This is a genomic window from Rhodobacter capsulatus SB 1003 (assembly GCF_000021865.1).
In the GTDB taxonomy this organism is placed as follows: domain Bacteria; phylum Pseudomonadota; class Alphaproteobacteria; order Rhodobacterales; family Rhodobacteraceae; genus Rhodobacter; species Rhodobacter capsulatus_B.
In genome coordinates, this window is the sequence record NC_014034.1 from 1,909,151 (window position 1) to 1,964,935 (window position 55,785).

At 65.6% G+C, this 55,785-nt stretch carries 53 protein-coding genes (2 of these 53 only partly in view); 31 read left to right on the forward strand and 22 right to left on the reverse strand.

What is annotated here, in order from left to right; all coding sequences use genetic code 11:
- The 6 genes from RCAP_RS08755 to RCAP_RS08780 form a co-directional block, all read right to left on the reverse strand.
- On the reverse strand, positions 1–1,526 hold the 5' portion of the coding sequence (locus tag RCAP_RS08755) for a chemotaxis protein CheA (RefSeq protein WP_013067489.1). Its footprint begins 679 nt before the window's first position; only the first 1,526 of its 2,205 coding nucleotides appear in the window; its start codon is at positions 1,524–1,526; its stop codon lies beyond the left edge, outside the window.
- A 10-nt stretch (positions 1,527–1,536) separates the two neighbouring features.
- Positions 1,537–1,902 carry a response regulator gene (locus tag RCAP_RS08760; protein ID WP_013067490.1) on the reverse strand — a complete coding sequence of 122 codons (366 nt, stop codon included), beginning with the start codon at positions 1,900–1,902 and terminating at the stop codon, positions 1,537–1,539.
- Entirely contained in the window at positions 1,899–2,174 is a 276-nt protein-coding gene (locus RCAP_RS08765; protein WP_013067491.1) for an STAS domain-containing protein, read from the reverse strand. The genes RCAP_RS08760 and RCAP_RS08765 overlap by 4 nt, the downstream gene beginning before the upstream one ends.
- 147 nt (positions 2,175–2,321) lie before the next feature.
- The gene (locus RCAP_RS08770; RefSeq protein ID WP_013067492.1) at positions 2,322–3,299 is read right to left on the reverse strand and encodes a glucokinase; all 978 of its coding nucleotides are present in this window, start codon (positions 3,297–3,299) and stop codon (positions 2,322–2,324) included.
- Between the two features lies 1 nt (position 3,300).
- Complete coding sequence (locus RCAP_RS08775) at positions 3,301–4,629, reverse strand: GH1 family beta-glucosidase (protein WP_013067493.1); 1,329 nt, start codon at positions 4,627–4,629, stop codon at positions 3,301–3,303.
- The gene (locus RCAP_RS08780; protein WP_013067494.1) at positions 4,626–5,675 is read right to left on the reverse strand and encodes a LacI family DNA-binding transcriptional regulator; all 1,050 of its coding nucleotides are present in this window, start codon (positions 5,673–5,675) and stop codon (positions 4,626–4,628) included. The genes RCAP_RS08775 and RCAP_RS08780 overlap by 4 nt, the downstream gene beginning before the upstream one ends.
- A 272-nt stretch (positions 5,676–5,947) precedes the next feature.
- Here RCAP_RS08780 and RCAP_RS08785 point away from each other — a divergent pair, with 272 nt between their 5' ends.
- The 8 genes from RCAP_RS08785 to RCAP_RS08820 all read left to right on the forward strand — a co-directional run bounded on the left by RCAP_RS08785 (position 5,948) and on the right by RCAP_RS08820 (position 15,910).
- Positions 5,948–7,303: an ABC transporter substrate-binding protein gene (locus tag RCAP_RS08785; RefSeq protein WP_013067495.1), complete on the forward strand. Its 1,356-nt coding sequence runs from the start codon at positions 5,948–5,950 to the stop codon at positions 7,301–7,303.
- 56 nt (positions 7,304–7,359) lie between these two features.
- The gene (locus RCAP_RS08790) at positions 7,360–8,370 is read left to right on the forward strand and encodes a carbohydrate ABC transporter permease (RefSeq protein WP_013067496.1); all 1,011 of its coding nucleotides are present in this window, start codon (positions 7,360–7,362) and stop codon (positions 8,368–8,370) included.
- Positions 8,367–9,515 (forward strand): carbohydrate ABC transporter permease, encoded by a 1,149-nt coding sequence (locus tag RCAP_RS08795; RefSeq protein ID WP_013067497.1) that lies wholly within the window; start codon positions 8,367–8,369, stop codon positions 9,513–9,515. Before RCAP_RS08790 ends, RCAP_RS08795 begins: the two co-directional genes overlap by 4 nt.
- Positions 9,516–11,141: an alpha-amylase family glycosyl hydrolase gene (locus RCAP_RS08800; RefSeq protein ID WP_013067498.1), complete on the forward strand. Its 1,626-nt coding sequence runs from the start codon at positions 9,516–9,518 to the stop codon at positions 11,139–11,141.
- A complete protein-coding gene (locus tag RCAP_RS08805; RefSeq protein ID WP_013067499.1) occupies positions 11,134–12,219 on the forward strand; it encodes an ABC transporter ATP-binding protein in 1,086 nt (361 codons plus the stop codon). Before RCAP_RS08800 ends, RCAP_RS08805 begins: the two co-directional genes overlap by 8 nt.
- 70 nt (positions 12,220–12,289) lie before the next feature.
- Positions 12,290–13,846 (forward strand): trimethylamine methyltransferase family protein, encoded by a 1,557-nt coding sequence (locus RCAP_RS08810; protein WP_013067500.1) that lies wholly within the window; start codon positions 12,290–12,292, stop codon positions 13,844–13,846.
- A 302-nt stretch (positions 13,847–14,148) separates the two neighbouring features.
- Entirely contained in the window at positions 14,149–15,093 is a 945-nt protein-coding gene (gene dusA / locus RCAP_RS08815; protein ID WP_031321208.1) for a tRNA dihydrouridine(20/20a) synthase DusA, read from the forward strand.
- Between the two features lies 1 nt (position 15,094).
- Positions 15,095–15,910 carry a sulfite exporter TauE/SafE family protein gene (locus tag RCAP_RS08820; RefSeq protein WP_013067502.1) on the forward strand — a complete coding sequence of 272 codons (816 nt, stop codon included), beginning with the start codon at positions 15,095–15,097 and terminating at the stop codon, positions 15,908–15,910.
- A 44-nt stretch (positions 15,911–15,954) separates the two neighbouring features.
- Here the strand turns inward: RCAP_RS08820 and mazG are convergent, their stop codons facing one another.
- A complete protein-coding gene (mazG, locus tag RCAP_RS08825; RefSeq protein ID WP_013067503.1) occupies positions 15,955–16,785 on the reverse strand; it encodes a nucleoside triphosphate pyrophosphohydrolase in 831 nt (276 codons plus the stop codon).
- A 62-nt stretch (positions 16,786–16,847) separates the two neighbouring features.
- Here mazG and RCAP_RS08830 point away from each other — a divergent pair, with 62 nt between their 5' ends.
- The 10 genes from RCAP_RS08830 (at position 16,848) to RCAP_RS08875 (ending at position 24,487) form a co-directional block, all read left to right on the forward strand.
- Entirely contained in the window at positions 16,848–18,011 is a 1,164-nt protein-coding gene (locus RCAP_RS08830) for a M20 aminoacylase family protein (protein WP_013067504.1), read from the forward strand.
- A gap of 172 nt (positions 18,012–18,183) precedes the next feature.
- Positions 18,184–18,519 (forward strand): preprotein translocase subunit YajC, encoded by a 336-nt coding sequence (gene yajC / locus RCAP_RS08835; RefSeq protein WP_013067505.1) that lies wholly within the window; start codon positions 18,184–18,186, stop codon positions 18,517–18,519.
- A gap of 22 nt (positions 18,520–18,541) precedes the next feature.
- On the forward strand, positions 18,542–20,206 hold the full coding sequence (secD, locus tag RCAP_RS08840) for a protein translocase subunit SecD (RefSeq protein ID WP_013067506.1): 1,665 nt from the start codon (positions 18,542–18,544) through the stop codon (positions 20,204–20,206).
- A gap of 12 nt (positions 20,207–20,218) precedes the next feature.
- Entirely contained in the window at positions 20,219–21,220 is a 1,002-nt protein-coding gene (gene secF, locus RCAP_RS08845; protein ID WP_013067507.1) for a protein translocase subunit SecF, read from the forward strand.
- Positions 21,207–21,581: an Mth938-like domain-containing protein gene (locus RCAP_RS08850; RefSeq protein ID WP_013067508.1), complete on the forward strand. Its 375-nt coding sequence runs from the start codon at positions 21,207–21,209 to the stop codon at positions 21,579–21,581. The genes secF and RCAP_RS08850 overlap by 14 nt, the downstream gene beginning before the upstream one ends.
- Positions 21,578–22,222 carry a heme ABC exporter ATP-binding protein CcmA gene (ccmA, locus tag RCAP_RS08855; RefSeq protein WP_013067509.1) on the forward strand — a complete coding sequence of 215 codons (645 nt, stop codon included), beginning with the start codon at positions 21,578–21,580 and terminating at the stop codon, positions 22,220–22,222. The genes RCAP_RS08850 and ccmA overlap by 4 nt, the downstream gene beginning before the upstream one ends.
- A 118-nt stretch (positions 22,223–22,340) precedes the next feature.
- Positions 22,341–22,997, forward strand: a complete 657-nt coding sequence (gene ccmB / locus RCAP_RS08860; protein WP_013067510.1) for a heme exporter protein CcmB — start codon at positions 22,341–22,343, stop codon at positions 22,995–22,997.
- 83 nt (positions 22,998–23,080) lie between these two features.
- Complete coding sequence (locus RCAP_RS08865; RefSeq protein WP_013067511.1) at positions 23,081–23,809, forward strand: heme ABC transporter permease; 729 nt, start codon at positions 23,081–23,083, stop codon at positions 23,807–23,809.
- Positions 23,806–23,964 (forward strand): heme exporter protein CcmD, encoded by a 159-nt coding sequence (gene ccmD / locus RCAP_RS08870; RefSeq protein ID WP_013067512.1) that lies wholly within the window; start codon positions 23,806–23,808, stop codon positions 23,962–23,964. Before RCAP_RS08865 ends, ccmD begins: the two co-directional genes overlap by 4 nt.
- Entirely contained in the window at positions 23,957–24,487 is a 531-nt protein-coding gene (locus tag RCAP_RS08875) for a DsbE family thiol:disulfide interchange protein (RefSeq protein WP_013067513.1), read from the forward strand. Before ccmD ends, RCAP_RS08875 begins: the two co-directional genes overlap by 8 nt.
- Positions 24,488–24,540: 53 nt before the next feature.
- On the opposite strand, the gene hpt is transcribed toward RCAP_RS08875, so the two are convergent.
- Positions 24,541–25,089, reverse strand: a complete 549-nt coding sequence (gene hpt, locus RCAP_RS08880; protein ID WP_013067514.1) for a hypoxanthine phosphoribosyltransferase — start codon at positions 25,087–25,089, stop codon at positions 24,541–24,543.
- A gap of 81 nt (positions 25,090–25,170) precedes the next feature.
- On the opposite strand from hpt, the gene RCAP_RS08885 reads away from it, so the two are divergent.
- Positions 25,171–25,641: a type II toxin-antitoxin system RatA family toxin gene (locus RCAP_RS08885; protein WP_013067515.1), complete on the forward strand. Its 471-nt coding sequence runs from the start codon at positions 25,171–25,173 to the stop codon at positions 25,639–25,641.
- A 72-nt stretch (positions 25,642–25,713) separates the two neighbouring features.
- Here the strand turns inward: RCAP_RS08885 and RCAP_RS08890 are convergent, their stop codons facing one another.
- From RCAP_RS08890 to RCAP_RS08905, 4 genes are all read right to left on the reverse strand, one after another.
- Positions 25,714–26,892, reverse strand: coding sequence for an ammonium transporter (locus RCAP_RS08890; RefSeq protein ID WP_013067516.1), 1,179 nt, complete (start codon positions 26,890–26,892; stop codon positions 25,714–25,716).
- A 154-nt stretch (positions 26,893–27,046) separates the two neighbouring features.
- Positions 27,047–27,514 carry a CinA family protein gene (locus tag RCAP_RS08895; protein WP_013067517.1) on the reverse strand — a complete coding sequence of 156 codons (468 nt, stop codon included), beginning with the start codon at positions 27,512–27,514 and terminating at the stop codon, positions 27,047–27,049.
- Positions 27,511–28,005 carry a phosphatidylglycerophosphatase A family protein gene (locus tag RCAP_RS08900; protein WP_013067518.1) on the reverse strand — a complete coding sequence of 165 codons (495 nt, stop codon included), beginning with the start codon at positions 28,003–28,005 and terminating at the stop codon, positions 27,511–27,513. Before RCAP_RS08900 ends, RCAP_RS08895 begins: the two co-directional genes overlap by 4 nt.
- A gap of 1 nt (position 28,006) precedes the next feature.
- Positions 28,007–29,146 carry a bifunctional 2-C-methyl-D-erythritol 4-phosphate cytidylyltransferase/2-C-methyl-D-erythritol 2,4-cyclodiphosphate synthase gene (locus tag RCAP_RS08905; RefSeq protein ID WP_013067519.1) on the reverse strand — a complete coding sequence of 380 codons (1,140 nt, stop codon included), beginning with the start codon at positions 29,144–29,146 and terminating at the stop codon, positions 28,007–28,009.
- 193 nt (positions 29,147–29,339) lie between these two features.
- Here RCAP_RS08905 and dusB point away from each other — a divergent pair, with 193 nt between their 5' ends.
- The 7 genes from dusB (at position 29,340) to hflX (ending at position 38,211) form a co-directional block, all read left to right on the forward strand.
- On the forward strand, positions 29,340–30,314 hold the full coding sequence (dusB, locus tag RCAP_RS08910) for a tRNA dihydrouridine synthase DusB (RefSeq protein ID WP_013067520.1): 975 nt from the start codon (positions 29,340–29,342) through the stop codon (positions 30,312–30,314).
- Positions 30,311–31,378, forward strand: coding sequence for a two-component system sensor histidine kinase NtrB (locus tag RCAP_RS08915; protein WP_013067521.1), 1,068 nt, complete (start codon positions 30,311–30,313; stop codon positions 31,376–31,378). The genes dusB and RCAP_RS08915 overlap by 4 nt, the downstream gene beginning before the upstream one ends.
- Before the next feature lie 3 nt (positions 31,379–31,381).
- Positions 31,382–32,758 carry a response regulator gene (locus RCAP_RS08920; protein WP_013067522.1) on the forward strand — a complete coding sequence of 459 codons (1,377 nt, stop codon included), beginning with the start codon at positions 31,382–31,384 and terminating at the stop codon, positions 32,756–32,758.
- A 76-nt stretch (positions 32,759–32,834) separates the two neighbouring features.
- On the forward strand, positions 32,835–35,084 hold the full coding sequence (locus RCAP_RS08925; protein ID WP_013067523.1) for a sensor histidine kinase NtrY-like: 2,250 nt from the start codon (positions 32,835–32,837) through the stop codon (positions 35,082–35,084).
- Positions 35,081–36,511, forward strand: coding sequence for a nitrogen assimilation response regulator NtrX (gene ntrX / locus RCAP_RS08930; RefSeq protein ID WP_013067524.1), 1,431 nt, complete (start codon positions 35,081–35,083; stop codon positions 36,509–36,511). The genes RCAP_RS08925 and ntrX overlap by 4 nt, the downstream gene beginning before the upstream one ends.
- Positions 36,512–36,697: 186 nt before the next feature.
- Entirely contained in the window at positions 36,698–36,931 is a 234-nt protein-coding gene (hfq, locus tag RCAP_RS08935; protein ID WP_013067525.1) for an RNA chaperone Hfq, read from the forward strand.
- Positions 36,928–38,211 (forward strand): GTPase HflX, encoded by a 1,284-nt coding sequence (gene hflX / locus RCAP_RS08940; RefSeq protein ID WP_013067526.1) that lies wholly within the window; start codon positions 36,928–36,930, stop codon positions 38,209–38,211. The genes hfq and hflX overlap by 4 nt, the downstream gene beginning before the upstream one ends.
- A gap of 86 nt (positions 38,212–38,297) precedes the next feature.
- On the opposite strand, the gene RCAP_RS08945 is transcribed toward hflX, so the two are convergent.
- Positions 38,298–40,769 carry a penicillin acylase family protein gene (locus RCAP_RS08945; RefSeq protein WP_013067527.1) on the reverse strand — a complete coding sequence of 824 codons (2,472 nt, stop codon included), beginning with the start codon at positions 40,767–40,769 and terminating at the stop codon, positions 38,298–38,300.
- Between the two features lie 61 nt (positions 40,770–40,830).
- Here RCAP_RS08945 and RCAP_RS08950 point away from each other — a divergent pair, with 61 nt between their 5' ends.
- On the forward strand, positions 40,831–41,739 hold the full coding sequence (locus RCAP_RS08950) for an NAD(P)-dependent oxidoreductase (protein WP_148214847.1): 909 nt from the start codon (positions 40,831–40,833) through the stop codon (positions 41,737–41,739).
- Positions 41,740–41,915: 176 nt separating this feature from the next.
- On the opposite strand, the gene ssb is transcribed toward RCAP_RS08950, so the two are convergent.
- Positions 41,916–42,443, reverse strand: coding sequence for a single-stranded DNA-binding protein (gene ssb, locus RCAP_RS08955; protein ID WP_013067529.1), 528 nt, complete (start codon positions 42,441–42,443; stop codon positions 41,916–41,918).
- Between the two features lie 191 nt (positions 42,444–42,634).
- Between ssb and RCAP_RS08960 the strand changes: the two genes are divergently transcribed.
- Complete coding sequence (locus tag RCAP_RS08960; RefSeq protein ID WP_013067530.1) at positions 42,635–43,255, forward strand: lytic transglycosylase domain-containing protein; 621 nt, start codon at positions 42,635–42,637, stop codon at positions 43,253–43,255.
- A 76-nt stretch (positions 43,256–43,331) separates the two neighbouring features.
- Here the strand turns inward: RCAP_RS08960 and RCAP_RS08965 are convergent, their stop codons facing one another.
- Together RCAP_RS08965 and hemB are read right to left on the reverse strand one after the other, a co-directional pair.
- On the reverse strand, positions 43,332–43,889 hold the full coding sequence (locus RCAP_RS08965; RefSeq protein ID WP_013067531.1) for a lipid-binding SYLF domain-containing protein: 558 nt from the start codon (positions 43,887–43,889) through the stop codon (positions 43,332–43,334).
- A gap of 108 nt (positions 43,890–43,997) precedes the next feature.
- A complete protein-coding gene (hemB, locus tag RCAP_RS08970; RefSeq protein WP_013067532.1) occupies positions 43,998–44,996 on the reverse strand; it encodes a porphobilinogen synthase in 999 nt (332 codons plus the stop codon).
- Positions 44,997–45,096: 100 nt separating this feature from the next.
- Between hemB and RCAP_RS08975 the strand changes: the two genes are divergently transcribed.
- Positions 45,097–45,669 carry a component of SufBCD complex gene (locus tag RCAP_RS08975; protein ID WP_238530189.1) on the forward strand — a complete coding sequence of 191 codons (573 nt, stop codon included), beginning with the start codon at positions 45,097–45,099 and terminating at the stop codon, positions 45,667–45,669.
- Positions 45,670–45,707: 38 nt separating this feature from the next.
- Entirely contained in the window at positions 45,708–49,154 is a 3,447-nt protein-coding gene (gene mfd / locus RCAP_RS08980; RefSeq protein WP_013067534.1) for a transcription-repair coupling factor, read from the forward strand.
- Positions 49,155–49,160: 6 nt separating this feature from the next.
- On the opposite strand, the gene RCAP_RS08985 is transcribed toward mfd, so the two are convergent.
- The 6 genes from RCAP_RS08985 to RCAP_RS09010 all read right to left on the reverse strand — a co-directional run bounded on the left by RCAP_RS08985 (position 49,161) and on the right by RCAP_RS09010 (position 55,045).
- Positions 49,161–50,378 (reverse strand): multidrug effflux MFS transporter, encoded by a 1,218-nt coding sequence (locus tag RCAP_RS08985; protein WP_013067535.1) that lies wholly within the window; start codon positions 50,376–50,378, stop codon positions 49,161–49,163.
- Between the two features lie 91 nt (positions 50,379–50,469).
- Positions 50,470–51,093: a DsbA family oxidoreductase gene (locus RCAP_RS08990; protein WP_013067536.1), complete on the reverse strand. Its 624-nt coding sequence runs from the start codon at positions 51,091–51,093 to the stop codon at positions 50,470–50,472.
- Positions 51,090–52,628, reverse strand: coding sequence for a class I adenylate-forming enzyme family protein (locus RCAP_RS08995; protein WP_013067537.1), 1,539 nt, complete (start codon positions 52,626–52,628; stop codon positions 51,090–51,092). Before RCAP_RS08995 ends, RCAP_RS08990 begins: the two co-directional genes overlap by 4 nt.
- Positions 52,629–52,693: 65 nt before the next feature.
- Positions 52,694–53,011, reverse strand: coding sequence for a hypothetical protein (locus tag RCAP_RS09000; RefSeq protein ID WP_013067538.1), 318 nt, complete (start codon positions 53,009–53,011; stop codon positions 52,694–52,696).
- Between the two features lie 97 nt (positions 53,012–53,108).
- A complete protein-coding gene (locus RCAP_RS09005; protein ID WP_013067539.1) occupies positions 53,109–53,225 on the reverse strand; it encodes an entericidin in 117 nt (38 codons plus the stop codon).
- Positions 53,222–55,045 (reverse strand): extracellular solute-binding protein, encoded by a 1,824-nt coding sequence (locus RCAP_RS09010; protein WP_013067540.1) that lies wholly within the window; start codon positions 55,043–55,045, stop codon positions 53,222–53,224. Before RCAP_RS09010 ends, RCAP_RS09005 begins: the two co-directional genes overlap by 4 nt.
- Before the next feature lie 263 nt (positions 55,046–55,308).
- Here RCAP_RS09010 and RCAP_RS09015 point away from each other — a divergent pair, with 263 nt between their 5' ends.
- Positions 55,309–55,785: the 5' portion of a 3-hydroxybutyrate dehydrogenase gene (locus tag RCAP_RS09015; protein ID WP_013067541.1), read on the forward strand. The gene runs 297 nt beyond the window's last position; only the first 477 of its 774 coding nucleotides appear in the window; it begins with the start codon at positions 55,309–55,311; its stop codon lies off the right edge, out of view.

Sequence of the window (55,785 nt, forward strand, 5' to 3'; positions counted from 1 at the left end):
GCGATCTCGCGCACTTTCGGACGGTTGATCCCGGCGCCGTCATCGGCAACCTCGATCACCACCCGGCCCGAGCGATGCTGGGCCGAGAGCGTGATCACCCCTTCGGCGGTCTTGCCCGCGGCGCGGCGTTTGTCCGGCCGCTCGAGCCCGTGATCGACCGCGTTGCGAATCATGTGGGTCAGCGGATCGGCCAGCCGTTCGATCACCGTCTTGTCGACTTCGGTCGCTTCGCCCTCGGTGCGCAGACGCACCTCCTTGCCGACGGCGCCCGAGGCTTCGCGCACGATCCGCGCCATGCGCTGGAACAGCGGCTTCACCGGCTGGGCGCGAATCATCATCACGCTGTCCTGGATGTCGCGGGTCAGCATCATGAAGGCTTCAAGCCCGGTCATCACCGCCGAATTCGGCGGCAGCCCGGCCTCGGCCACGCTTTGCGCCAGCATCGCCTGGTTGATCACCAGCTCGCCCACGAGGTTGACCAGCCGGTCGATGCGGTCGAGATCGACCCGCACCGTCGCCGAGGGCTCGGAAGCGGCTTCCCGCGGGGCCGCGCCGCCAGCCGGGGCCGCCGTCTGGTCAACCGCGACAAAAGGGGGCGGAGGGACCTCGGCCCGGGGTTCGGACTTGGGCAGGGGGACGACCTCGGCCTGCGGCGCCGGAGCGGGGGCGAGCGGAACCGGATCTTGCGGATCCTGCGCCAGCGGCGGCAGATCGGGCAGGCCGGGGGCGCCGAAATCGGGCAGCGAGAACCCGCCCGCATCGGCCGACGCGGTTTCCGCCGCGCCCTGGGTGATTTCGATCTCGCAGACATCCTCGACGAAGTCGAACACCTCGCGGATGTCGAAATCGGTGACGTCACCGGCGATTTCGACCGTCCAGTCGAGCCAGGAGCTTTCGGGATCGAGCGTTTCAAGCGGCGGCAGGCGCGACAGATCGCAGCGCATGGTGCAGCTGCCGAGCTTGCCGAGCGCGCGCAGCAGGTGCAGCGGCTCGTTGCCCGAGCTGTAAAGCGCGGCCGAGGGCCGGAACCGCACCGTCCAGACCGGGGTCGACGGGGTTTCCTCGACCGGGCCGAAATCGAAGGCGAGCCCCATCGGCTGGAAATCCGTCACCTCTTCCTCGACCACCGGACCGGCCCCGCCGCCGATCAGCGCTTCAAGCGCGACGAGGCAGTCTTCCGAGCCATCCGGCGGCGGAGCCGCGTCGCGGGCGGCGCGGACATGGTCTTGCAGGAAGTCGGCCGCCTGGAAGAACAGCTTCATCGCCTCGGGCGTGATCGTCATGCGGCCGGAGCGCAGCTCGTCCAGAACGGTTTCGTAGCGGTGGGCAAAGCCGACCAGCGCATCGAGACCGAAGGCCCCCGCGCCGCCCTTGATGGAATGGACCGCGCGAAAGACGATGTTGATCGTCTCGTTGTCATGGTTGCCCTCGTCCATGTCGGAGAGCGCATCCTGCAGGCTTTCGAGCAGTTCTTCGCATTCGACGAAGAAACTGGCCCGGATTTCTGCCATCGGGTCCGTTGCCATCACGCTCTCCTTAGCCGGTAACCATTTGCAGCGCCTTGACCAGCTTCGGCGGGTCGAAAGGCTTCACGATCCAGCCGGTCGCCCCGGCCGCACGGGCACGCGCCTTGAGTTCGGGCGCCGATTCGGTGGTCAGCACCAGGATCGGCGTCGCCCGGTGCTTGTCTTGCGCCCGCACCGCCTCGATGAAGCCGAAGCCGTCGAGGCGCGGCATGTTGATGTCGGAAATGATCGCATCGGGGGCGATTCCATCGAGCACCTCGAGCCCGTGGACCCCGTCCTCGGCAAGGTGCAACGTGATCCCCGCGTCGGTCAGAGCGAGTTTCAGCATGTCGCGGATGGTGCGGCTGTCATCGACCGCCAGAACAGTCAGGCTCATGCGGCCTCTCCGGTTTGAAGATCCGCGGCGGAGACACCGAAGACGGCAAGAGCGTCGTCGAAAGCCTCCGAGCGCGGCGTGATGATGAGGGAAGTTCCGGCCTGCCGGGCGCTTTTGGCGGCGGAAGCGAGGACTTGCAGCGCAAGACCGCCCAGATGGGTGACGGCCGAGGCATCAAGGACGAGATCGGTTCCGGTCGCACCGCGCAAGGCCGTGGCGAGCGGTGTGACCTGAGACAGGTCGAGCCGGGAGGCGAGGGCAATCGTGGTCATTCCGACCTCGCCAAAATATGGGTTTGGAAAACGGACACGTGTTCCCCTTTCATTCCTGCATGAAAGAGGTCTACCGGCTGCGGGTTAAATAAGGTTTGACGACACAGGGTTTTTCCGCCCCAACCTGTCGCCTTTTACGGAGTTCGCTCAGATCCGCGGCGCGAGCGCGTGCAGATGGGCGGCACAACCGACAAGCGCGGCGTAATCATCCTCGATCACCCGCAGCGGGAAAGCGGCGAGAAAGTCGGAAAACCGGCCCTTGGCCTGCATCGCGGCGGCGAGTCCGAACTCGGCGAGCAGCGGGGTGAAGGCGCGGGCGACGCCGCCGCACAGATGGATGCCGCCGAAGGGCAGGTGGATCAGCGCCAGATCGCCCACGACCGCGCCCAGATGGCGCACGAAGATGCGCGCGGTTTCAAGGCCAAGCGGGCTGCGGGCGGTGATCTCGGCCATCACCTCGGCGGCGGTGCGGCTGTGCGGCTGCCCGGCCTCGGCGGCGGCGAAGGCGAAGACGCGTTCCAGACCGCGGCCCGAGAGCACGTCCTCGACCGCAGCAAAACCATGCGCCGCCTCGACAAAGCGCATCAGGCGGATGTCTTCGTCCGTCACCGTGGGCAAGGTGATGTGGCCGCATTCCGAGGCGGTGACGATGCGTCCGCCCGGGGCCTCGTGCACGGGGGCGGCGTTGAAGCCGGTGCCGACGCCGATGACAAGCTGCGCCGAGCCGGGCCGCGCGGGCTGACCGGGCAGCACGGTCGCCACCGCGTCCGGGGCGAGATGGCCCAGCGCATGGCCCTGCGCCTGCAGATCGTTCAGCACGGCGACCGTCTCGGCCCCGGTGACACGGGCGATGGCGGCGCTTTCGATCACCCAGGACAGATTGGTCATATGCGCCGTGCCATCGCGGACCGGACCGGCGGCGGCGACGCAGGCGCCTGCCAGATCGGAGACGCCCTCGGTCTGCATATAGGCGGCCAGGATCGGCTCCAGCGCGGGTTGGCCCGCATTGGCATAGCGGCGGATCGATTCGGGCAGGAGCCGCCCGTGCTCGGAGAGCGCCACCCGGGTGTTGGTGCCGCCGATATCGGCCAGAAGCGCATAACGGTTCGGGGTGGCGGTGATCATGTTAGCGCTCCAAAGCCTTCTTGATCGCGTGATAAGATGCCTTGGGGGTGCGCTGCAAGCTTTCGAAATCGACATGGACAAGACCGAAGCGGCCGGAATAGCCCTCGGCCCATTCGTAATTGTCCAGAAGCGACCAGGCGTAATAGCCCGCAAGCGGCACCCCCGCAGCGATGGCGGCGCGGCAGGCCTGCAGATGCGCGGCCAGATAGGCGATGCGGTCCGCGTCGAGGCAGTGGCCGTCGCGCAGCCGGTCCTCGGCCGCCATGCCGTTTTCGGTGATGTAAAGCGGTGTCGCGCCGGTGTAGTCGCGCTGCAGCCGGATCAGAAGATGGCTCAGCCCCTCGGGACAGATTTCCCAGCCCAAAGCGGTTTTGGGCAACGGGCCGGGGAGTTCCGCCGTGCCGGGCCAGGGACCGGCGGCGGGGCCGATGCGCTTGGCGGTGTAATAGTTGATGCCGAACCAGTCCAAAGGTGCGGTGATGGTGGGGAAATCCTGCTCCCAGCCCTTGGGCAGATGCGGGGAAAAGCCTTCGAGAACCTCTTCGGGGTAGCGGCCCTGAAACATCGCCTCGATGAAGAAGCGGTTGAAGATCGCGTCGTAACGCCTTGTGGCAAGATGACATTCCGGGCTGTCTTCGGCGGGCAGGGCATGTTCGAAATTGCACACGGCGCCAAGGTTGCTGACCCCTTCGGCGCGCAGAACGCCGATCGCCGTGCCATGGGCCAGACAGAGGTGATGCATCGCCCGCGCCGTCGCGCGGATGTCGCGCAGCCCCGGCGCATGCAGGCCAAGGAAATGCGAGAGCCACCCCACGCACCAGGGCTCGTTGATCGGCGCAACCGACCAGAGCCGGTCGCCCAGCCGCTGCGCGATGATGCGGGTGAAATCGCCAAACCACTGCGCCACGTCGCGGTTGCGCCAGCCGCCCAGATCGGAGAGCGCCGCGGGCAGTTCCCAATGGTACAGCGTCAGCGCCGGTTTCAGCCCGCGTTCCAGCATCCCATCGACCAGACGGTCGTAGAAATCGAGCCCTTCGGGGTTCACCGCGCCGCGGCCCTCGGGCAGGACGCGGGCCCAGGAGGTGGAAAAGCGATAGGACTCAAACCCCGCCGCCGCCACAAGGTCAAGATCCTCGGCCCAGCGGTGATAGTGATCACAGGCGCGGGCGCCGGTTTCCGCCCCCTTCACATTGCCCGGCGTTGCGGCGAATGTGTCCCAATGCGTCGGGCCTGCGCCGCCGAAGCCATGCCCCTCGATCTGATACGACGAGGTGGCGGCACCGAACAGGAAGCCTTGCGGAAAGGCCTGGCGCGGGGGCAGGGCGGTCATGGATTATCTTTCAGGGACAAAGGGTTGCGGGCCGGTCCTGTGGAGGCGCCGACGACGAGGACGGCCTCGAGCAGCTCCGAGGCGGGCTCGGTCGGGGGCGCCTCGATCATCCGCAGAAGCATCGCGGCGCAGCGCCGCCCGGCCTCGCGCACCGAAGAGCGGGTGGCGGTGAAGATCGGCTCCTCGGCGCCGTTTCGCAGATAGCCCAGCTCGTCGTCATGGGTGACGATCGAGACATCGCGGCCCATCACCAGGCCTTCCTCCCACAGTGCACGCCTCACCCCCATCGCCGAGAGCAGCGAGGAGGTCAGGAAAGCCGTGGGCCGGTCGGCGCGGCGCAGCATGGCGCGGGCGGCATCATGGCCCTGCGCCTCGGTCATCTCGCCCGCCACCATCAGGGCGGGATCGGGGGTCAGATCGGCCGCGGCCAGCGCGCGCTCGAACCCGCGGCGGCGGCGCAGCGCGAAATCCATCGTCTCGATCCCGTTCACCAGCGCGATGCGGCGGTGCCCAAGGTCGAGCAGGAACCGCGTCGCCCGTTCAAAGGCGCGGGAATTGTTCACGTCGACAAAGGCATAGGGGCGGCTGATGCCGGAGGCGCGGCCATGCACGACAAAGGGCAGGCCCAGATCTTCAAGCAGCGCGATCCGCGCATCGCCCGCCCGCGGCCCGTGCAGGATGATGCCATCGACATTGCCCTTGGAGCGGATCTCGCGGTAGGCGCGGTCCTGATCGGCGTCGGGCACGATGGTCAGAACCATGTCATAGCCCGCCCGGGCATAGACCTCGCCGGCGCCGGCGATGAAATCGGCAAAGACCGGATTGACGATCTCGTGCTGGGTCGAAATCGGGATCACATGGCCGATCGCCATCGCCCGGCCGGTGGCCAGCCGCTTCGCCTGGGTGTTCGGCCTGTAGTTGTACTGCCGCGCCGCCGCCTCGACCCGGGCCCGCGTCGCCTCGGCCACTTCGGGAAAGCCGTTCAGCGCCCGGCTGACGGTGGTCGGCGAAAGCCCCAGATGCTGCGCGAGGTCTTTGAGGTTCATGACAGGGTCCGGCGTGACCGCGTTTCAAAGCGGTTTGGAAGAGGCCAGCGTAATCCTCTTGCCCGGGGGGCGTCAATCGGATCGTGGCGACGGGAATAATGCTGCCGGTGCAGCATGGCGCCCTGTGAATGCTGCAGCTGCAGCGATCGCTGCGGTTGACTTTGTTTTCGCTTTGGGGGACGCTTTTGCATCCAAAGCGCTTTGGGGGCGAGTCGGATCCGCCCCCGGGGGACACTGGTCAAGGGCCTTTGGTCCGGTCTCGGGAGGACGGCATGACGAAACATCTTTTGCTGGGCGCAGCGGTGCTTGCGCTGGCGACCTCGGGTGCGCTGGCGCGCGAGATGAAGTTCGCTCCGGGGGAGGATGCCCGGTTTCATTGGGACAGTTTCGACAGCTTCAAGGCGAGCCATGACCTGAAGGGGCAAAAGCTGGTGATCGACGGGCCCTGGGGCGGGGTGGACAAGGCCCTGTTCGAGACCGTGCTGGCGGCTTTCGAAACGGCGACGGGGGCCAGCGTCGACTATAACGGCGGCGACGGGTTCGAGCAGCGGATCATGGTCAATGTCGAGGCCGGATCGCCGCCCGATGTCGCGGTGGTGCCGCAGCCCGGGCTGGCCGCCGATCTGGCGCGGCGGGGCAAGCTGGTGCCCTTGGGGGCCGAGGCGCAGGCTTGGCTGGCCGAGAATTATGCCGCCGGTCAATCTTGGGTCGATCTGGGCAGCTATGCCGGGCCTGATGGCACGAAGGCGCTTTATGGGCTCTTTTACAAGATCGACCTGAAATCGCTGGTCTGGTACAGCCCGGAAAACTTCGAGGATGCGGGCTATGAGGTGCCGCAGACGATGGAGGAGCTGAAGGCGCTGACCGAAAAGATCGTGGCGGATGGCGGCACGCCCTGGTGCATCGGTCTCGGCTCTGGTCCCGCGACGGGCTGGCCCGCGACCGACTGGGTCGAAGACATGATGCTGCGCAACAACACGCCCGAGGATTACGACGCCTGGACGACGAATGCGCTGCCCTTCACCGACCCCAAGGTGCTGGCGGCGATCGATGATTTCGGCTGGTTCGCGAAGACGGATGCCTTTGTGGCCGGGGGTGCGGGTGCTGTGGGGGCGACCGATTTCCGCGACAGTCCGAAGGGGCTCTTCTCCTCGCCACCGCAATGCTACATGCACCGGCAGGCCTCCTTCATCCCGAGTTTCTTCCCCGAAGGCACGCAGATCGGCGAGGATGTCGATTTCTTCTATTTCCCGGCCTATGCGGGCAAGGATCTGGGCAAGCCGGTGCTGGGGGCGGGCACGGTTTTCGTGATGACGCGGGAAAGCCCGGCGGCGAAGGCCTTTTTCGAATTCCTGCAAACGCCGATCGCGCATGAGATCTGGATGGCGCAGACGGGCTTTCTGACGCCGCTGAAAACGGTCAACCCAGAAGTTTACGGCGATGCGACGCTGAAGAAGATGGGGCAGATCCTGCTGAATGCCTCGACCTTCCGCTTTGACGGCTCGGATCTGATGCCGGGCGCAGTGGGCGCGGGCACGTTCTGGACCGGCATGGTCGATTATGTCGGCGGCAAGGACAGCGCCAGTGTCGCGGCCGAGATCCAGAAATCCTGGGACGCGATCAAATAAGCGCAACCGGCGGGGCATGCCGGGGGCGTGCCTCGAACGCTTCGGGGAGGGGGCGGATGGATCAGACCTTGATCGCGCAGGCGGTGTCGGCGCTCTCGACCATCGTCATCGGCGTCTTCGGCTGCGTCGCCTGGTTCTGGCTGTCGAACCTGGCGCTGGATGCCGTGCTGCCGTCGCGCGGGCCGAAGATCGGCCGCAATCTGGCGCTGGCGGCGATGATCCGGCCCTGGCTGTTTCTGGGACCGGCGGTGGTCGCGCTTGGCGTCTATCTGGTCTATCCGATCTTCGTCTCGCTCTGGCTCTCCTTCCATGACAGCCGCGGCGAGACCTTTGTGGGGTTGGCCAACTACCGCTGGCTGATGGCCGATGGCAAATTCCATGAATCCTTGCGCAACAATGCCTTGTGGCTCGTTGTTGTGCCGACGCTGGCGACGCTTTTCGGGTTGGTCGCGGCGGCTTTGACCGATCGTCTGCGCTGGGGAAATGTCGCGAAATCGTTCATCTTCATGCCGATGGCGGTGTCCTTTGTCGGGGCCGCGGTGGTGTGGAAATTCGTCTATGACTACCGCGGCGAGGGGCAGGCGGAGATCGGTCTTCTGTCCGCGCTGGTCACCGCCCTGGGTGGCACCGCGCGGGCCTGGCTGACGGTGCCGGGCTGGAATTCGTTCCTGTTGATGGTGGTGCTGATCTGGATCCAGACCGGCTTTGCGATGGTGATCCTCTCGGCGGCGCTGCGCGGCATTCCCGAGGAAACCCTCGAGGCGGCGACGATCGACGGGGCGACGCCGTTGCAGATCTTTTTCCGCATCAAGGTGCCGCAGATCTGGGGCACGATTGCCGTCGTCTGGACGACGATCACCATCACCGTGCTCAAGGTCTTCGACATCGTGCTGACGATGACGAACGGGCAATGGGGCACGCAGGTGATGGCCAATCTGATGTTCGACTGGATGTTCCGGGCGAATGATGCCGGGCGGGCCTCGACCGTGGCGCTGGTGATCATGGCTCTGGTGACGCCGATCATGGTCTGGAACATCCGCGCGGCGAACCGGGAGATGCAGGGATGAAGGCAGGGGGCGCCAATGGCGTGGCCGGGCGGTCTTCGGCGCTGGTCTGGGCGGTCAATCTGGCGGCGGCGGCGCTGGTGCTGCTCTGGACGATCCCGACTTTGGGCTTGCTGGTGTCGTCCTTTCGCGACCGCGATCAGATCGTGACCTCGGGCTGGTGGCGGGCGGCGTTTTCGGCCACGGAAAGCAGGTTCGTGCGCGCCGGAACCGCTTCGGATCAAATACAGGAGGGCGATCTTTTCGTCATATCCGGCAATGTCTTGCCGCCCGAAGCTGAGCTACAATCCTGGGGGGTGACCTCAAAGGCGCCAGGCGCCTATCAGCCCGGAGAGACGGCCGATCTGAAGGACGGGCAAAGGCTGACGGTTGCGGAAAATGGCGATTATCGGTTGACCTCTCCGACGGCCTTCGCCGAAGGACGGGGCATGCGGATCTTCGTCACCACGCTCGCCCCGCCGCGTCTGACCACCGAGAATTATGCCCGTGTGATCACAGCCGAGGGGATCGGACGGGCGTTCTTGAACACGATGACGGTGACGATCCCGGCGACCATCATTCCGATCCTGATTGCCGCCTTTGCCGCCTATGCCTTGGCCTGGATGCGGTTTCCGGGCCGCGCGGCTCTGGTGGCGGTGATCGTCGGCCTGCTGGTCGTGCCCTTGCAGCTGGCGCTGATCCCGCTTTTGAAGCTGCACAATCAGATCGGCCTCAATCAAAGCTACCTCGGCATCTGGCTGGCCCATACCGGCTTCGGCCTGCCGCTGGCGATCTATCTTTTGCGCAACTACATGGTCGGCCTGCCGCGCGAGATCATCGAGTCGGCCCGCGTCGATGGCGCGACGGAATTCCAGATCTTCCGCCGCATCGTGCTGCCCTTGTCCTTCCCGGCGCTGGCCTCCTTTGCGATTTTCCAATTCCTCTGGGTCTGGAACGACCTCCTCGTAGCCACTGTTTTCCTTGGGAATTCCACCGATACCCAGGTGATGACCGGGGCTTTGCGCGCGCTTTTGGGCTCGCGCGGGGGGGATTGGGAAATCCTGGCGGCCTCGGCTTTCGTCTCGATCGCGGTGCCGCTTTTCGTCTTCTTTGCGTTGCAGAAATACCTGGTGCGCGGTCTTCTGGCCGGCTCGGTGAAAGGTGGCTGAATGACCTTCCTTGAGAAATCCCCCGACTGGTGGCGCGGTGCGGTGATCTATCAGATCTACCCGCGCAGCTTTCAGGACACGAATGGCGACGGGGTCGGCGATCTGCCCGGGATCACCCGGCGGCTGGATCACGTGGCCGGGTTGGGCGTCGATGCGATCTGGATTTCGCCCTTCTTCACCTCGCCGATGAAGGATTTCGGCTATGACGTCAGCGATTATTGCGATGTCGATCCGCTTTTCGGCACGCTCGCCGATTTCGACGCGCTGATCGCGCGGGCGCATGAGCTCGGGCTGAAAGTGCTGATCGACCTTGTTCTGTCGCACACCTCCGACCAGCATCCCTGGTTTCAGGAAAGCCGCCAAAGCCGGGGGAACCCGAAAGCCGACTGGTATGTCTGGGCCGAGCCGAAACCCGATGGTACGGCGCCGAACAACTGGCTGTCGATCTTTGGCGGTCCGGCCTGGGCCTGGGATGCCCGGCGCGAACAATATTATCTGCACAATTTCCTGACCGCGCAGCCCGATCTGAACTTCCATTGCCCCGCCGTTCAGGAGGCGCTTCTGGGCGTGGCGAAGTTCTGGCTTGATCGCGGGGTGGATGGCTTCCGGCTCGATACGATCAACTTCTACATGCATGATGCCGAGCTGCGCGACAACCCGCCACTGCCGGTCGAAGAGCGCAACGATCAGACCGCGCCCAAGGTCAACCCTTACAATCACCAGCGCCATCTTTACGACAAGAACCACCCGCAGAACATTGTTTTTCTGCGAAAATTGCGCAAGCTGATGGATGGATACAAGGCCGCCGCCGTGGGCGAGATCGGCGACAGCCAGCGCGGCCTCGAGATCCTGGGCGAATACACTTCTGGCCCCGACGCGATGCAGATGTCCTACGCGTTCGAACTCCTGTCGGGCCATGCGGCCTTGAGTGCCGGGTATATCGCCGAGGTCTTCCGCAAGCTCGAGACCGTCGCCCCCGAGGGCTGGGCCTGCTGGGCCTATTCCAACCACGATGTCATGCGTCACATCAGTCGCTGGGGCCTCTCCGAAGCCGCGGCGCGCTGCTACACGACGCTGCTGATGTGCCTCAAGGGCTCGGTCTGCCTCTATCAGGGCGAGGAACTGGGCCTGCCCGAGGCCGAGATCGCCTATGAGGATCTGCAGGACCCCTATGGCAAGGAATTCTGGCCCGAGTTCAAGGGCCGTGACGGCTGCCGCACGCCGATGGTCTGGCAGGGCAACGATCCGCAGGGCGGATTTTCGACGGTGAAGCCCTGGTTGCCGGTTCCCGCCGCCCATTGCGCCCTTGCGCCCGATGTTGTCGCAGGCGATCCCGGCGCGCTGATCCATCATTATCGTCAGGCTATCGCGCTGCGCCATGCCCATCCGGCCTTGGCAAAGGGGACGATGACCGGGATCTCGGCCGAGGCGGGCGTGCTGCGGTTTCTGCGTTCGGAGGGCGAAACCGAGCTGCTTTGCCTGTTCAACCTGACCGATAATCCGGCAACTGTCAGCTGCCCGGGGAAATGGGAGGCGCTGGAGGGCGCCTTGCCGACCGGGGGCACCGTGGCGCTGCATCCCTGGGGGCACGCGGTCCTGCGCCGCTGCGGAGGGCATCATGGCTGATCTGAACCTGACCGGCGTCGGCAAATCCTATGGCGAGGTGGATGTTCTGAAAGACATCGACCTCGACATCAGGGCGGGCGAGCTGATCGTTTTCGTTGGCCCCTCGGGCTGCGGAAAATCGACGCTTTTGCGGATGATCGCGGGGCTGGAACGGATCACCTCGGGCGAATTGCGCATCGATGGGGTGCGGGTGAACGACATGCCCCCCGCGCAACGCGGCATCGCGATGGTGTTTCAAAGCTACGCGCTTTATCCGCACATGACGGTGCGGCAGAACATGGAATTCGCCCTGAAGATTGCGAAGAAGTCCCGGCAAGAGATTGACAAGGCTGTCGAAAATGCGGCCCGCATCTTGCAGCTGACGCCCTATCTCGACCGGCTGCCAAAGGCGCTCTCGGGCGGGCAGCGCCAGCGCGTCGCCATCGGTCGGGCGATCGTGCGCGACCCCAAGGTCTATCTCTTCGACGAGCCGCTCTCGAACCTTGATGCCGCGCTGCGGGTGGCGACGCGGATCGAAATTGCGCAGCTGAAAGAGGCGATGCCCGAGCGCACGATGATCTATGTCACCCATGATCAGGTCGAGGCGATGACGCTGGCCAGCCGCATTGTCGTGCTGGCGAACAAGGGGATTGCCCAGGTCGGCACGCCCTTGCAGCTTTATGAGCACCCCGAAACCGAATTCGTCGCGCAATTCATCGGCTCGCCGCAGATGAACCTGCTTCCGGGTGTGATCACGGAACCCGGAACGCGGACTGTGATCACGCTGGATGGGGGCGGCACGGCGGAATCGACCGTGCCGACGACCGAAGCCGATCGCGGCCTGCGGGTGAATATCGGCGTGCGGCCCGAGGATCTGACTGTGATCACGCAGGGCGGCCTGTTCACCGGCACGGTCGAGATCGTCGAGGCGCTTGGCGAGGTGACGCTGCTTTATTTCGCGGCGCAGCCGGGGGCGGCGCATGTGATCGCGAAACTGCCCGGCATTCATGCCGGTCTGCGCCATCAGACGGTCCGCCTGACCGCGGCACCGGAAAAGGTGCATCTGTTCCACGCCGGTCGGTCGCTTCTTTATCGCTGATGTCGCAAACCGCGCATGGCGGCGGAGCGTCGTCGGGTAAAACGGGGTCAGACCCAAGCGGAGGTGCGCGATGAGCGAAGAGATCGAACAGGCGGCAGGCGGGCGGCGGGCGCGTGGCGGCGGCGGGGCGGCCCGGCGGGCCGAGCGCACCGCGGTGCGGGTCGAATTCGCGAAATATATCGAGCGCAACATTCCGAACCTCGAGATCCTGAACGAGGAAGCGCTGCAGCTGATCGAAGCCAATGCCGAGACGGTGCTGGAACAGATCGGCGTGAATTTCGTCGAAAACCCGGCGGCGCTGGAACGCTGGCGTGCGGTGGGGGCCGATGTGCAGGGCGAGCGGGTCCGCTTCCCCAGGGGCCTTGCGCGCGAGCTGTGCAAGACCGCGCCCGCAAGCTTCGTGCAGCATGCCCGCAACCCTGATCGCAATGTCACCATCGGCGGGAAAAACCTTGTTCTTGCGCCGGTTTACGGGCCGCCCTTCGTGCGCGATCTGGAAGGCGGGCGGCGCTATGCGACGATTGCCGACTTCCGCAATTTCGTGAAGCTGGGGCAGATGTCGAAATATCTGCACCATTCGGGCGGCACCGTCTGCGAGCCGACCGACGTGGCGGTGAACAAGCGTCACCTCGACATGCTGCACGCGCATATGACGCTGTCGGACAAGCCCTTCATGGGCTCGGTCACCGAACGCTCGCGCTGCGTCGATTCGATCGAGATGTCAAAGATCCTGTTCGGCGAGAAATTCGTCGACGAGAACACGGTGATGACCTCGCTCGTCAACATCAACTCGCCGCTGACCTTTGACCCGATCATGATGGATGCGCTGGAGGTTTACGCCGCCGCGAACCAGGCCTGCATCGTCTCGCCCTTCATCGTCGGCGGGGCGATGGCGCCGGTGACGGTGGCGGGCACGCTGACGCAGGTTCTGGCCGAGGTGATGGTGGCCGTCGCCTACAGCCAGATCATCCGCAAGGGCGCGCCGGTGATTTTCGGCGCCTTCGTGACCTCGATCGACATGAATTCGGGGGCGCCGACCTTTGGCACGCCGGAAGCGGCGCAGATCACCCTTGGCGCCGGGCAGCTGGCGCGGCGGATGGGCCTGCCGTTCCGCTCGGCGGGCTCGTTCTGCGGCTCGAAACTGCCCGATGCGCAGGCGGCCTATGAAACCGCGAACACGCTCAACATCGGCCTGCTTTCGGGCGTGAACTTCATGCTGCATGCCTGCGGCTGGCTGGAAGGCGGTCTGGTCTCGTCCTACGAGAAATACGTGATGGATGCCGATCAGCTGGGCGTGCTGCACCGTTTGGCGGCGGGCATCGACATGAGCGCGAACGGCCAGGCGATGGAGGCGCTGCGCGAGGTTGGCCCGGGCGGTCACTTCCTTGGTTGCTCTCACACCCAGGCGAATTTCAAGGACGCGTTCTGGAAGACGGATCTGTTCGACTACAAGCCCTTCGAAACCTGGGACGAGGAAGGCGCGCGCGACACCGCGACGCTTGCCAGCGTGCGGGTGAAGAAGATGCTGGGCGAGTATCAGGCCCCGGCGATCGATCCCGGGATCAACGAGGCGCTCTCCGAATATGTCGCCCGCAAAAAGGCCGCCGTGCCGGACGCCTTCCTGTAAGAGCCGGGCGGGTCAGACCGCCTGCCAGAGTGCCATTCCCCCCGGGCGCCGCGCGTCCGGGGGTTTTCCTTGCGTCAAAGGCGGTGGACGATCCCTGCGGGGCTCTTTATGATCCCGCCCGAAAGGCGATTGCCCTTGTCGACATTCAGCATCGCCCCGGGACGGATGTCGGATTTCCGGGGCATTGAAAGCGGAAAACACCTTCGATGATGCCAAGCTCTCCCCCGGGCACCGTTGATGAAATGCCTGTGAAACAAGGCCTTGCGGGGGTTTCCTCACATGCGCGCCTGTCCGTTGCGCCGATGCTCGACTGGACAGATCGGCATTGCCGGGTCTTTCACCGGATGATGTCGCGTCAGGCGCTGCTTTACACCGAAATGGTCACCGCCCCGGCGGTGATCCATGGCAAGCGGGCGCAGCTGCTGGATTTCAGCCCGGTCGAGCATCCGGTGGCGCTGCAACTGGGCGGATCGGACCCGGCCGAGCTGGCCGAAGCCACGCGGATCGCCCGCGACTGGGGCTATGACGAGATCAACCTGAATGTCGGCTGCCCCTCGGACCGGGTGCAATCGGGGGCTTTCGGCGCGGTGCTGATGAAAACGCCCGATCTGGTTGCCCGCTGTGTCGCGGCGATGCAGGCGGCGGCCGCGGTCGAGGTGACGGTGAAATGCCGGATCGGCGTCGATGATCAGTCGCCCGAGGAGGTGCTGCCCGCCTTTCTGAAAACCGTCTCCGAGGCCGGGGTCACCCGGTTCATCCTGCATGCCCGCAAGGCCTGGCTGCAGGGGCTTTCGCCCAAGGAAAACCGCGAGATCCCGCCGCTCGATTATCCGCTGGTCCATGCGATGAAGCGGGAATTTCCGCATCTGCATCTGAGCCTGAACGGCGGGGTTGCGACGCTCGATCAGGTCGAGACGCATCTGGCCGCGGGGATGGACGGGGTGATGGTCGGCCGTGCCGCCTATCAGGAGCCGATGCAGGTTCTGGCCGGCGCCGATGTCGCGCTTTGGGGGCGGGGCGAGGTGCTTTCGGCGGTCGAGGTGGCCGAGGCGATGAAGCCCTATATCGCCGATCATCTGGCGGCGGGCGGGCGGCTGCACCAGATCACCCGGCACATGCTGGGCCTGTTTCACGGCCGTCCCGGGGCGCGCGGCTGGCGGCGGGTGCTGTCCGAGGGGGCGACCCGGCCCGGGGCGGGGCTGGCCCTTTACGATCAGGCGCTGGCCGAAGTGACACGAGAGGCGTGAGATGGACCACCTGACCACGATCCTGCCGCTGATCGCGATCCTTCTGGCCGTCGGCGCGGTCGCGGGGGTGCTGGCGGGGCTGCTGGGGGTGGGCGGCGGCATCGTTCTGGTCCCGGCCTTCTTCTATCTTTTCAACGGGTTGGGCTATGGGTCCGAGGGGCTGATGCAGGTCTGCGTCGCCACTTCTATGGCGACGATCATCATCACCTCGACCCGTTCGGTCACCGCCCATGCCCGCAAGGGCGCGGTCGACTGGCAGCTTTTGCGCGACTGGGCGCCCGCTGTGGCGGGCGGGGCGCTGCTTGGGGTGTTTCTGGTCACGCGGCTCGACACCCATGCGCTGACGATCATCTTCGGCACTTTGGTGATGGCGATCGCGCTTTACATGGCCTTTGGCAAGCAAAGCTGGCGGATCGCCGAGGGGATGCCGGGGCGGGGCTTCCGGCTCTGGTTCGGGCCGCTGATGGGGGCGGTTTCGGTGCTGCTCGGCATCGGGGGCGGGTCGATCTCGACGCCGATGCAGACGCTGCACGGCATCCCGATCCACCGCGCCGTGGCGACCTCGGCGGGTTTCGGCGCGATCATGGCGGTGCCCTCGACCGCGGCCTTTCTGCTGACCCCGGTCGAAAACGCGCCGCCCTATACTTTGGGGGCGATCAACATTCCGGCCCTTGTCGTGATCGGCGCCACCACCGTCGTCACCGCCGCCTGGGGCGCGGCGCTGGCGCATCGGCTGGATCCGAAACCGCTCAAGCGCCTCTTCGCAGGGTTTCTGATGCTGGTCGCGCTGAACATGCTGCGCAAGGCGCTGTTCTGATTTTATCTTGCGGCAAATATCCCGGGGTGCGGGGCAGAGCCCGCCTACAGCCCCTTGCGCTTGGCCGCATCCCAAAGCGCGTCCATCTCGGCCAGATCGCTGTCGGCGGGCCGCTTGCCGGCCTTCGCCAGTTCCGCCTCGATGAAGGCAAACCGCCGGGTGAACTTGCCATTCGCCGCGCGCAGACAGGCCTCGGCATCCAGCCCCAGATGCCGCCCCAGGTTCACCATCACGAACATCAGATCGCCATATTCCTCGGCGATCTCTTCGGCCCCCAGCTTATCACGGGCTTCGACCAGCTCGTTCGCCTCTTCAACGATCTTCGCCACCACCTCGGCGGTCGAGGGCCAGTCGAACCCCACCCGGGCCGCGCGCTTTTGCAGCTTCAGCGCCCGCGTCAGTGCCGGAAGCCCCAGCGCGACGCCATCGAGCACCCCGGTCTCGGCCTTGGCCGCGCGCTCGGCGGATTTGATTTTCTCCCAGTCTTCCGTCTGTTGCGCGGCGCTCTTCACACGGCTTTCGTCCCCGAACACATGCGGATGCCGGGCGATCATCTTCGCATTGATCCCGCGCAGCACATCGAGCAGCGAAAAATGCCCGGCCTCGGCCGCCATCTGCGCATGAAAGACGACCTGAAGCGCCAGATCGCCCAATTCGCCCGACAATTCGCCCCAGGCCTGCCGCGCGATCGCATCGGCGACCTCATGCGCCTCCTCGATCGTATAGGGGGCGATGGTGGCGAAATCCTGCTCGATATCCCAGGGGCAGCCGGTCTCGGGATCGCGCAGACAGGCCATGATCGCCGCCAGCCGCTCGGTTTCCGCCCCCACGCTGTCGGTTTGCACGAAGATCCCCGGATCGGTCGGTTTCGCCATTGCCTCTTGCCCCCTGCAGGTCCATCTAATCCAGTATCGCTTTCCAAAACCCAGAGTCCACCATGCCCGTGATCAACCGCATTGCCGCCCTTGCCCCCGAGATGAAGGAATGGCGGCAGTGGCTGCACCGTCACCCCGAACTGGAATTCCAGCTGCCGAAGACCGCCGCCTATGTGGCCGAACGGCTGCGCGAGATCGGCGTGGACGAGATCCACGAGGGCATCGCCACCTCGGGGATCGTGGCGCTGATCAAGGGCCGTCAGGACGGGCCGGTGATCGGGCTGCGCGCCGATATGGATGCGCTGCCGATCGACGAGATCACCGGGGTCGATTATGCCTCGGAACACGACGGCAAGATGCATGCCTGCGGCCATGACGGCCATACGGCGATGCTGCTGGGCGCCGCCAAATATCTGGCCGAGACGCGGAATTTCGCGGGCACCGTGGCGCTTCTGTTCCAGCCCGCCGAGGAAGACGGCGGCGGCGGCGAGGTGATGGTGCGCGAAGGCGTGATGGAGCGTTTCGCCATCACCGAGGTTTACGGCATCCACAATGCGCCCAATCTGCCCTTTGGCCATTTCCACACCACCCAGGGCGCGCTGATGGCCGCGGTTGATACCGCCTGGGTCACGGTGACGGGGCGCGGCGGGCATGGGGCGACGCCGCATGAATGCATCGACCCGATCCCGGCGATCACCGCGATGGTCGGATCGCTGCAGACGATCGTCTCGCGCAATCTTTTCGCGATGGATGAGCTGGTCGTCTCGGTGACGCAGATCCATGTCGGCACGGCGAACAACATCATCCCCGAAACCGGCTGGTTCTGCGCCACGATCCGGTCCTTCACCCCCGAAGTGCGCGCGATGGTCGAGCGCCGCTTCCACGAGATCGTCGAAGGCACGGCCGCCGCCTTTGGCGTCTCGGTCGAGATCCGCTATGACAAGGGCTATCCGCCCACCATCAACGATGGCGACAAGGCGCGTTTTGCCGCCGAAGTGGCGCGCGAGGTCTCCGGCCCCGAAGCGGTGAAGGATGATGCCGGGCGCGAAATGGGCGCCGAGGACTTTTCCTACATGCTCGAGGCGCGGCCGGGCGCTTACCTGTTCCTCGGCACCGGGCCGGGGGCGGGGCTGCACCATCCCGCCTTCGATTTCAACGACGAGGCCGCCCCGATCGGCGCCAGCTTCTTTGCCCGGCTGGTCGAGCGCGCGCTTCCGGCCCGCTGAGGCGGGGGGACTTCGGCGCAGCCGAAGAGGGGGCGGCGCCCCCTTTTTCCTGACACAACCGTGATCGCGGCCCCGGCCTGCCGCTCGCGCCTTGCCATTGCGGGGGGGCGCGGCTAGGGTGCCCGCCGAAAACCGGGGCAACGCCCCACGGCCCTAACGAAAGGACCATGCCATGTTCGTCTCTCCCGCCTATGCTCAGGATGCCTCTGCCGCCGCCGGTGGCATGGCCGCCTTTGGCCAATTCGTGCCGCTGATCCTGATCTTCGTGATCATGTATTTCCTGCTGATCCGCCCGCAGCAAAAAAAGGCCAAGGAACACAAGGCGATGGTCGATGCGCTGCGGCGTGGTGACATGGGTCTGACGCAGGCGGGCATCATCGGCAAGGTCGTGCATCTGCGCGAGGACGGCGAAATCGAGGTCGAGATCGCCAAGGACATGAAGGTGCGGATGATCCGCAGCGCCGTCGTGCAGGTTCTGTCGAAGACCGAACCGGCCGCCAATAGCTGACCTGAACCGGGGCCGCGCCGCCATGCTGCAGATTTCGCTTTGGAAGCGTCTTGTCATTCTGGGTCTGTGCCTTGCGGCGCTGATCACGGCGGCGCCCAACATGTTCTATGCCCGCGTCGAGGGGCATAACGACGCCGTTTCCGCCTTCGAGAAGACCGGGGCGATGACCGAGACCCAGGAGGCCGCCAAGGCCGCCTGGCCCGACTGGGCGCCCTCGGCGCTGGTCAATCTGGGGCTTGATCTGCGCGGCGGCGCGCATCTTCTGGCCGAGGTGCATCTGGGCGAGGTCTACAAGGCCCGGATGGATGCGCTCTGGCCCGAGGTGCGCAAGGTTCTGGCCGCCGAGCGGGCCACGATCGGCGCGATTCGGCGCGTGCCCTCGCCCGAAGGCGAGTTGCGCATCCAGATCGGCGAGCGCGCGCAGATCGCCCGCGCCGTCGAAGTGGCCCGGACGCTGGCCAGCCCGGTGGTCAGCCTGACCGGCGTCGGTCAGACCGACTACGAGGTGACGGGCGAGGGCGACACCGTCGTCTTCCGGCTGTCGGAGGCCGAAAAGAAAGCCACCGACGATCGCACCATGCAGCAATCGCTGGAAATCGTGCGTCGGCGCGTCGATGCGGCGGGCACGCGCGAACCCACGATCATGCGCGAAGGCACCGACCGCATCCTGATCGAAGTGCCCGGCATCGGCTCGGCGCAGGAGCTGAAGGATCTGATCGGCACCACCGCCAAGCTGACCTTCCATCCGGTGCTCAGCACGACCTCGAACCCGAATGCGCCGGTCGCCTCGGGCAATGAACTTCTGCCCGATGCCGAACGGCAGGGGCTTTATCACCTGCTGGACGAGGTTCCGGTGGTGACGGGCGACGATCTGACCGATGCGCGCCCGACCACCGACGACAACGGCGCCCCGGCGGTGTCGTTCCGCTTCAATGTCAGCGGCGCCCGGGCCTTTGGCGATTACACCGCCGGTCATATCGGAGAGCCCTTCGCCATCGTTCTGGACGGCAAGGTGATTTCGGCACCGACGATCCAGGCGCATATCGCGGGCGGATCGGGGATCATCACCGGCCGTTTCAGCATCGAGGAAGCCACGGATCTGGCGCTGCTTTTGCGCGCGGGCGCCCTGCCTGCGGGGATGACCTTCCTTGAGGAACGCACGATCGGGCCGGAACTGGGCGCCGACAGCGTCAAGGCGGGGATGGTCGCCTCGGTGATCGGCTTCGTCGCGGTCGTGGCCTACATGATCGCCTCCTACGGGCTTTTCGGCTTCTTTTCCTCGGTGGCGCTGTTCATCAACATTGCCTTCATCTTCGCCGTGATGGGCGCGATCGGCGGCACGATGACCCTGCCCGGGATCGCCGGGATCGTGCTGACCATCGGCACCTCGGTCGATGCCAACGTGCTGATCTACGAACGCATGCGCGAGGAAATCCGGTCGGGCAAATCGCCCGTGCGCGCGATCGAGCTGGGCTTTGACAAGGCGATGTCGGCGATCATCGACGCGAACGTGACCTCGTTCCTGTCCTCGGCGATCCTGTTCGTGCTGGGGGCCGGGCCGGTGCGCGGCTTTGCCGTGACCACGATGATCGGCATCGCCGCCTCGATCTTCACCGCGATCTGGGTGGTCCGGCTGATGATCGTCATCTGGTACGGCTGGCGTCGTCCCAAGACCATCGTCATCTGAGGAGGAACCACCATGGCTTTCCGTCTGAAACTGGTTCCCGAAAAGACCAACTTCGACTTTTTCCGCTGGCAATGGGCGACCTTCGGGGCGGCCATCGTGATGATGATCGCCTCGGTGATCCTGCCGCTGGTGATCGGGCTGAACTTCGGCATCGACTTCAAGGGCGGCACGACGATCCGCACCGAATCCACGACGGCGATCGATGTCGGCGTCTATCGGGCCGCGCTGGAGCCGCTCGAGCTTGGCGATGTGATCATCTCCGAGGTCCGCGACCCCAGCTTCCGCGAAGATCAGCATGTGGCGATGATCCGCATCCAGATGCAGGAGGACGGGCAGGGCGCCGAGGGGCAGGGCGCGCAGGGCCAGGAGCTGGTGAACAAGGTCGAGACCGCGCTGACCGCGGTCGATCCGGCGCTGAAGATCACCTCGTTTGAATCCGTCGGCCCCAAGGTCTCGGGCGAGCTGGTCTGGACCGCGGTCTGGTCGCTTCTGGCGGCGACCGTGGTGATCATGTTCTACATCTGGGTCCGGTTCGAATGGCAATTCGCGCTTGGCGCCGTGGTGGCGCTTGTCCATGACGTGCTGCTGACGGTCGGGCTTTTCGCCGTGCTGCAGCTGAAGTTCGATCTGACCACGGTGGCGGCGCTGTTGACGATCACCGGCTATTCGATCAACGACACCGTCGTCGTCTTTGACCGGCTGCGCGAAAACCTGATCAAATACAAGACGATGCCGCTGCGCGACGTGATGAACCTGTCGGTCAACGAAACGCTTTCGCGCACGGTGATGACCGGCATGACGACGCTTCTGGCGCTGGTGCCGATGCTGATCTGGGGCGGCGACGTGATCCGCGGCTTCGTCTTCGCCATGGTCTGGGGGGTGTTCACCGGCACCTATTCCTCGGTCTATGTGGCGAAGAACATCGTGCTGTTCATCGGTCTTGACCGCAACAAGGAGAAGAAGGACCCCTCGGACAAGTTCTTCTCGAACGGGGCGCAAGATGGCGCCCCGTGAGCCGGGCTTCGCAGGCGCGCTGCCGATCGACGGCTACGGACCCGGCTTTTTCCGCATTGCCGGGGCCGTGCATCGCGGCGGGCTTTTGATCCACGCCGAGGCGGCGATGCCCTGGACCGGCTTCGACGATCTTGCGGCGCTGCGCGCGCTGGCCGGGCAGGTGGATCTGCTGCTGTGCGGGATGGGCGCGGATATCGCCCATCTTCCCAAGGGCTTGCAGGTGGAACTTGAAGCGCTTGGGGTGATGGCGGAGCCGATGTCCACCGCCTCTGCCGCGCGTCATTACAATGTGCTTCTGTCCGAGGGCCGCCGCGTCGGCGCCGCCCTTTTGCCGATGCCGGGCGCGGTGCCGACGGCATGACGCTGCTGGCCGTCGATCAGCTCACGGTCAGCCGGGGCGGTCTTGCCGTGCTGGAGGGGGTGAGCTTCTCGCTTGCCGCGGGCCATGCGCTGGTGCTGCGCGGCCCGAACGGGATCGGCAAGACGACGCTTTTGCGCACGCTGGCGGGGCTGCAGCCGCCGCTGGCCGGGCGGGTGTCGATGCCGCCCGAGGGGATCGCCTATGCCGCCCATGCCGACGGGCTGAAGGCCACGCTTTCCGTGCGCGAAAACCTGCAGTTCTGGGCGGCGATCCATGCGACGGACACGGTCGAGACGGCGCTTGCACGGATGAACCTGAACGCGCTGGAACACCGCGCCGCCGCAAGCCTTTCGGCGGGGCAAAAGCGTCGGCTTGGCCTTGCGCGGCTTCTGGTCACCGGGCGTCCGGTCTGGGTGCTGGACGAGCCGACGGTCTCGCTCGACGCCGCCTCGGTGGCACTTTTTGCCGAGGCCGTGCGGGCGCATCTGGCGGCGGGTGGGGCGGCGCTGATGGCGACCCATATCGATCTGGGCCTGTCCGAGGCGAGGGTTCTGGACCTTGCCCCGTTCAAGGCGCGTCCGCCCGAGGCGGGCGGCCATCGCGGCGCCTTCGATCACGGCTTTGACGGAGCCTTCCTGTGAACCGCGGCCCCCGAGTCCTGCCGCAAAAGGGCGTAGTTGTGCCAAGAAGAAACCGCATGGCCTTTTCCTGGTCCAAATACGCTCTTGCCGACATCGGCTGTGGGCGGAGGATTTTGTCATGAGGGCGCTTTTGTCGCGGGATCTGCGGCTGGCGATCCGGGCCGGGGGCGGCTTCGGGCTCGGGCTTGCATTTTTTCTGATCGTGGTGACGCTGGTGCCCTTTGGCGTCGGCCCGCAGGGCGAGATCCTGGCCCGGATCGCCAGCGGCATCCTGTGGCTGGGCGCCTTGCTCGCCTGTCTTCTGTCGCTCGACCGGATTTTTGCGCTCGATTTCGAGGATGGCTCGCTTGATCTTCTGGCCACCGCGCCGATCCCGATGGAGGCGGTGGTGACGATCAAGGCGCTGGCGCATTGGATCACCACCGGGTTGCCGCTGGTTCTGGCGGCGCCGCTATTCGCCGTGCTGCTGCATTTGCCCGCGCCCGCCTATCTCTGGCTCGAGGTCTCGCTGCTTCTGGGCACGCCGGCGCTGTCGGTGCTGGGCACCTTTGGCGCGGCGCTGACGGTGGGGCTGAAGCGGGGGGGCTTGCTGTTGCCGCTGCTCGCCCTGCCGCTTTATGTGCCGACGCTGATCTTTGGCGCCGAACTGGTGCGGCGCGGCGCCGAGGGCCTGGCGATCGAAGTGCCGCTGGCGATGCTGGCGGGGATCACCGCGGCCACGGTGGCTTTGGTGCCCTTTGCTTCGGCGGCGGCGATCCGGGTCAATTTGCGGTGAAACTTATTCCAGATTGATGCGAGTCAATCCGGGCCGTGGCAAAGCATGACATGTCCGACGGGACGCGAGAGGGAGGAGAGCCGATGTCGATCTGGGAATATGCGAACCCGGTCAAGTTCATGCAGACTTCGGGCCGGCTTTTGCCCTGGGTCGTGGCGGCGACGGTTCTGACGCTGCTGCCCGGGCTCGTCTGGGGCTTTTTCTTCACCCCGGTCGCGGCCGAATTCGGCGCGACGGTCAAGGTGATCTATGTCCACGTTCCGGCGGCGACGCTGGCGATCAACATCTGGGTGATGATGCTGGTCGCCTCGCTGATCTGGCTGATCCGGCGTCATCACGTCTCGGCGCTGGCGGCGAAGGCGGCGGCGCCGATCGGCATGGTGATGACGCTGATCGCGCTGATCACCGGGGCGTTCTGGGGGCAGCCGATGTGGGGAACCTGGTGGGAATGGGATCCGCGGTTGACCTCGTTCCTGATCCTGTTCCTGTTCTATCTGGGCTACATGGCGCTGTGGGAAGCGATCGAGAACCCCGATACCGCCGCCGATCTGACCGGGGTTCTGTGTCTTGTGGGCTCGGTCTTTGCGGTGCTGTCGCGCTATGCGGCGATCTTCTGGAACCAGGGCCTGCATCAGGGCTCGACGCTCAGCCTCGACAAGGAAGAGCATATTGCGGATGTTTATTGGCAGCCCCTGGTGCTCTCGATCGCGGGCTTCGGGATGCTCTTCGTGGCTCTGTTGCTGTTGCGTACCCGCACCGAGATCCGCGCCCGTCGTCTGAAGGCACTGGAACAAAGGGAGCGCATGGCATGATGCCGGAGTTCGGAAAATACGCCGTCACGATCCTTGCGTCCTGGGGGGCGACGCTTGTGCTGCTGGCGGGGCTGATCGCGGCCACGCTGATCCGCGGCGCGCAGGTGAAACGGGCGTTGAAAGCCCAGGAAGAACGGATGAAGAACGATGGCTAAGCCCTTGATGTTTCTTCCGCTGCTGGTGATGGCGGGCTTTGTTGGCGCGGGCTATTTCGCGATGCAGCAAAATGACCCGAATGCCATGCCGACCGCGCTTGCCGGCAAGGAGGCGCCCGCGGTCCGGCTTGAACCGCTGGGCGCGGAGGCGCCCTTCACCGATGCTGATCTGCGCGACGGCAAGATCAAGCTGGTGAACTTCTGGGCTTCCTGGTGCGCGCCCTGTCGGGTCGAACATCCGAATCTGATCGGTCTGAAACAGGACGGAATCGAGATTATGGGTGTGAACTGGAAGGACACGCCCGACCAGGCGCAGGGGTTCCTGGCCGAGATGGGCAGCCCCTACACCAGGCTTGGCGCCGATCCGGGCAACAAGATGGGGCTGGATTGGGGCGTGGCCGGGGTGCCCGAGACCTTCGTGGTCGATGGTGCGGGGCGCATCCTGACCCGCATTGCCGGGCCGCTGACCGAGGATGTGATCACGAAAAAGATCGACCCGCTTCTGGCCGGGACGGCGGATTAGATCCTGCGTCTTCGTACCGGGGCCTGTGGCGGGCCCCGGCAGGAAAACCGTGATCACTTCTGCGGATCGGTGAAGCGGACCGTGCCGATGAAGGGAAGGTTGCGGTGGTTTTGCGCATAGTCGAGCCCGTAGCCGACAACGAATTCATCGGGGATCTCAAAACCGGTCCAGCGCGCCTTCACATCGACCTCGCGGCGCGACGGCTTGTCGAGCATGGCGCAGCATTCGATCCGCCGCGGTGCGCGTGCCCGCAACATCTCCATCACTTTCGAAATCGTATGTCCGGTGTCGATGATATCTTCCACGACCAGCACGTCGCGTCCGCCAATTATGCCGCGCAAGTCCTTGAGAACGCGGACCTCTCGGGTTGAGGTGGTCTCGTTGCCATAGCTTGAGGCCTCAAGGAAATCGACCTCGCAGGGCACGCCGATTTCCCGGATCAGATCGGCGATGAAGACGAAGGAGCCGCGCAACAGGCCCACCACCACCAGACGGTCGGTGTCCTTGAAGGCCTCGGTGATTTCGGCGCCAAGTGCCTCGACCCGGGCCGCGATGGCTTTGGCCGAGATCATCTGGTCGATTACGTAACCGCTTTGCGACATCGTTCCTCCTGCGGCCTCTCGGCCCTTGCAATTCGGTTGCTTTATCGCAAGAAGAGGCGCGGGAAAAGGGAGGCGGGCACGATGCCGCGGCACACCGAACAGCGTTTCATGCCCTATTCGGCGGCGCAGATGTATGCGCTTGTGGCCGACGTCGCGCGGTATCCGGAATTTCTGCCCTGGAATTCCGCCGCCCGCATCCGCGCCCGCAAGCCCGGGCCGCGTCCGGGCACCGAATTGATGGAAGCGGATCTGGTGATCTCGTTCAAGGTGTTCCGCGAACGCTTCGGATCCCGTGTCGTGCTGGATCCCGACAACTTTCGCGTCGATACGCAATATCTCGACGGGCCTTTCAAGCACATGCATTCCTGGTGGCAGTTCTCGGATCGTCCCGGGGGATGCGAGGTCGATTTCTTCGTCGATTTCGAATTCAAGAATGCGCTGCTGCAGGGGGTTATCGGTATCGTTTTCGATCAGGCGATGCGGATGATCGTGAAGGCTTTCGAAGATCGGGCGATCGCGCTTTACGGTTGGTCCGGCCGGGTGCAAAGCTGAACCTGCGGGGCGCCTGCAGATGAATAAGGCCGCCCTTTGGCGGCCTTTCTGTTTTCACACAAGGGCTTGCGATCAGGAGTTCAAGTCGTAGGCGCGTTCGCCATGGGTCGAAATGTCCAGACCGTTGGTCTCGGATTCCTTGTCCACGCGCATCGGAAAGACCAGCGCGACGGCGCGGGCAATGCCCCAGGTCAGGGCGATCGTGTAAAGGCCCACGATCAGAAGGGCCCCGAGCTGCGCGGTAAAGCTTGCTGCACCAAAGACCGCGACCATGATCGTTCCGAAGATGCCGCCGACACCATGCACGGCGAAGACATCAAGCGAATCGTCCAGCTTGAGCCGTTCGCGCACGATCAGCACCGATTCCTGGCACAGAATGCCCGCGACCGTGCCGATAATCACCGCTTGCAGCGGCGAGACATAGCCCGAGGCGGGGGTCACCGAAGCAAGGCCCGCAATGGAGCCGGTGACGATGCCCACGAGCGAGGCACGGCCGAACTTGAGCCTTTCCCAGAACATCCAGGACAGCGAAGCGGCGGCGGCGCTCAGATGCGTGGCGGTGATCGCCATCGCGGCCGTGCCGTCGGCGGCAAGTTCTGAACCGCCATTGAAGCCGAACCAGCCAACCCAAAGAAGCCCCGCGCCGATCGCCACCATGCCGGGATTGTGCGGCGGCGTGTGGCGGTTGCGGCGCGGCCCGATCATCACCGCCAGCAACAAGGCCGCCAGCGCCGCGGTTTCATGCACCACAATGCCGCCGGCGAAATCCCGCGTGCCTTTTTCGCCGAAGATCCCGCCGTCCGACAGAAAGCCCGCGCCCCAGATCCAATGCGCCACCGGCGCATAGACCAGCAGCATCCAGACCGCCGAAAAGGTGAAAACCCACCAGAAATTCACCCGCTCGACAAAGGCGCCAAGGATCAGCGCTGGTGTGATCACAGCGAAGGTCATCTGGAAGGCGAAGAACAGGATCTCGGGCAGGGTGCCGCGCAGATCGTCTGCGGTGACCCCGATCATCCCCAGACGCGACAGACCGCCCCAGAGGCCGCCGACATCGCCAAAGGCGATCGAATAGCCTGCAAGCAACCACAAAAGGCTCATCGCGGCGGCAAGTGCGAAGCACTGCATGAAGATTGACAATACGCTGCGGGCCCGCACCAGCCCGCCATAGAAAAGCGCAAGGCCCGGCAGCGTCATCAACAGCACGAGTGCCGTCGCCATGCTGACCCAGGCCGTATCTGCCCCGTTCATCCCGAATCCTCCTCGTCGGTTCGGCAGCGGCGAAGCATGCCGAAACCGCCATGAAAAGGCGCGAGGGGCGACAATATGCGCTTAATTCATGGGCGTATTCTTGTTGCTGAAGGATTGGGCGCAATTTTTGCACCAAGCCGGGAATTGTGGCGGATTACGAAAGCGCAGCGGCCAGCAGCGACAGGGCGTGATCGCGGGACTTTTCCCGGACCGCGGACCGGCCAAGGGCGCCGAACTCTTGCGTTTCGGTGTGCGTCGGCCCCCCGCGGCGGGCGAGGCCGAAACAGACGCGGCCTTCGGGCTTGAACTCGGACCCGCCGGGACCGGCGATTCCGGTGATCGACACCGCCAGATCGGCGGCGGACCGGGCCAGCGCGCCCTCGGCCATTTCGCGCGCCACCTGTTCGGAAACCGCGCCAAAGGCCTCGAGTGTCTCGACCGAAACGCCCAGCATCTCGACCTTGGCGGCGTTCGAATAGGTGACGAAACCGCGTTCGAAAACGCGCGAGGATCCGGGGATCTCGGTCAGGGCGGCGGCAACCATGCCGCCGGTGCAGCTTTCCGCCGTGGTGATGCGGATGCCCTTTTCTTGCGCCGCATCAAGCACTTCCACGGCGATCATCGGATCAACCCATGCCAGAGACCGGCCGCGATCACGGTGCAGATCCCTGCAAAGAGCCCCGCCCAGAGATCGTCAAGCATCACCCCCGCCGCATCGCCGCGACGGTCGGCACGGCCGACAAGCCAGGGCTTCCAGATGTCGAAGAGCCGAAAGAACAGAAAGGCCGCCACCGGCCCCGGCCAGACCATCGACATGTCCCGCAGCCAGAACCCGGCGGCGGGGAAGATCAGCGCGACGCCGATGCCCGCCACCTCGTCGATGACGATTTCCGACGGGTCCTCGCCCGGGCGGTCGCGCAATTCACGCGCCACGGCCCAGAAGCCCAAGGCCGTGATCACAGCCGTTGCCGCCACAAGCGGGCCAAATCCGGCAAAGCGCTCGACGGCCCAGAGCAGGGCCAGACCCGCCGCCGTGCCCCAGGTGCCCGGGGCCGGGCGCAACCGGCCGACGAAGCCGAAGGTGGTGATGGCCTGCAGCCAGCGGGCCGCCATCTTACGCGCCGATCAGCGTCACGGTGGCGATCGAGGCGATGCCTTCCTCGCGGCCCGTAAAGCCCAGCCGCTCCGAGGTCGTGGCCTTGACCGACACGCGCGAGGGCTCGATCTCCATGATCCGGGCGAGTTCCGCCGCCATCGCGACCGCATGCGGGCCGACCTTGGGCCGTTCGCAGATCAGCGTCACATCGGCATTGCCGATCCGGAAGCCGCGCGACTTCGCCAGTTTCGCCGCATGATCCAGAAAGATCCAGCTGGCGGCGCCTTTCCATTGCGGATCGCTGGGCGGGAAGTGACGGCCGATATCGCCCTCGGCCAGCGCGCCATAGATCGCGTCGGTCAGCGCATGCATGCCCACATCGGCGTCGGAATGGCCCAGAAGCGCCTTCACATGCGGCACCTTCACCCCGCACAGCACCACATGATCGCCCTCGCAGAAGGCGTGCACATCATAGCCGTTGCCCAGTCGCACATCCATCGTCAGCCCCTTTCGTTCACGCAATATCGCCTCGGCGCGGGCAAAATCCGGCGCATAGGTGATCTTCAGATTGTCTTCATGCCCCGGAACGATCGCCACGGAAAGCCCCGCGTGACGGGCGACCTCGACATCATCGGCGGCCCCGCCCGGATGGGCGCGATGCGCCGCCAGAATCTCGGGGAAGCGGAAGCCCTGCGGCGTCTGCGCCCGGTAAAGCCCCTCGCGGTCCTGCGTGCCCGCGACCAGACCGGCTTCGCCACGCCACAGCGCATCGGTCACGGCCAGCGCGGGCGCAGCCCCCGGCGTGGTCTCCAAGGCGGCCAGAACCGCGGCGGTGACCGAGGCCGGAACCAGCGGCCGGGCGCCGTCATGGATCAGGACCCGCGTCACATCCGAGCCTTCCAGCGCCTCGAGCGCATTCTTCACGCTTTCCGACCGCGTCGATCCGCCCGCGACCAGCACGACCGAGCCGCCCAGCAAATCCATGCCAAGCCCCATGTCGTCGGGATGCAGCACGACCAGAATCCGGCCGAGCCCCGCGAAAGCCGCGACCGTCTGTGCCAGAACCGGCCGCCCGGCCAGATCGCGCCATTGTTTCGGCAGGCCTTCGCCCGCCCGCGTGCCGCGACCCGCCGCGACGATGATCACCGCAACCGTCATGATGCCTCCTTGCTTGCCAAAGGCTTAGGACATGCGCCGCGCGGGCGCAATGCACACAGAGCCGCAGCTGATTGCCTATATTTTGTGCGGATGCCGATTTTTCTCGCCCGGGTGATGGGTCAGATCACCGGACGCAATTGTGATTCCCGGCGCCTGTCGCTACTTCCTTGAGCAGTTGCAAGAGAGAGACCAAGTGACGATCAGCCTCGATAGCCTTCGCCTCGACCCTCCGGTGCTTCTGGCGCCGATGGCGGGCATCACCGATCTGCCGTTCCGGCGCATGGTGGCGCGGTTCGGCGCGGGGCTTGTCGTGTCGGAAATGGTGGCCAGCGGCGAGATGCTGACCGCCAAGCCCTCGGTCCGGGCCAAGGCGCAGGCGGAACTGACGGCCGGTCTGCCGACCTCGGTGCAGCTGGCGGGCCGAGAAGCGGCGCCGATGGCCGAGGCGGCAAAGATCGTCGCCGACATGGGCGCCGAGATCATCGACATCAACATGGGCTGTCCGGCGAAAAAGGTGACGGGCGGGCTTTCGGGCGCGGCGCTGATGCGCAATCCCGATCATGCCTTGCGGCTGATCGAGGCGGTGGTGGGCGCGGTCGATCTGCCGGTGACGCTGAAGATGCGGCTGGGCTGGGACGAAGACCAGCTGAACGCGGCCGAGATCGCCGCCCGGGCCGAAGCGGCCGGGGTGAAGATGATCGTCATTCACGGCCGCACCCGGATGCAGTTCTACACCGGCGCGGCGGATTGGCGGGCGATTGCGGCCGTGCGTGCGGCGGTTTCGGTGCCGGTGGTGGCGAATGGCGACATCACCGATGCCGCCTCGGCGCGGAGGGCGCTGGATCAGAGCGGCGCCGCGGGCGTGATGGTCGGGCGCGGCGCGCAGGGGGCGCCCTGGCGGCTGGCGCAGATCGCCGCCGCGCTTTTTGGCAAAGCAGATCCCAAACTTCCCTCCGGTTCCGAATTTTCCGACTTCGTGTCAGAGCACTACGAGGCGATCCTCAGTTTTTACGGCCGCGATCTGGGCTTGCGCATCGCGCGCAAGCATCTGGGCTGGTATGCCGAGGCCGCCGCCGCGCCGCTGCGCGCCGAAATGATGCGTGCGACCGATCCCGCTGCCACGCTTGCGCTGATCCGCAGCGCCTTTTCCGAAAGGGAGGCCGCATGAACCTGCCCCCGCCCGGCATCATCTGGAACTCGCTGCCGCTGCCCGCGCTGATGCTGGACGTCAACGACCGGGTGATCGAGATCAACCCGGCGGCCGAGCTTTTCCTCAACCTGTCGGCGCGGGCGCTGAAGGGGCAGGCGCTTGGCGAGCGGCTGGCGATTTCCGCCCCGCTCGAGGAAATCTTTGCCCGGGTGCGCAAGAATCGGTCCGCGCTTTTCGTCAACGACGTCGATCTGACGACGGGCGAACGCGCGCCGGTGCAATGCAACCTGCAGGCCGCGCCGATCGCCGACGATCCGGAAACGGTGCTGCTGCTGATTTCGCCGCGCGAGATCGCCGACCGGCTGGGCCGGGCCAGCATGGTGAAATCGGCGGCGCGCTCGGCGATCGGCATGGCCGAGATGCTGGCGCATGAGATCAAGAACCCGCTGGCGGGGATCGCGGGGGCGGCGCAGCTTTTGTCGATGGGGCTTTCGGGCGAGGATCTGGAGCTGACCGATCTGATCGTCGATGAAACCCGCCGCATCGTGAAACTGCTGGAACAGGTCGAGCAGTTCGGCAATGTCCGCCCGCCCGAGATGAAACCGGTCAACATCCACGATGTGCTTGATCGGGCACGGAAATCTGCGGGCGTCGGCTTTGGCGCGCATATGCTGATCGTCGAGGATTACGACCCGTCGCTGCCGCCGACGCTGGGGGATGCCGACCAGCTGACACAGGTGTTCCTGAACCTTTTGAAGAACGCCTCCGAGGCCGCGAAGGGACAAGGCACGATCCGGCTGCGCACCTTTTACGATTACGCGCTGCGGCTGCGGCGGCCCGATGGCGGCGGGCAGCGCCTGCCGCTGCAGGTCGAGGTGATCGACGACGGTCCGGGCATTCCGGCCGATATCGCCAGCTCGATCTTTGAACCCTTCGTTTCCGGACGCGAGAACGGCACCGGCCTTGGCCTGGCGCTGGTGTCAAAGATCATCTCTGAACACAATGGCTGGATCAGCGTCGAAAGCGCCCCCGGCCGCACCCTTTTCCGCATTTCCTTGCCCGTCGCCCCGAAGGAGCTTTGACAGATGGATGGCACCGTTCTCGTCGCCGACGACGACCGCACGATCCGCACCGTTCTGACCCAGGCGCTGACCCGCGCCGGCTGCAAGGTCCATGCGACGGCGTCCCTGATGACGCTGATGCGCTGGGTCGAGGAGGGCAAGGGCGATCTGGTGATTTCCGACGTGGTCATGCCCGACGGCAACGGGCTCGAGGCGCTGCCGCGGATCGCGCGGGAACGGCCGGGCCTGCCGGTGATCGTGATCTCGGCGCAAAACACCATCATGACGGCGATTCAGGCGGCCGAGGCCGATGCCTATGATTACCTGCCCAAGCCCTTCGATCTGCCCGATCTGATGAAACGGGCGGCCCGCGCGCTGGAACTCAAGCGCCGCGCGCAGGTGGTGCCGAAGGTGATCGAGACCTCGCGCCCCGAGGGCACCGATCTGCCGCTGGTCGGGCGCACGGCGGCGATGCAGGCGCTGTACCGGCTGGTGGCGCGGGTGATGAATGCCGATCTGCCGGTGATGATCATGGGCGAATCCGGCACCGGCAAATCGCTGATCGCAAAGGCCATTCACGATTTCTCCGACCGTCGCACGCTGCCCTTCGTGGTGGCGCAGGCGGCCGATCTGCTGGGGGCGGACGGGCCCTCAAGCCTTCTGGCGCGCGTCAAGGGCGGCTCGCTCGTCTTTGACGAGGTCGGCGATTACGACGACGAGACGCAGGGCCGGATCGTGCGGATGTTGGATGCGCTGCCCGATCCCGCGCCGCGGATCATGGCGACGACGCAGGTCGATCTGGGCGCGCTGATGGAGGCGGGCCGGTTCCGGCAGGATCTTTACTACCGTCTGGGCGGGGTGACGCTGGCCGTGCCCGCGCTGCGTGAGCGGGTCGAGGACATCCCGCTGCTGGCCGAGCATTTCCTGGGCCGGGCCGAGCGCGACGGTCTCGGCATGCGCCGCTTCTCGGCCGAGGCGATGGGGCTGGTGCGGGCCTATGCCTGGCCGGGCAATGTGCGCCAGCTCGAAAACACCGTGCGGCGGCTCGTCGTGACGGCCTCCGAGGAGGAAATCACCCGGACCGAGGTGGAGTTCGTTCTGGGCAACCAGCCCGCGGTCGACGCGCTGCGCGGCGCGGGCGGCGAGGGCGAGAAACTCTCCGCCTCGATCGCCCGGCATCTGCGGCGCTACTTCGACCTGCACGGCGGCAACCTGCCGCCGCCCGGGCTTTACGACCGGATTCTGGCGGAAATGGAAGCGCCGCTGATCGAGATCGCGCTGGATGCCACCGGCGGCAACCAGGCCAAATGTGCCGATCTTCTGGGGATCAACCGCAATACCTTGCGCAAAAAGATCACCGATCTGGATATTCAGGTGACAAGGCGGCGCAAACTGATGTAAATGGGCCACAGGTAATTGTGGCAAATCCACCTCACGGGATTCGCCGCGGCGGAGAACCGGGGGACCCGTCGTGTCCATGACGAGGAGTGGCTCAGCTTGGGAGAAGCTGGCGCGGCTGCGGCGCCTGCGCCGGGTGCAAAGCGGCTTCGTCTTTGGCCTTGCGGTGCTGGGTCCGGCGCTGGCGATCATCACCTTTGTCGTGCTCGGGCCTTTGGGGCAGGGCGCCGACAGCATCGCGCTGCGGCTGACGCTTCTGGGCGACTTCATCTATTTCCTCGTCCTGGCCGGGCTGATCCTTTTGCGCCTGACGCAGATGATGGCGGCGCGGCGTGCGCGGGCGACGGGCTCGCGGCTGACATTGCGGCTGACCGGGGTCTTTGCCGGAATCGCGCTGGTGCCCACCGTGCTGGTGGCGCTCTTTGCCGGGCTGACCGTCAACATCGGGCTGGAGGGCTGGTTTTCCGACCGGGTGCGCTCGGTCGTCGGCACCTCGCTCTCGGCCGCCGAAGCCTATCAGGAGGAACACCGCCACGATCTGGTCCAGGATGCCGGGGCGCTGGCCGGGTTTCTCAACCTGCGCCGTCAGGCGGCGACCTTTGCCGATGACGGCGATCTGCGCGAATGGCTGGTGGCGGGGCAGCAGGGCATTCAGCGCGGGCTCAAGGAAGCCTATGTGATCGATGGCGGCGCGGCGATCGTCGCCCGCGGCGATCGCTCTTATCTTTTCGACTATGAAACCCCGGCGCCGGAAAAGGTGGTCGCCGCGGCCAAGGGCGACACCGTCCTGATCGAGGATTGGTCGAATTCGGAATTCCGGGCGCTGATCAAGCTTGATGCCTATGTCGACCGCTATCTCTATGTCTCGCGCGCGGTCGATGGCCAGATCCTGTCACTGCTCGACAATACGCGCGAAACTGTCCATCTTTATCAACAGCTTGAGACTTCGCGCGGGCGGGTTCTGTTCGAATTCGGGCTGATCTATGTCGCGTTCGCGCTGATCCTGATTCTGGCGGCGATCTGGGCCGGGCTCTGGTTTGCCGAGCGGCTCTCGCGCCCGATCGGGCGGCTGGCGGCGGCGGCCGAGCGGGTCGGCGCGGGCGATCTCGATGCGCGGGTGATCGAGGAAGAGGGCGATGACGAAATCGCCACGCTGGGACAGGTCTTCAACCGGATGACCGGCCAGCTCAAGGGGCAGCGCGCCGAACTGGTCGCCTCGCACCGCGAGACCGACGAGCAGCGGCGGATGTTCGATTCCGTTCTGTCTTCGGTCACGTCGGGGGTGATCGGGCTGGATGCCGAAGGGCGGATCGACTTTCTCAACCCTTCGGCGGTGCGGATCCTGAAGCTGACCGCCGCGCGCGACACCGATCGCCCGCTGGCCGAGGCCGTTCCGGAATTCGCCTCGCTTTTCCAGAAGTTGCAGGACGGTCTTCATGCGGTCGTGCAAGAAGAGGTGCGGGTCTCCCGCGAGGGGCGTCTGGAAAGCCTGCTGGTGCGGATGGCCGAACGACGCGCCTCGGGGCAGCGCGAGGGCTATGTGGTCGCCTTTGACGACGTGACCGAGCTGGTCTCGGCGCAAAGGATGGCGGCCTGGGGCGACGTGGCGCGGCGGATCGCACATGAGATCAAGAACCCGCTGACGCCGATCCAGCTTTCGGCCGAGCGGATCAAGCGCAAGTTCACCCGTCAGGTTGCCCCCGAGGAGGCCGAGGCGCTGGAGCAACTGACCGGGGTGATCGTGCGCCAGACCGATGATCTGCGCCGGATCGTCGATGAATTCTCGCGCTTTGCCCGGATGCCGGAACCGGACCGGCGCGACCATGACATCGTGGCGCTGACCCGCGATGCGGTGCTGTTGCAGGAAGGTTCGCTGCACGGGGCGAAGCTGAGCGCCGATCTGCCCGAGGGGCCGGTGGTGGTCGAACTGGATGCGACGATGATTTCCCAGGCGCTGACCAATCTGATCAAGAACGCTGGCGAGGCGATCGAAAGCCTGATCGAAAAGGGCGCCCCCGAAGGCTACGCGCCGCAGGTCCGCGTCCGCCTGACCGCCGAGCCCGAAGCGGTGGAGATCCGGATCATGGACAATGGCATCGGCCTGCCGCCCGACCGGGCGCGGCTCTTTGAACCCTATGTGACGACCCGCGCCAAGGGCACCGGGCTTGGCCTGTCGATCGTCAAGAAGATCATCGAGGAACATGGCGGCATGCTGGTTCTGACCGATGCCCCCGCCTTTGGCCCGGGCGCCCGTCCCGGCGCCTGTGCCGAAATCAGACTGCCTCGCGCCCGTTCCGGGCTGCGCGCCATCAAGGATAGTGAGCCATGAGCGACATTCTCATCGTCGATGACGAAAAGGACATCCGCGACCTGATCGCCGACATCCTCAAGGACGAGGGCTATGCGACGCGGACGGCGGCCAATTCCGACGCCTGCATGGAGGCGATCAACACCGAGGCCCCGGCGCTGATGATCCTCGACATCTGGCTCAAGGACAGCCGGATGGACGGCATCGACATCCTGAAGACGGTGAAGCGCGACAACCCGGACATTCCGATCATCATCATCTCGGGCCATGGCAATATCGAGATCGCGGTCGCCGCGATCAAGCAGGGCGCTTACGATTTCATCTCGAAGCCCTTCAACATCGACCAGCTGATGGTGGTGATTTCGCGGGCGATGGAAACCAGCCGGCTGCGGCGGGAAAATTCCAGCCTGCGGCGGCGGGATCTGCATTCCGGGGACATGATCGGCACTTCCGCGGCGTTCCGGCGGCTGAAGGACCAGCTCGACAAGGTGACGAAATCGAACGGGCGGGTGATGCTGACCGGCGATCCTGGCTCGGGCAAGGAATCGGCGGCGCGTTACATCCACCAGCATTCGACCCGGGCGGCGGCGGCCTTTGTCACGGTGAATTCCGCGACGATCGCCCCCGAACGCATGGAAGAGGTGCTGTTCGGCCGCGAAACCGCGGAACGCGGGATTGAAAAAGGCCTTCTGGAACAAGCGCATGGCGGGGTGATCTATTTCGACGAAGTGGCCGAGATGCCGCTTGGCACGCAATCAAAGATCCTGCGCGTGCTGACCGAGCAGCAATTCTCCCGCGTCGGCGGCTCTGACAAGGTGCGGGTCGATCTGCGGGTAATTTCCTCGACCACGCGCAACCTGACCGCCGAGATCGCCGCCGGACGCTTCCGCCAGGAGCTTTACGACCGGCTCAACGTGGTGCCGATCGCCGTGCCGTCCCTGGCCGAACGGCGCGAGGATGTGCCGCTGATCGCGGCGCATTTCATCGAGGTCTTCAACCGCACCCAGGGTCTGGCGCTGCGGCCGCTCTCCGAGGAAGCGGTGGCCAGCCTGCAGACGATGGACTGGCCGGGCAACATCCGCGAATTGCGCAACGTGATCGAGCGGGTGCTGATCCTCGGCGACGGCACCGGGCCGATCGAGGCGCGCGAGCTGCCGGGCAATGCGGCCCTGCCCGAGGAGGGGCGGATCGTGCTCGGCGGTCAGCTGGCGTCGCTGCCCCTGCGCGAGGCGCGGGAACTCTTCGAGCGCGAATATCTGCTGACGCAGATCAACCGCTTTGGCGGCAACATCTCGCGCACGGCGGCCTTTGTCGGCATGGAACGCTCGGCGCTGCACCGCAAGCTGAAATCGCTGGGCGTCGTCACCTCGGCGAAATCCGGGCGCGGCGGGGCGGGCTTCGACGAGACCGAAGAGGACGAAATCGAGGCCGCGGGCGACGAGGTCTGAGGCTGCGGGGGCCGGACGGGCCCCCGACTGCGCCCCGCGGGCGACAGGAAACGTCAAATTCCGTGCCCCGGGCGCAAGTCTCTGCTTTTTGGCTGGAATCTCTTGCACCTTTGCGCATACTTGCTTTGGGAGACCGAAACCGGCCCCGCGCGACAGGACAAGACAGAAAAAAAGGCATAAGAAAAAATGGCTGCCGACAAACAGAACCTTCAGGACGCCTTCCTCAACCACGTCCGCAAGACCAAGGTTCCGGTCACGATCTTCCTCATCAACGGGGTGAAACTGCAAGGCGTGATCACCTGGTTCGACAACTTCTGCGTGCTTCTGCGCCGCGACGGCCAATCGCAGCTGGTCTACAAACACGCGATTTCGACGATCATGCCCGGCTCGCCGATCTCTCTTTACGAGGGCGAAGACTGAGCGATCCCATCCTTTCCAAAGACCGTCCGACCCGCGTCTGGGTGCTGCACCCGGACCTGAAGGCGGTCGATGCCCGGCGCGAACCGGAATTGCGGCTGGCCGAGGCGGTGTCATTGGCGGCCGCGCTGCCTGATCTGCAGATCATGGGCCACGAGATCGTGCGCCTGCCGAAACCCCATGCCGGGCATCTTTTCGGCACCGGCAAGATGGCCGAATTGAAGGAACGTCTGCAGGCGGCCGAGGTCGATCTGGTGCTGGTCGACGGCCCGGTGTCGCCGATCCAGCAGCGCAACCTGGAAAAGGAATGGGGCGTCAAGCTTCTGGACCGGACCGGGTTGATCCTGGAAATCTTCGCCGACCGGGCGCGCACGCGCGAAGGCGTGCTGCAGGTGGAACTGGCGGCGCTGTCCTATCAGCGCACCCGGCTCGTTCGGGCCTGGACCCACCTTGAACGGCAGCGCGGCGGCTTCGGCTTTGTCGGCGGTCCGGGCGAGACCCAGATCGAGGCGGACCGGCGCGCGATCGACGATCAGGTGATCCGGCTGAAACGGCAGCTGGCGAAGGTGGTGAAAACGCGCGAGCTGCACCGCGCGGCCCGGCGCAAGGTGCCCTTTCCCATCGTCGCGCTGGTGGGCTATACGAACGCCGGAAAATCCTCGCTTTTCAATCGCATGACCGGGGCAGAGGTGCTGGCGAAAGACATGCTTTTCGCCACGCTCGACCCGACCATGCGCGGCCTTGTGCTGCCCTCGGGGCGCCGCATCATCCTGTCGGATACCGTGGGCTTCATCTCGGATCTGCCTCATGAGCTGGTGGCGGCCTTCCGCGCGACGCTGGAAGAGGTGCTGGAAGCCGATCTGATCTTGCATGTGCGCGACATTTCCCACCCCGAGACCGAGGAACAGGCCGAAGATGTCGGCGAGATCCTCGAATCCCTTGGCGTGGCCGAGGATGTGGCGCTGATCGAGGTCTGGAACAAGATCGATGCCCTGTCCGAAGCGGTGCGGCAAGGCCTGCTGGCGCAGGACGCGCGGCGCTCGGACGTGCAGGCGGTCTCGGCGCTCTCGGGCGAAGGGATCGGCGCGTTGGTGGCGGCGATCGAGGCGCGTCTGGGCGAGGCCTGGATCGAGGAAGATCTGGATCTGCCCTTCACCGCGGGCAAGGAACATGCCTGGCTGCATGCCCAGGGCGTGATCCGAACCGAGCTGCAGGGCGAAGAGGGCTGGCAGCTGCGGCTGCGCTGGACCGAGGCGCAGAAGTCGAAGTTCGCCGCACTTTAGCTTTGCTTCGCAAGCCCTTGAAAAGGGCGTATTTAAGCCAAGAAAAAGCTGCGGTTTCTTCTTGGTGCAAATACGCCCTTTCGCGCTTACTCGGAGGCGCCGAGGGGTTCCAGCCGGGTGATGCCCGCGGCGGCCGCGCGGGCAAGCGCCGGATCGAGCGACATCGGCACATATTCGCCGCGCCGCCACAGATCGGCCAGATCGTCGTAATGGGACGAGAACGGATGCCCCGATTGCCCGGTGGCGATGATGAAGACCGAGGAATCCGGGTCGGCGAAATCATAGACGCCGCGATAGCCCGCGCCGTGGACATTGGCGAAGGGATCGGGGCCGCTGCCCGCGGTCAGGCCGCGGTTGAGGGTGAAATCCCCCCCCGAGGTCGATTGCCGGATGTTCATCAGCCAGCCGAGCAGCGGATTGCGCCCCAGAACCGCGTGATCGTGCCGGGCCTCGTGCGCGTCGCCCCAGCGCCAGCTTTCGATCTGCGGCCCGTATTTCTCTTTCAGCTCCAGCAGCGCCGCATCGAGCGACACCCGGGCGATGTCGGTGCAGCTTTCCGAGGGCGCCGATTGCAGCACGTCGCACCAGCGCGCGGCGCCATCGACGTTGCGCAGCACCTTTTCCAGAAAGAGCGGCTCGATATGGATGAATTTCGCCGCAAGCTCCGGGCCCAGCTCGTCGCGGATCAGCCGGTCCTGAAATTCCCGCATCCAGGCCGCATAGATCAGCGGCTCGGGCAGGTGTTCGTTCATGTCGCCATCCCAGGCGGCCAGAAGTTCCAGCGCGCGTTGGCGGAACCGCTCGGGCGTGCCCTCGGGCGCGGGGGTGCCGGTGAACCACAGATCGGCGCCCACCAGCGGCAGAAGCCCGCGCGCGGCCGGGGAAACCGTGTCGGTCTGCACCGCGATGAAGCTTTCGCGCGAATGCACTTCGCGCTCGCCCATCAGCCGGGTCAGGCGCGCGACGCGCTGGCTGTCGCCCCAGTCGTGGCTGACATGCAGCGGAAACGGCCGGTCGATCAGCTTGTTGTTGGTGTTCACCACGATCCCGCCCTCGGGGTCGAGCAGGCGCGGATTGCTGTCATAGGGCAGCCGCCCGTGCCAGCGGTTCGCCATGACCCAGCCCGGTTGCGGCATCCGCCCCTCGGTCGCATTGGCCGGATCGCGCAGCGGCAGTGCGCCGAGCGTCACCAGCCCGACCGAGGTCGCATCGGCCAGCGTCAGATTGAGCGCGGGGGCAAGGAAGCCTTCGCCCGCCGCCACCGCCTCGGGCACGGTTTTCGATTGCATGATCTTCAGCGCCGCGCTCATCGAGGTGTCGGCGGTCGACAGCGCCGACCAGCCCAGGCTGATCACATGGCCGGGCGGGGTGATCTTGCCCAGATCGAAGTGATCCGACGGCAGCACCGGGCCGTTTTCGGTCCAGCGCAGGGTGAGGGTGATCGGCGCGGCATCCTTGACCGTGACGATCACCTTGCGGGTGGTGAACTCGCCCACCCTCGGGGCTGCGGTACGCTCGGGCGTTTTCGGATCAAGTTCCTCGACGAACAGGTCCTCGTCATCGGCGAAGGCGGCGGTGATGCCCCAGCCAAGCTGGTCGCTGCGCCCGGTCAGGATCGCGGGAATGCCGGGGATGGTGGCGCCGATCACGCCGCCGGTCGAAAGCTCGAGCCGGGCCAGATACCATTGCGAGGGCGCGGAAAAGGCGGCATGCGGGTCATTGGCCAGAAGCGATCCGCCCGCGGCCGAGCGCGCGGGGGCGGCGGCAAAGGCATTCGAGGCGGCGCCGAAATCGCGGCTGGCAAAGGGCGAGAGCGGCGCTTCGACATCGGCGGCGGTCTGCAGCTGCGCGGGGTCAAGCCCCGGGAAAAGCGCGGCATAACGGGGCAGGGCGATGGTGCCGGGGCCGGGAACCGCGGGCATCAGATCCGCCGCCCAGCCCTGACCCAGCATCGAGAGCTGGGCGCGCAGGACCTCGGTGTCGATCTGGGTGGCGTTCTGCACGGCGAGCAGTTTCAGCAGCGCGATCGAATCTGCCGGGGTCCAATAGGCGATCTCGGCCTCGAAGAGGAAGAATTCGGGCGCGCCCCGACCCAGCGCGGCGCGGTTCACCTCTTCGATCCAGGCATTCACACCGCGCGCATAGGCCTCCAGCGCCGAAGTCGTGGCCGGATCCTGCGCCGCGACCGAGGCCTGGGCGGCGCCGTAAAGATCCAGCCGGCGCATCAGCTCGTCGGTCTTCAGGGTCTTCGCGCCGAAGACCTCGCTCAGCCGGCCCTGCACGGTGCGCCGCGCCAGTGTCATCTGCCACAGCCGGTCCTGCGCATGGGCCAGCCCCAGCGCGAAATAGACATCGGCATCGGTCTTGCCGAAAATATGCGGCACGTCCTCGGTCGTCCGCACGATCTCGACCGGGGCCGAGAGCCCCTCCATCTGATAGGTGGCGTCGTAATCGGGCAGCGAGCGGGTGGCGAAATACCAGATCCCGAAGGCCGCAAGGACGGCACAGGCAAGCAAGGTCGAGACGATGCGGACCAACCAGGTGAACAGGCGATACATGCGACGGACCTCGGGGCGATTGACGGGGCAGGCGCGGGCGTTACTAAGTCACAGGCAGGCAATGTTCAACGCGCAAACGCGTGCGGAGGGAGAGGCGATGGCCAAGGTGGCGTTTCTGGGCTTGGGGGTGATGGGCTTTCCGATGGCGGGCCATCTGGCGGCGCGCGGCCATGCGGTGACGGTGTGGAACCGCACGGCGGCAAAGGCCGAGGCCTGGGTGGGCCAGCACTCCGGGCAGCGCGCGGCGACGGCGGCCGAGGCGGCTTCGGGGGCGGATTTCGTCCTGGCCTGTGTCGGCAATGACGACGATCTGCGCCAGGTCTGTCTGGGCGCGACGGGGGCTTTCGCCGGGATGGCGCCGGGGGCGATCTTTGTCGATCACACCACGGTTTCGGCGCAGGTGACGCGGGAGCTTTCGGCACTGGCGGCCGAGAAGGGGCTGGGTTTCGTCGATGCGCCGGTCTCGGGCGGGCAGGCGGGGGCGGAGAATGGCGTCCTTTCGGTGATGTGCGGCGGCAGCGCGGCCGATTATGCCGCCGCCGAGCCGGTGATTGCGGCCTATGCGCGGATCTGTCGGCGGCTGGGCGAAAGCGGCGCGGGGCAGCTGGCGAAGATGTGCAACCAGATCGCGATTGCCGGTCTGGTGCAGGGGCTGGCCGAGTCGCTGCATTTCGCCGAAAAGGCCGGGCTTGAGGCCGGGGCCCTGGTCGAGGTGATTTCGCAAGGCGCGGCGGGCAGCTGGCAGATGGCGAACCGCGCGCAGACGATGGCGGAAAACCGCTTCGATTTCGGCTTTGCCGTCGACTGGATGCGCAAGGATCTGGGGATCTGCCTGGCCACCGCGAATGAAACGGGGGCCAGCCTGCCGGTCACCGCGCTGGTCGATCAGTTCTACAAGGATGTGCAGAAGCTGGGCGGCGGGCGCTGGGACACCTCGAGCCTGATCGCGCGCGTGCGCGCGCTCGGCTGAGCGGGAGGGGGGCGCTGCCCCCCGTTCGCCCCCCCGGGATATTTGCCCCAAGGTGAAAGCCGCGACGAGTTTTCCTTCATCTTGCCGCAAATACCTCGGGGGTGCGGGGGCAGCGCCCCCGCGCGGTCTGCCGAAGACCGGACCGCAAGAAAAGGGGGCCTTGCGGCCCCCTGGTGTCAGAACGGGATGTCGTCGTCGAAATCCGAGCGGCCACCGCCGCCGCCGCCCGACGAGGGGGCCGAGGAGCCGCCGCCACCGCCGCCATAGCCCGCGCCGTCATCGTAGCCGCCGCCATAGCCGCCGCCCTGCGAACCGCGCGCGTAATTGCCACCGCCGCGCGAGCCGCCGCCATCCCGGCCGCCAAGCAGCGTCAGGTTGCCCGTATAGGGGCGCAGCACCACCTCGGTCGTGTAGCGTTCCTGGCCCTGCTGGTCGGTCCATTTGCGGGTTTCGAGCTGGCCCTCGATATAGACGGTCGAGCCCTTGCGCAGATATTGTTCGGCGATCTTCGCCAGCGGTTCGTTGAAGATCGCGACGGAATGCCATTCGGTGCGCTCCTTGCGCTCGCCCGATTGCTTGTCGCGCCAGGTCTCCGAGGTGGCGATGCGCAGGTTGCAGACCTTGCCGCCATTGGCGAACGTGCGCACCTCCGGGTCGCGCCCGAGGTTGCCCACCAGAATGACCTTGTTCACCGATCCTGCCATGAAACTCTCCGTAGTGGCCGGAGCGACCCGGCGATTGTCCGAAATGCCCCCGACCGGGGCCGCGGCAAGGCGGCCCCGGTCGGGGCGTCGGCAATACTTTGCCCATAAATCGGGCCGCGGCGCAAGACGCTAGGCAGGCGGACCGATTGCGCCTATAGTTCCGGCCGAAGAGGGCACCTGCAGGGTTGTTTATGCGAAAAATCGTTGCAGCGGTTGGGCTTGCGATGGCGGTGACGGTCAGCCCGGCTGCCGTCACCAAGGCCGATGCCGAGGGGCTGGTGCTGGGGCGGGCCTCGTCGAAGTCGCAATCCACCGTGCGGCGCAACCAGTTTGCGCTGCTGGATGGCCGGCTTTCCGGGCAATATGACAATTCGGTGCGGCTGCGCCCCGATGCGCCGAAGGGCGGGCTGGGATCCGCGGGGGCGGTGCCGCGCTACAGCGGCCGCTACAAGGGCGAATATCTGGCCCATGCCAAGGCGGCGGCGGCGCGGCATGGCGTGCCGGAGGATCTGTTCCTGCGCCTTGTGCAGCAGGAAAGCGGCTGGAACCCCGGCGCGGTCTCGCCGAAAGGGGCGACGGGGCTGGCGCAGCTGATGCCGGGCACGGCGCAGCTGCTGGGGGTCGATGCGACCGACCCGATCGAGAATCTGGACGGCGGCGCGCGCTATCTGCGGATGATGTATGACCGTTTCGGCGACTGGCGGCTGGCGCTGGCCGCCTATAACGCCGGGCCCGAGGCGGTGGACAAGGCCGATGGCGTGCCGAATTACGAAGAGACGACGAATTACGTGAAGGTCGTCTACGGCGGCTGATGTCTGAGCTTCGATCTGCATCCAAATGAAAAGGCGCGGAAAATTCCGCGCCTTTCCAATTTTCGGAGGATCGTCTTCAGGGAATGATGCGGGTGTATTTCGTCCCGGCGAGCGAGGCGCCGACGATCAGGCCGGATTGGCCGAAGACCTGCACCACCACCGGCGCGAGCGTCGTGGTGGTGTCGGTGCCGATCGCGGCGCCGCCATCGGGCAGGGCGTAGCGGGCATCGGCGCCCAGTTCCCAGCCATCGGCGCGGCGGAAATCGGCCAGCGCCTTTTCGGTCATGAAGAACAGCGCATGGGCATATTGCTGTGCGCCGATCTGGAAGCCGACCGAGGCGGAGGCGGCGGAATAGTAATCCACCGTCACATCGTTGATCCGCAAGGCGCCGCGGCCAAAGGCGCCGCCGAAGCCGAAGCTCGCCTCGGTCATCAGCGGCATGTAAAGCACGCCGACCGATTTGCTCATCAATTGCTGCGTCGAGGGGAAGCTGCGCAACATGTAGTCGCGCGTGGCATTGACCCGTGCATCGATTGTGGTGGCGCCGTTCGAGCCCACGCCATTGCCGCAGCGGGCCAGACCAAGGCTGGCGCCGCCAAGCACGAGAAGGGACCGTCTGGAAAGTTCTGTCATCTGCTCGCTCCGTGTCTTTCCGGGCCTGAACGGGCCGGTTGGGGCGAGATTAGCGCAGCCGCGGGCGCTTGTCACTTGCGCCCGCGGCCAAGGGCAGCCGATGCGCGGTCAGGCGCCGATCAGCTTCGCCGCCGCGGGAGCGAAATAGGTCAGAACGCCATCGCAGCCGGCGCGGCGGAAGGCCATCAGGCTTTCCAGCATCACCTTGTCATGGTTGAGCCAGCCATTCTGCACCGCCGCCATCAGCATCGCATATTCGCCCGAGACCTGATAGGCATAGGTCGGCATGCCAAAGGCATCCTTCACCTGACGCACGATGTCGAGATAGGGCATGCCCGGTTTCACCATCACCATGTCGGCGCCCTCGGCGATGTCGCGGGCGACATTGCGCAGGGCCTCGGCGCTGTTGGCGGGGTTCATCTGATAGGTCTTCTTGTCGCCCTTGAGCGCACTTGAGGCGCCGACCGCATCGCGGAACGGGCCATAGAAGGCCGAGGCATATTTCGCGGCATAGCTGAGAATGGCGATATCCTTGTGACCCGCGGCCTCCATCGCCTGCCGGATCGCGCCCACGCGGCCATCCATCATGTCGGACGGCCCAAGGATGTCGGCCCCGGCCGCGGCCTGGGCGAGCGCCATCTTCACCAGCGCCTCGGTGGTTTCGTCGTTCAGGATGATGCCGTCGCGGACAAGCCCGTCATGGCCGTTGGCGTTATAGGGATCGAGCGCGATATCGGTCATGATCGCGACCTCGGGCACCGCCTGCTTCATCGCCGCGATCACCCGGTTGGTGAAGTTGTCGGGCTGCCAGGCCATTTCGCAGGTCTCGGTCTTCACCGCCGGATCGGTGTAGGGGAACAGGCAGATCGCGGGAATGCCCAGCGTCGCGGCTTCCTCGGCCGCTTTCAGCGCGCCGTCCATGGTGCGGCGGACAACCCCCGGCATCGAGGAGATCTCGACATCGGCGCCGGGAACGTCGGTGATGAAGATCGGCCAGATCAGGTCCTTGACCGACAACCGGTTTTCCTGCGCGAGGTCACGCAGGGCTTCGGTGCGGCGCATCCGGCGCAGGCGATTGGTGGGAAAGGGGGGGGTGATCAGGGTCATGGGCGGTCTCCTTCGTCGCCGTGGGTGCCACGGATCGCAGACCGGCTCAAGCCCCGCATTGTCGCGCCCGCGCGAAGGCATGCTTGCAACCGGGCGGCCGATGCGCGAAACCAAGGGCAGGCAACGGGCGGGCAAGACCTTGGACATTCTGCAAACGATCTTCGAGCTGATCGACATGCGGTCGTTTTCGAACCTCTGGTATTGGATCGCCCTGGCGGTGACCTGGTCCACCGCCTCGCATTACGTTCTGGGCGTGCCCTTCGACATGATCGTGCGGGCGCGGCGCAGGGGCGGGCCGGTGGCCGAGGACATGCTGATGCTGACCGCGGTGAACGTGCGCCGGTTGCTGTCGATCAGCCGCGAGGCGGGGGTGATGCTGACGCTGGTCGCCTCGTTCCTGATCAGCCTGATCGTGGTGCTTGGCTTCGTCTTCCGGATCGAATTCGCCCAGGCGGTGGCGCTGATCCTGGTACCGCTGAGCGGCGTCGGGCTTTTGAGCCTGCGCACCGCGGCGCGGCTGGAGCCGGTTCTCGCCGATGCGCCCGAGGTGGAGAGGGTCGCCCGGATCCTGTTGCGGCATCGGGTGTCGGTGCAGGCGATCGGGATGGGCTCGATCTGTGTCACCGCGCTTTGGGGCATGTTCCAGAACCTGCAGCTCTCGCCGCTCGGCTGAGGCCTTGACAGGTCCGCGCGTTCCGATACCTCTCGCCCATGCAGCATTTCCTTCTCTCCGGCGCCCCCGAGGGCCATGACGCGAAACTTCTGGTCAAGGAACTGGCCAGGGGAAAGCCCGTCCTTCATGTCGCGCGCGATGACCGCCGCCTCGAGGCGATGCGGGCGGCTTTGGCCTTTTTCGATCCGCAGGCGGTGGTTCTGACCTTTCCGGCCTGGGATTGCCTGCCCTATGACCGGATCTCGCCCAATCCCGAGATCTCGGCGGCGCGGATGGCGACGCTTGCGGCTTTGGCGAAAGGTGTGATCACGGGGCCCTTCGTGCTGCTGACCACGCTTTCGGCGGCAACGCAGCGGCTGCCCGCGCGCGATCTGGTGGCGGGGGCGAGTTTCTCGGCCCGGGTCGGGCAGCGCATCGATGACAAGGCCTTGAAGGAATTTCTGGTCCGCATGGGGTTCTCGCCGGTCTCGACCGTGTCGGAGCCCGGTGATTATGCGGTGCGCGGTGGCATCATCGACATCTATCCGCCCGGCGAAGGCGGTCCGGTGCGGCTGGATCTGTTCGGCGACGTGCTGGACGGGGCGCGGCGCTTCGATCCGGCAAACCAGCGCACCACCGAGAAACTGTCGCAGATCGATTTTGCCCCGGTAAGCGAGGTGATCCTCGATCCGGCCGCGATCACCCGGTTCCGGCAGAATTATCGGATCGAATTCGGCGCGGGCGGCACCGATGATCCGCTTTACGAAGCGGTTTCGGCTGGGCGCAAACATGCCGGGATGGAACATTGGCTGGGCTTTTTCCACGACCGGCTGGAGACTTTGTTCGATTATCTGCCCGAAGCCACGGTGATGCTGGATGACCAGGTCGAGCCGCAACGCGCGGCGCGCTGGGACGGCATCGCCGATCAATATGACACCCGGCGCGAGGCGATGAACCGGCGTGATCGGCTGGATACCGTCTACAAGCCCGCGCCGCCGGAGCTGCTGTATCTGGACGGAACCGCCTGGGAGAGCGGGCTGGCGCGCCATCGCGTGCTGAAACTGCAAGTTCTGCCCGCGCCGCCCGGGCCGGGGATCCTGAATGCCGAAGGCCGCATCGGACGAAATTTCGCGCCCGAACGCCAGCTGGAAAACGTCAGCCTTTTCGCGGCGTTGAAGGATCATGTGCAAGCAAGGCTGCGGCAGGGGCCGGTGGTCATCGCAAGCTGGTCCGAAGGCGCGCGCGAACGGCTGAAAGGATTATTGGAAGACGAAGGCCTGAGCGGGGCACGGCTGATTTCCGATGCACGCGGCATCGACGGGCTGGGGCTTGCGGTCTGGCCGCTGGATGCCGGCTTCGAGGCCGAGGGGCTGACAGTGATCTCGGAACAGGATGTTCTGGGCGATAGGCTGGTGGCGAAACCGCGCCGCAAGCGCAAGGCCGAGAATTTCCTGACCGAGGCGCAAAGCCTGTCTCCGGGCGATCTGGTCGTGCATGTCGATCATGGCGTCGGGCGCTACAAGGGGCTGGAGACGGTCACGGCGCTTGGTGCGCCGCATGATTGCGTGCTGCTCGAATATGCCGGGGGGGATCGGCTCTATCTGCCGGTCGAGAATATCGAGCTGCTGTCGCGTTACGGGCACGAGGAAGGGCTGCTCGACAAGCTGGGTGGCGGCGCCTGGCAGGCGAAAAAGGCGAAGCTGAAGGAGCGGATCCGGCAGATCGCCGACCGGCTGATGCGGATTGCGGCCGAACGGCTGCTGCGCCCGGCGCCGATCCTCGAGGCGGCGCATCACGACTGGGAGGCGTTCGCGGCGCGCTTCCCCTATACCGAGACCGACGATCAGATGGCGGCGATCGAGGATGTGGTGACCGACCTTGCGGCCGGGCGGCCGATGGATCGGCTGGTGGTGGGCGATGTCGGCTTTGGCAAGACCGAGGTGGCGATGCGGGCGGCCTTTGTCGCGGCCAGTTCCGGGATGCAGGTGGCGGTGATCGCGCCGACCACGCTGCTGGCGCGTCAGCATGCCAAGACCTTCATCGAGCGGTTCCGCGGCACGCCCCTGACGGTGAAGCCGCTGTCCCGTTTCGTCTCGGCCAAGGAGGCCAATGCCACCCGCGACGGGCTGGCCGATGGCACGGTGGATATCGTTATCGGCACCCATGCGGTGCTGGCCAAGGGCGTGAAATTCCGCAACCTCGGCCTGTTGATCATTGATGAGGAACAACATTTCGGCGTTCAGCACAAAGAGCGGCTGAAGGAGATGCGCTCCGAGATCCATGTGTTGACGCTGACCGCGACGCCGATCCCGCGGACCCTGCAGCTCAGCCTGACCGGGGTGCGCGATCTCTCGATTATCGGCACGCCGCCGGTCGATCGTCTGGCGATCCGCACCTATGTGAGCGAGTTCGACACCGTCACCATCCGCGAGGCGCTGCTGCGCGAACATTACCGCGGCGGGCAAAGTTTCTATGTCGTGCCGCGGATCTCGGATCTGGCCGAGGTCGAGGATTTCCTGCGCAGCCATGTGCCCGAAGTCAGCTTCATCGTCGCGCATGGGCAGATGGCGGCGGGGGAACTTGATGACCGGATGAACGCCTTTTACGACGGCAAGCATGATGTGCTGCTGGCGACGACGATCGTCGAATCGGGGCTCGATATTCCGACGGCGAACACGATGGTGGTGCACCGCGCCGACATGTTCGGCCTATCGCAGCTTTACCAGATCCGCGGCCGGGTCGGGCGCTCGAAGCTGCGCGCCTATTGCTATCTGACGACGAAACCGCGGCTGCCGCTGACGCCGCAGGCGACGAAGCGGCTGCGGCTGCTTGGCAGTCTCGACAATCTGGGGGCGGGATTTTCGCTCGCCAGCCAGGATCTTGATCTGCGCGGGGCGGGCAACCTTTTGGGCGAGGAGCAGTCGGGCCATATCAAGGAAGTCGGCTACGAGCTTTACCAGGCGATGCTCGAGGAGACGATTTCAAAGCTGAAATCGGGCGAGCTGACCGAAACGACCGGCGACGGAGATTGGTCGCCGCAGATCAACCTTGGCGTTCCGGTCATGATTCCAGAGAGTTACATCCCCGATCTTGATGTGAGACTGGGGCTTTACCGGCGTCTTTCGAACCTGTCGAGCAAGGTCGAGATGGAGGGATTTGCCGCCGAACTGATCGACCGTTTCGGGCCGCTGCCGAAGGAAGTGAACACCCTGATGCTGGTCGTGCGGATCAAGGCGATGTGCAAGCGCGCCGAGATTTCGCGCATGGATGCCGGGCCGAAAGGCGCAACGGTGCAGTTCCATCTGGACAAGTTCCCGAACCCGGCGGGCCTTGTCGAATTCCTGACCGCAGAACGGGGGACAGCCAAGATCAACGGCAACAAGGTCGTGATCCGGCGGGACTGGACCAACGATGCCGAGAAGATCAAGGGCGCCTTCGCCATCGCCCGCGATCTGGCGGAAAAGGTCGCGGCGGGGAAAAAGGCGGAAAAGAAAAAGGGGGCGTGACGCCCCCTATGCGTTCTCTCGTACAAGCCCCATCAGGATCACCGCAAGGCTTGAGCAGGTGAATGTCGCAACAACGATCGGCAGCGCGGTGCCGTCGAACATCAGACCGACCGGGGCGGCGATCAGCACCGCGCCCATCGTCGAGAACGCCGAAACGACCGAGGCTGCCAGACCGGCCAGATGGCCCATCCGCTGCATCGCCAGCGCGTTCAGATTGCCGAAGGTGATCCCCGCCATCATGAAGACCGTGACCGTCCAGGCGAACAGGAAGATGAAGCCGTCGGGCGGGGTCACCGCGCCGCCGAGGATCAGCGCCAGCATCGCGCCCGAGGAGATGACCTGCATCATGTACGTGCCGCGCACCATCCGGCGCATCCCCAGACGCATCACGAAAAGCGCGTTGAAGGCGGTGCCGGAGCCCGCCAGAATCGCCATCAGGGCAAACCATTTCGGAAAGCTCTCAACTGCACCGAAGGCCGCAAACAATTGTTGTGACGAGGAAAGCAGCGCGAACATCTGTCCGAAGCCAAGTGTCATCGTCAGGATGTAAAGCCGCACGTCGCGATCGCCGAGGACCTCCTTGGTCCCCGCCCAGAGCAGCCCCGCCCGCAGCGGGCGCCGCCGTTCGGGAGTGAGCGTCTCGGGCTGGCGCAGGCTCAGCCAGGCCAATCCGATCAGCGCGAAGAGGATGAAGGCATAGAACACGCCGCGCCATCCCGCGAAACCGATAATCAGCTGTCCGGCCGAAGCGGCAAGCGCCGGCACCAGGATGAAAACCATCATGATGAAGGCGGTCACCTTGGCCATTTCACGCCCGGAATACATGTCGCGCACCAGCGCCATCGGCACGATCCGCGGGGCGGCGGCGCCAAGTCCTTGCACGAACCGCGCCGCCAGCAGCACTTCGAGGCTTTGCGCCTGTGCCCCGATGACGGCCCCGATCACGAAGATGCTCACGCCGACCACGATCGTCCGCTTGCGCCCGATCGCATCCGAAAGCGGACCGGCGACGAAAGTGCCGACACCGATGCCCAGAAGGAAGAAGGTCAGAACAAGCTGGGCGCGGTTGATCGCTTCGGGAGAAAGCTTGGCCGCGATCTCGGGCAGCGCGGGCAACATCGCGTCGATCGAGAAAGCGACCGTCGCTGCCAAAAGCGCCATCAGCGCAGTGAATTCGAAGACGGGAATGCGGGCGGGCGCCGCAGTTGCGTGAGGGTCGGACATGCACAGCCTTTCAAGGTTGCGCGGAACCATAGCCGACTGTGCGACGAAAACCAGAGCGCAGTCCCGCACATTGCCGTGCGGGGCTGCACAGCTATGTCGCAGCGATCTCGTCGATGACCTGCATCCAGAGCTTGGCGGGCTGCGCGCCTGTGATCACATGGGTATTGTCGAGAATGAAGGTCGGAACCGAGGTCACGCCGCGCTCCCGCGCATGGGCCGCACGCGACCGGATCGTTTCGGCATCTGCGTCAGTCGCAAGCAGGCGACGGATCAGCACCGCGTCAAGTCCGGCATCGGCAGCGATCGTCACAAGGATGTCGGGCTGCCCGATGTCCTGCCCGTCCCGCCAATAAGCGCGCAGCAGGCCAGACATGACCGCCGTCTGCGCCCCCTCGATCCCGGCCCAATGCAACAGACGATGGGCGTTCAGCGTATTGGGCATTCTGGTGATTATGGGCAGGTTCAACGCCACCCCGGCGGTCCTGGCGGCCTCGAGCACGGGCAGGTCGACCCGGTCCGCCTGGACGCCAAACCGCGCGCGCAACCAGGCACCGCGGTCCATCCCTTCGGCTGGCAGCGTCGGATTGAGCTGGAACGGCTGCCAGGAGATCAGAAACGGATGACCGGGACGTGCCTCCAGCGCACGGTCCAGCTGGGCTTTGGCAAGATAACACCAGGGGCACGTCGGGTCCGCGAAAATATCAAGCGTGATCATTTGCTTGGGACCCTCTCTGCAAGTGGCGGCCAGAGCTGGCGCAAGGCCTTTCGGTCGATCTTGCCGTTGCGGTTGCGCGGCAGGGCCGGAAAATGCTGATAGATCCGGGGCTGCTTGTAGCGCGCCAGATGTGCAGTGGCATGCGCGGCAAGGTCCGAGGCCGAGGCCGGCCCCGTATGGGCCAGAGCGATCAGGCTGGTTTCCTCGGACAGGCGCAACTCGATCGCGGCGACCTCGCCCGCCTCGGGACAGCTGACCATCGCAGCCTCGACTTCCAGCGGGCTGACCCGGAACCCCCCCGCGTTCATCATGTCGTCGCCGCGGCCCTGATAGGCGATGGCCCCGGCCTCGGTCATCCGCACGATGTCGCCGGTGCGGAACCAGTCCCCGTCCGCGGTGAACTTTGCCCGCGCCTCGGCTCGGCGGCCCCAATAGCCGAGGAAAAGCCCCGGATCGCTGCAATGCACCGACAGCTCGCCCGGTTCGCCCCGGGGCACCGGATGGCCTCCGGGGGACAGGACCGCGATCTGTCGGCCCGGTTGCGGCCAGCCCATCGTGCCCTCCGGTGCCGGGTTGGCCGGGCAGGAGGAAATGAAGGTCGAACATTCCGACATGCCCAGCGCCTCGAAGATCGGGGTGCCGGTGGCCTCGGTCCAATGCTGCCGGGTCAGCCGCGGCAGCGCTTCGCCCGCCGAGAGGCCATGGCGCAGACGCGGCAGGTCAAGCTTCGGATGCTGCTTCAAAAGCTGCCGGTAAACACCTGGAACCGCTGCGAAAATCGTCACATCGAAGCGGCGCAGCAACAAGGGCAGCATGGCAGGCTCGACGCCCGGCGCGGGAATGAGCGCGGTGGCCCCGACCGTCCAGGGATCCATCAGCCCGGTGCCAAGCGTATAGGTCCAGTTGAAGGCCCCGGCATGCAGCAACCGATCCGATCCGCTCAGCCCGTACCAGCCCTCGTGCATCATCTGCCGCGCCCAGATCGCGCGATGGGCATGACACACGGCCCGTGCAGAGCCCGAAGTGCCGGAGGTGAAGACGATATAGGCAAGCCTTTCGGCCGGACCCAGCGCATAATCGCAGGGCGGCAAGGCTTCGAACCGCTTCAGATCGGCCTCGGTCAGGATCATCGGCGGATTATCGGGAAGCGAAACGCCCGCGCCCGCCACCACGGCGGCCGGGGCGATTTGCGCCGCCATCTTCGTGATCTCTTCCCCGGTCAGTTGCGCCGAGGTCGGCACCGGGATCAGTCCCGCCGCAATCGCCCCGAGGAAGGCCACCGGAAATTCGGGCGTGTTGCCAAGCCGCAGCAGCACGCGATCCCCGGGCTGCAGACCGGCGCGCAGGAATCCGGTTCCGGTACCGCGCACCGCAGCGGCCAGACGTCCGAAAGACCAGCGTTCGGCGCCGGAAGGGCCGACGATCTGCAAGGCCGAGCGATCGGCAAGCGCATCGGCGCGGGCAAGCACATGCGCCGCCATGTTGAAGGCGGCAGGCGGGGCAGCAGGGGGTGTGGAGCGATGGATCGACAGCATGCGCCTTGCTAAGCCGCGCCGCCTGCGGTTGCAAGCGGTGCGGGATCAGCTTGCCGTGTGCCGGATCATTCCTCGTCGCCGAAGCGCGAATCGTCGTCGTATTCGTCTTCGCCCTCGGGGACGTATTTCTTCGACAAGGCGATCGAATGATTGTCGTGACGCGGGTCCATCACCACGTCCGAGGGCAGTTCCCCCGACAGCCATTCGCGGATATCGGCCCGGGCTTCCTCGGGCTCTTGCCCGGTCAGCTCGATGACATAGGCGATGAAGGCGCGCTGATCGCCGTCGATCTCTTCAAGCTCGGCCTCGTCGGCATCGGGCCAGCGGTCGAGGATCGCTTCGAAGAAGGCAGGCCAATTGTCCTGCACATGATGCCATTTCATCCCGACCTCCTGCTCCGAGCCCCTTTGCAGGTCTCGATCTTGCGCCGCAAATCGCGGCCTGAAAAGGGAAATTTCAGCCTGTGCCGCGGATCGCGGCTCAGAACCAGCTTTGCACCTTGTGCGCGCCATCGGTCACGTCGGCGCCGACGCCCGCAACGGTGTTGCACCCCGAAAGCGCCACGGCCAGCACCATCCCCAGGATCGCTGTCTTCATTTCTTCGCCTCATGCCACCATGCATCGGGCGTCACGCCCGGCCAATCCCCGTATAGCGGAACCCTTGCCGGAAAGTGAAGGTCACGACTGTGTGCGACCCGCGCGACCGGCGCATACCAGATCGGAATCACGTAACGCCCCGCCGTCAGCACGCGATCAAGCGCCTGCACCGCGGCGGTGTAATCCTCGGGGGTCTGCGCGTCCAGCAGCGCCGCGATCATCGCATCGGCGGCGGGGTCGTGCATCCCCATCAGATTGCGCGAGCCGGGCGCGTCGGCGCCCTGCGCGCCCCAGTAAAGATACTGCTCGTTGCCGGGGGCAAGCGAGGTGGCCACGAACATCCAGGTCATGTCGAAATCGTAGTCGGTCTTGCGGGCCTGAAACTGCGCGTCATCGACCACCGTCACCTTCGGAAAGATGCCCAGTCGCCGCAGCGATTCGACATAGATGTCGACCACCGCTTGCGATTCGGAGGCGCCCTGCTGCAGCACGATCTCGAAGCGGAAGGGCGTTCCCGCAGCCGTCTTCAGCACGCCGTCATCGCCCGCGGTCCAGCCCGCCTCCTCAAGCAATTTCGACGCCGCGCGCATGTTGCGCCGGTTTTGTGCCGTGCCGTCGGCGACGGGCAGCGCATAGCCCTCCAGCGTGCCGGGCAGCAGATCCGGCGCAAAGGGCGCCAGCAACGCCGCAATCTTGCCCGTCGCGGGGCCGGGCGGCATCGCCAGCGCCGAATTGGCAAAATAAGAGGAAATTCGCGGCTCACGGCCGCCGGTCAGCGTCTTGTTCACGAATTCGAAGTTGAACGCGAGGATCATCGCCTGCCGCACCCGCCAATCGGCGAAAAGCGGCTTTCTGGTGTTCATCACCAGCCCCTTGATCCCCGAGGGCTGGTGATGGGCGATCTCTTCCTTGACGATCCGCCCCGCGGTCAACGCCGGGAAATCATATTCGCTGTCCCAGTTCACGGCGCTGCCCTCGCGGTAAAGGTCGATTTCGCCGGCCTTGAAGGCCTCGAACATCACGTTCTGATCGCCGAAATACTCCCAGCTCAGCTGATCGAGATGATGCAGCCCGCGGGTGATCGGCAGATCCTTGCCCCACCAGTCGGGATTGCGCCGCAATGTGATCGACCGGCCCATGTCGACCTTATCCACGACATAGGGCCCGGAGCCCACCGGGATCATCTGCGTTTCAGATGCAAAATCATGGCCTTGCCACTGCTTCTTCGACAAGACCGGGCGCAGCCCCATCAGCAGCGCCAGCTCCCGGTTCGGTTCGGTGAAGTCGATGCGCAGGCTTCGCGGCCCGGTCTGGCGGATCGACTTCACCTTTTTCCAGGCGGTCTGATAGCGCGGACCGCCCGCGGTGCCGATCGTCTCGAAGGACCAGATCACATCTTCGACGGTGACCGGGCTGCCATCGGAAAACCGTGCCTCGGGGCGCAGGGTGAAGGCGACCGAGGACCGGCTGGCATCGGTCTCGATGGTTTCGGCCAGAAGCCCGTAAAGGCTGAAGGGCTCGTCAAAGCTGCGCAGCATCAGCGATTCGGTGACATAGCCCGAAATCCCCTGGGCGGGACGGCCCTGCAGGATCCAGGGGTTGAGCGAATCGAACCTGCCCGGTTCGCCCATCCGCATCCGGCCGCCAAAGGGGGCTTCGGGGTTGGCATAGGGCAGGGACATCCGTGCGGGATCGAGTGCGGGCAGGCCCTGCATGGCGATTCCGGTCATCGGTTCGGCCTGCACCGAAAAGCCTGCCGAAACACCGCCAAAAGCCAATATCACAAGGGCGAGAGCGCGGAAAAACACCGATCCCTGCATCGCAACAATCTCCCGTTTGCCTGTCTTTTCAGGCGCCAAGCTAGCGCCTGCCGCAGGCACAGGCAAACTTTTCCCTTGGAAGCAGCGTCATACGGGGCTATAAAGGGATCACTGCTCGATAGGTTTCTTGCCTGTATGAAACCTGCCTCATGACTTGACGCCCGCCTTGCGCGGGAGTCTTTTTCTTTTGGCGCCTCTCTTCGCAGTTGCAGAACCGTGGGATGGGGTTACTTCTTTCTGCGCAACAGCTGGAGGAGGGAACCATGAGCCTGAAGGGCAAGACGGCGGTGATCACCGGATCCAATTCGGGGATCGGGCTTGGGGTGGCGCGCGAACTGGCGCGGGCCGGGGCCGATGTGGTGCTGAACTCCTTCACCGATCGCCCCGAGGATCATGCCCTGGCCGCAGCGCTTGGCGCCGAATTCGGGGTGACGGCGCGCTACATCAAGGCCGACATGTCGCAGGGCGCGGAGTGCCGGGCGCTGGTGGCGCAGGCGGGACGCTGCGACATTCTGGTGAACAATGCGGGCATCCAGCATGTGGCGCCGGTCGATCAGTTCCCGGTCGAGAAATGGGATGCCATCATCGCGATCAATCTCAGCTCGGCCTTTCACACCACGGCGGCGGCCTTGCCGCTGATGCGGGCGGCGGGCTGGGGGCGGGTGGTCAACATCGCCTCGGCGCATGGGCTGACCGCCTCGCCGTTCAAATCGGCCTATGTGGCGGCCAAGCATGGCATT

Bases quoted from the DNA above. Each gene is read 5' to 3' on its own strand.
- RCAP_RS08760 (WP_013067490.1), bottom strand. From the start codon at position 1,902: ATGAGCCTGACTGTTCTGGCGGTCGATGACAGCCGCACCATCCGCGAC.
- RCAP_RS08765 (WP_013067491.1), bottom strand. From the start codon at position 2,174: ATGACCACGATTGCCCTCGCCTCCCGGCTCGACCTGTCTCAGGTCACA.
- RCAP_RS08770 (WP_013067492.1), bottom strand. From the start codon at position 3,299: ATGATCACCGCCACCCCGAACCGTTATGCGCTTCTGGCCGATATCGGC.
- RCAP_RS08775 (WP_013067493.1), bottom strand. From the start codon at position 4,629: ATGACCGCCCTGCCCCCGCGCCAGGCCTTTCCGCAAGGCTTCCTGTTC.
- RCAP_RS08780 (WP_013067494.1), bottom strand. From the start codon at position 5,675: ATGAACCTCAAAGACCTCGCGCAGCATCTGGGGCTTTCGCCGACCACC.
- RCAP_RS08785 (WP_013067495.1), top strand. From the start codon at position 5,948: ATGACGAAACATCTTTTGCTGGGCGCAGCGGTGCTTGCGCTGGCGACC.
- RCAP_RS08790 (WP_013067496.1), top strand. From the start codon at position 7,360: ATGGATCAGACCTTGATCGCGCAGGCGGTGTCGGCGCTCTCGACCATC.
- RCAP_RS08795 (WP_013067497.1), top strand. From the start codon at position 8,367: ATGAAGGCAGGGGGCGCCAATGGCGTGGCCGGGCGGTCTTCGGCGCTG.
- RCAP_RS08800 (WP_013067498.1), top strand. From the start codon at position 9,516: ATGACCTTCCTTGAGAAATCCCCCGACTGGTGGCGCGGTGCGGTGATC.
- RCAP_RS08805 (WP_013067499.1), top strand. From the start codon at position 11,134: ATGGCTGATCTGAACCTGACCGGCGTCGGCAAATCCTATGGCGAGGTG.
- RCAP_RS08810 (WP_013067500.1), top strand. From the start codon at position 12,290: ATGAGCGAAGAGATCGAACAGGCGGCAGGCGGGCGGCGGGCGCGTGGC.
- dusA (WP_031321208.1), top strand. From the start codon at position 14,149: ATGCTCGACTGGACAGATCGGCATTGCCGGGTCTTTCACCGGATGATG.
- RCAP_RS08820 (WP_013067502.1), top strand. From the start codon at position 15,095: ATGGACCACCTGACCACGATCCTGCCGCTGATCGCGATCCTTCTGGCC.
- mazG (WP_013067503.1), bottom strand. From the start codon at position 16,785: ATGGCGAAACCGACCGATCCGGGGATCTTCGTGCAAACCGACAGCGTG.
- RCAP_RS08830 (WP_013067504.1), top strand. From the start codon at position 16,848: ATGCCCGTGATCAACCGCATTGCCGCCCTTGCCCCCGAGATGAAGGAA.
- yajC (WP_013067505.1), top strand. From the start codon at position 18,184: ATGTTCGTCTCTCCCGCCTATGCTCAGGATGCCTCTGCCGCCGCCGGT.
- secD (WP_013067506.1), top strand. From the start codon at position 18,542: ATGCTGCAGATTTCGCTTTGGAAGCGTCTTGTCATTCTGGGTCTGTGC.
- secF (WP_013067507.1), top strand. From the start codon at position 20,219: ATGGCTTTCCGTCTGAAACTGGTTCCCGAAAAGACCAACTTCGACTTT.
- RCAP_RS08850 (WP_013067508.1), top strand. From the start codon at position 21,207: ATGGCGCCCCGTGAGCCGGGCTTCGCAGGCGCGCTGCCGATCGACGGC.
- ccmA (WP_013067509.1), top strand. From the start codon at position 21,578: ATGACGCTGCTGGCCGTCGATCAGCTCACGGTCAGCCGGGGCGGTCTT.
- ccmB (WP_013067510.1), top strand. From the start codon at position 22,341: ATGAGGGCGCTTTTGTCGCGGGATCTGCGGCTGGCGATCCGGGCCGGG.
- RCAP_RS08865 (WP_013067511.1), top strand. From the start codon at position 23,081: ATGTCGATCTGGGAATATGCGAACCCGGTCAAGTTCATGCAGACTTCG.
- ccmD (WP_013067512.1), top strand. From the start codon at position 23,806: ATGATGCCGGAGTTCGGAAAATACGCCGTCACGATCCTTGCGTCCTGG.
- RCAP_RS08875 (WP_013067513.1), top strand. From the start codon at position 23,957: ATGGCTAAGCCCTTGATGTTTCTTCCGCTGCTGGTGATGGCGGGCTTT.
- hpt (WP_013067514.1), bottom strand. From the start codon at position 25,089: ATGTCGCAAAGCGGTTACGTAATCGACCAGATGATCTCGGCCAAAGCC.
- RCAP_RS08885 (WP_013067515.1), top strand. From the start codon at position 25,171: ATGCCGCGGCACACCGAACAGCGTTTCATGCCCTATTCGGCGGCGCAG.
- RCAP_RS08890 (WP_013067516.1), bottom strand. From the start codon at position 26,892: ATGAACGGGGCAGATACGGCCTGGGTCAGCATGGCGACGGCACTCGTG.
- RCAP_RS08895 (WP_013067517.1), bottom strand. From the start codon at position 27,514: ATGATCGCCGTGGAAGTGCTTGATGCGGCGCAAGAAAAGGGCATCCGC.
- RCAP_RS08900 (WP_013067518.1), bottom strand. From the start codon at position 28,005: ATGGCGGCCCGCTGGCTGCAGGCCATCACCACCTTCGGCTTCGTCGGC.
- RCAP_RS08905 (WP_013067519.1), bottom strand. From the start codon at position 29,146: ATGACGGTTGCGGTGATCATCGTCGCGGCGGGTCGCGGCACGCGGGCG.
- RCAP_RS08915 (WP_013067521.1), top strand. From the start codon at position 30,311: ATGAACCTGCCCCCGCCCGGCATCATCTGGAACTCGCTGCCGCTGCCC.
- RCAP_RS08920 (WP_013067522.1), top strand. From the start codon at position 31,382: ATGGATGGCACCGTTCTCGTCGCCGACGACGACCGCACGATCCGCACC.
- RCAP_RS08925 (WP_013067523.1), top strand. From the start codon at position 32,835: ATGACGAGGAGTGGCTCAGCTTGGGAGAAGCTGGCGCGGCTGCGGCGC.
- ntrX (WP_013067524.1), top strand. From the start codon at position 35,081: ATGAGCGACATTCTCATCGTCGATGACGAAAAGGACATCCGCGACCTG.
- hfq (WP_013067525.1), top strand. From the start codon at position 36,698: ATGGCTGCCGACAAACAGAACCTTCAGGACGCCTTCCTCAACCACGTC.
- RCAP_RS08945 (WP_013067527.1), bottom strand. From the start codon at position 40,769: ATGTATCGCCTGTTCACCTGGTTGGTCCGCATCGTCTCGACCTTGCTT.
- RCAP_RS08950 (WP_148214847.1), top strand. From the start codon at position 40,831: ATGTTCAACGCGCAAACGCGTGCGGAGGGAGAGGCGATGGCCAAGGTG.
- ssb (WP_013067529.1), bottom strand. From the start codon at position 42,443: ATGGCAGGATCGGTGAACAAGGTCATTCTGGTGGGCAACCTCGGGCGC.
- RCAP_RS08960 (WP_013067530.1), top strand. From the start codon at position 42,635: ATGCGAAAAATCGTTGCAGCGGTTGGGCTTGCGATGGCGGTGACGGTC.
- RCAP_RS08965 (WP_013067531.1), bottom strand. From the start codon at position 43,889: ATGACAGAACTTTCCAGACGGTCCCTTCTCGTGCTTGGCGGCGCCAGC.
- hemB (WP_013067532.1), bottom strand. From the start codon at position 44,996: ATGACCCTGATCACCCCCCCCTTTCCCACCAATCGCCTGCGCCGGATG.
- RCAP_RS08975 (WP_238530189.1), top strand. From the start codon at position 45,097: ATGCGCGAAACCAAGGGCAGGCAACGGGCGGGCAAGACCTTGGACATT.
- mfd (WP_013067534.1), top strand. From the start codon at position 45,708: ATGCAGCATTTCCTTCTCTCCGGCGCCCCCGAGGGCCATGACGCGAAA.
- RCAP_RS08985 (WP_013067535.1), bottom strand. From the start codon at position 50,378: ATGTCCGACCCTCACGCAACTGCGGCGCCCGCCCGCATTCCCGTCTTC.
- RCAP_RS08990 (WP_013067536.1), bottom strand. From the start codon at position 51,093: ATGATCACGCTTGATATTTTCGCGGACCCGACGTGCCCCTGGTGTTAT.
- RCAP_RS08995 (WP_013067537.1), bottom strand. From the start codon at position 52,628: ATGCTGTCGATCCATCGCTCCACACCCCCTGCTGCCCCGCCTGCCGCC.
- RCAP_RS09000 (WP_013067538.1), bottom strand. From the start codon at position 53,011: ATGAAATGGCATCATGTGCAGGACAATTGGCCTGCCTTCTTCGAAGCG.
- RCAP_RS09005 (WP_013067539.1), bottom strand. From the start codon at position 53,225: ATGAAGACAGCGATCCTGGGGATGGTGCTGGCCGTGGCGCTTTCGGGG.
- RCAP_RS09010 (WP_013067540.1), bottom strand. From the start codon at position 55,045: ATGCAGGGATCGGTGTTTTTCCGCGCTCTCGCCCTTGTGATATTGGCT.